Origin of the sequence: Cupriavidus sp. WGlv3 (assembly GCF_023952475.1) — a bacterium.
GTDB lineage: Bacteria > Pseudomonadota > Gammaproteobacteria > Burkholderiales > Burkholderiaceae > Cupriavidus > Cupriavidus phytorum.
On the sequence record NZ_JALHRX010000002.1, the window covers coordinates 56,667 to 112,813 of the forward strand.

General features: G+C 67.6%; 51 protein-coding genes and 1 pseudogene (2 of these 52 cut by a window edge). 19 read left to right on the forward strand and 33 right to left on the reverse strand.

Annotated elements, in window-relative coordinates:
• Positions 1-75 carry the 3' end of a DUF1484 family protein gene (locus tag MKD38_RS03710; protein ID WP_111516934.1) on the forward strand. Its footprint begins 156 nt before the window's first position, so 75 of the gene's 231 nt are visible here — the last part of the coding sequence; the start codon falls outside the window, past its left edge; its stop codon occupies positions 73-75.
• Here MKD38_RS03710 and MKD38_RS03715 read toward each other — a convergent pair.
• Together MKD38_RS03715 and MKD38_RS03720 are read right to left on the reverse strand one after the other, a co-directional pair.
• The gene (locus tag MKD38_RS03715; protein WP_252675320.1) at positions 70-2,094 is read right to left on the reverse strand and encodes a sensor histidine kinase; all 2,025 of its coding nucleotides are present in this window, start codon (positions 2,092-2,094) and stop codon (positions 70-72) included. The two genes, MKD38_RS03710 and MKD38_RS03715, sit on opposite strands and share 6 nt — an antisense overlap.
• 26 nt (positions 2,095-2,120) lie before the next feature.
• Positions 2,121-3,512, reverse strand: coding sequence for a sigma-54-dependent transcriptional regulator (locus MKD38_RS03720; protein WP_252674717.1), 1,392 nt, complete (start codon positions 3,510-3,512; stop codon positions 2,121-2,123).
• Positions 3,513-3,820: 308 nt separating this feature from the next.
• Between MKD38_RS03720 and MKD38_RS03725 the strand changes: the two genes are divergently transcribed.
• The 9 genes from MKD38_RS03725 to moaA all read left to right on the forward strand — a co-directional run bounded on the left by MKD38_RS03725 (position 3,821) and on the right by moaA (position 12,672).
• Entirely contained in the window at positions 3,821-5,257 is a 1,437-nt protein-coding gene (locus MKD38_RS03725; RefSeq protein ID WP_252674718.1) for an L-lactate MFS transporter, read from the forward strand.
• Between the two features lie 37 nt (positions 5,258-5,294).
• A complete protein-coding gene (locus MKD38_RS31000; protein ID WP_256504671.1) occupies positions 5,295-5,417 on the forward strand; it encodes an MFS transporter small subunit in 123 nt (40 codons plus the stop codon).
• A 309-nt stretch (positions 5,418-5,726) separates the two neighbouring features.
• Positions 5,727-7,178, forward strand: a complete 1,452-nt coding sequence (locus MKD38_RS03730; RefSeq protein WP_252674719.1) for a cytochrome ubiquinol oxidase subunit I — start codon at positions 5,727-5,729, stop codon at positions 7,176-7,178.
• Positions 7,179-7,191: 13 nt separating this feature from the next.
• Positions 7,192-8,199 carry a cytochrome d ubiquinol oxidase subunit II gene (cydB, locus tag MKD38_RS03735; protein WP_252674720.1) on the forward strand — a complete coding sequence of 336 codons (1,008 nt, stop codon included), beginning with the start codon at positions 7,192-7,194 and terminating at the stop codon, positions 8,197-8,199.
• On the forward strand, positions 8,199-8,348 hold the full coding sequence (locus MKD38_RS03740) for a DUF2474 family protein (RefSeq protein ID WP_252674721.1): 150 nt from the start codon (positions 8,199-8,201) through the stop codon (positions 8,346-8,348). Before cydB ends, MKD38_RS03740 begins: the two co-directional genes overlap by 1 nt.
• A 4-nt stretch (positions 8,349-8,352) precedes the next feature.
• A complete protein-coding gene (locus MKD38_RS03745) occupies positions 8,353-10,437 on the forward strand; it encodes an FUSC family protein (RefSeq protein ID WP_252674722.1) in 2,085 nt (694 codons plus the stop codon).
• Entirely contained in the window at positions 10,424-10,636 is a 213-nt protein-coding gene (locus tag MKD38_RS03750; RefSeq protein ID WP_116328183.1) for a DUF1656 domain-containing protein, read from the forward strand. The genes MKD38_RS03745 and MKD38_RS03750 overlap by 14 nt, the downstream gene beginning before the upstream one ends.
• Positions 10,633-11,454, forward strand: coding sequence for an HlyD family secretion protein (locus MKD38_RS03755; protein WP_252674723.1), 822 nt, complete (start codon positions 10,633-10,635; stop codon positions 11,452-11,454). The genes MKD38_RS03750 and MKD38_RS03755 overlap by 4 nt, the downstream gene beginning before the upstream one ends.
• Before the next feature lie 123 nt (positions 11,455-11,577).
• The gene (gene moaA / locus MKD38_RS03760; RefSeq protein ID WP_252674724.1) at positions 11,578-12,672 is read left to right on the forward strand and encodes a GTP 3',8-cyclase MoaA; all 1,095 of its coding nucleotides are present in this window, start codon (positions 11,578-11,580) and stop codon (positions 12,670-12,672) included.
• A gap of 24 nt (positions 12,673-12,696) precedes the next feature.
• On the opposite strand, the gene MKD38_RS03765 is transcribed toward moaA, so the two are convergent.
• From MKD38_RS03765 to MKD38_RS03820, 12 genes are all read right to left on the reverse strand, one after another.
• A complete protein-coding gene (locus tag MKD38_RS03765) occupies positions 12,697-12,957 on the reverse strand; it encodes a helix-turn-helix domain-containing protein (protein ID WP_252674725.1) in 261 nt (86 codons plus the stop codon).
• Position 12,958: 1 nt separating this feature from the next.
• The gene (locus MKD38_RS03770) at positions 12,959-14,404 is read right to left on the reverse strand and encodes an aminotransferase-like domain-containing protein (protein ID WP_252674726.1); all 1,446 of its coding nucleotides are present in this window, start codon (positions 14,402-14,404) and stop codon (positions 12,959-12,961) included.
• Between the two features lie 61 nt (positions 14,405-14,465).
• The gene (locus MKD38_RS03775) at positions 14,466-15,677 is read right to left on the reverse strand and encodes a molybdopterin molybdotransferase MoeA (RefSeq protein WP_252674727.1); all 1,212 of its coding nucleotides are present in this window, start codon (positions 15,675-15,677) and stop codon (positions 14,466-14,468) included.
• Positions 15,671-16,516 (reverse strand): formate dehydrogenase accessory sulfurtransferase FdhD, encoded by an 846-nt coding sequence (gene fdhD / locus MKD38_RS03780; RefSeq protein ID WP_252674728.1) that lies wholly within the window; start codon positions 16,514-16,516, stop codon positions 15,671-15,673. The genes MKD38_RS03775 and fdhD overlap by 7 nt, the downstream gene beginning before the upstream one ends.
• A gap of 224 nt (positions 16,517-16,740) precedes the next feature.
• Positions 16,741-19,068: an FdhF/YdeP family oxidoreductase gene (locus tag MKD38_RS03785; RefSeq protein WP_252674729.1), complete on the reverse strand. Its 2,328-nt coding sequence runs from the start codon at positions 19,066-19,068 to the stop codon at positions 16,741-16,743.
• 203 nt (positions 19,069-19,271) lie between these two features.
• Complete coding sequence (locus MKD38_RS03790) at positions 19,272-20,309, reverse strand: Bug family tripartite tricarboxylate transporter substrate binding protein (RefSeq protein WP_252674730.1); 1,038 nt, start codon at positions 20,307-20,309, stop codon at positions 19,272-19,274.
• Between the two features lie 96 nt (positions 20,310-20,405).
• Complete coding sequence (locus MKD38_RS03795; RefSeq protein WP_252674731.1) at positions 20,406-21,317, reverse strand: HpcH/HpaI aldolase/citrate lyase family protein; 912 nt, start codon at positions 21,315-21,317, stop codon at positions 20,406-20,408.
• Between the two features lie 56 nt (positions 21,318-21,373).
• The gene (locus MKD38_RS03800) at positions 21,374-22,615 is read right to left on the reverse strand and encodes a CaiB/BaiF CoA transferase family protein (RefSeq protein ID WP_252674732.1); all 1,242 of its coding nucleotides are present in this window, start codon (positions 22,613-22,615) and stop codon (positions 21,374-21,376) included.
• The gene (locus MKD38_RS03805) at positions 22,612-23,100 is read right to left on the reverse strand and encodes a MaoC family dehydratase (protein WP_252674733.1); all 489 of its coding nucleotides are present in this window, start codon (positions 23,098-23,100) and stop codon (positions 22,612-22,614) included. The genes MKD38_RS03800 and MKD38_RS03805 overlap by 4 nt, the downstream gene beginning before the upstream one ends.
• Positions 23,097-24,311, reverse strand: a complete 1,215-nt coding sequence (locus tag MKD38_RS03810; RefSeq protein ID WP_252674734.1) for an acyl-CoA dehydrogenase family protein — start codon at positions 24,309-24,311, stop codon at positions 23,097-23,099. The genes MKD38_RS03805 and MKD38_RS03810 overlap by 4 nt, the downstream gene beginning before the upstream one ends.
• A gap of 26 nt (positions 24,312-24,337) precedes the next feature.
• Positions 24,338-24,874, reverse strand: coding sequence for a MaoC family dehydratase (locus MKD38_RS03815; RefSeq protein ID WP_252674735.1), 537 nt, complete (start codon positions 24,872-24,874; stop codon positions 24,338-24,340).
• Entirely contained in the window at positions 24,871-26,250 is a 1,380-nt protein-coding gene (locus MKD38_RS03820; RefSeq protein ID WP_252675321.1) for an MmgE/PrpD family protein, read from the reverse strand. Before MKD38_RS03820 ends, MKD38_RS03815 begins: the two co-directional genes overlap by 4 nt.
• A gap of 235 nt (positions 26,251-26,485) precedes the next feature.
• Between MKD38_RS03820 and MKD38_RS03825 the strand changes: the two genes are divergently transcribed.
• On the forward strand, positions 26,486-27,382 hold the full coding sequence (locus tag MKD38_RS03825) for an HpcH/HpaI aldolase/citrate lyase family protein (RefSeq protein ID WP_252674736.1): 897 nt from the start codon (positions 26,486-26,488) through the stop codon (positions 27,380-27,382).
• Between the two features lie 16 nt (positions 27,383-27,398).
• On the opposite strand, the gene MKD38_RS03830 is transcribed toward MKD38_RS03825, so the two are convergent.
• The 6 genes from MKD38_RS03830 to MKD38_RS03855 form a co-directional block, all read right to left on the reverse strand.
• The gene (locus MKD38_RS03830; protein WP_252674737.1) at positions 27,399-28,124 is read right to left on the reverse strand and encodes an IclR family transcriptional regulator; all 726 of its coding nucleotides are present in this window, start codon (positions 28,122-28,124) and stop codon (positions 27,399-27,401) included.
• A 132-nt stretch (positions 28,125-28,256) separates the two neighbouring features.
• Complete coding sequence (locus tag MKD38_RS03835; protein WP_252674738.1) at positions 28,257-28,865, reverse strand: TetR/AcrR family transcriptional regulator; 609 nt, start codon at positions 28,863-28,865, stop codon at positions 28,257-28,259.
• A gap of 198 nt (positions 28,866-29,063) precedes the next feature.
• Entirely contained in the window at positions 29,064-30,026 is a 963-nt protein-coding gene (locus MKD38_RS03840; RefSeq protein WP_252674739.1) for a Bug family tripartite tricarboxylate transporter substrate binding protein, read from the reverse strand.
• Positions 30,027-30,071: 45 nt separating this feature from the next.
• Positions 30,072-30,854, reverse strand: coding sequence for an enoyl-CoA hydratase/isomerase family protein (locus MKD38_RS03845; protein WP_252674740.1), 783 nt, complete (start codon positions 30,852-30,854; stop codon positions 30,072-30,074).
• Positions 30,847-31,992: an acyl-CoA dehydrogenase family protein gene (locus MKD38_RS03850; RefSeq protein WP_252674741.1), complete on the reverse strand. Its 1,146-nt coding sequence runs from the start codon at positions 31,990-31,992 to the stop codon at positions 30,847-30,849. Before MKD38_RS03850 ends, MKD38_RS03845 begins: the two co-directional genes overlap by 8 nt.
• Positions 31,993-32,000: 8 nt before the next feature.
• Positions 32,001-33,140: an acyl-CoA dehydrogenase family protein gene (locus tag MKD38_RS03855; protein WP_252674742.1), complete on the reverse strand. Its 1,140-nt coding sequence runs from the start codon at positions 33,138-33,140 to the stop codon at positions 32,001-32,003.
• A 90-nt stretch (positions 33,141-33,230) separates the two neighbouring features.
• Between MKD38_RS03855 and MKD38_RS03860 the strand changes: the two genes are divergently transcribed.
• The 5 genes and pseudogenes from MKD38_RS03860 to MKD38_RS03880 all read left to right on the forward strand — a co-directional run bounded on the left by MKD38_RS03860 (position 33,231) and on the right by MKD38_RS03880 (position 38,399).
• Positions 33,231-34,418 carry a CaiB/BaiF CoA transferase family protein gene (locus tag MKD38_RS03860; protein ID WP_252674743.1) on the forward strand — a complete coding sequence of 396 codons (1,188 nt, stop codon included), beginning with the start codon at positions 33,231-33,233 and terminating at the stop codon, positions 34,416-34,418.
• A 266-nt stretch (positions 34,419-34,684) separates the two neighbouring features.
• Positions 34,685-34,936 (forward strand): annotated as a pseudogene (locus MKD38_RS31090) (lactate/malate family dehydrogenase); the annotation flags it as partial.
• Positions 34,937-34,998: 62 nt separating this feature from the next.
• A complete protein-coding gene (locus MKD38_RS03870) occupies positions 34,999-35,631 on the forward strand; it encodes a Rossmann-fold NAD(P)-binding domain-containing protein (RefSeq protein WP_252674744.1) in 633 nt (210 codons plus the stop codon).
• Positions 35,632-35,687: 56 nt separating this feature from the next.
• Positions 35,688-37,166 carry a DASS family sodium-coupled anion symporter gene (locus MKD38_RS03875; RefSeq protein ID WP_252674745.1) on the forward strand — a complete coding sequence of 493 codons (1,479 nt, stop codon included), beginning with the start codon at positions 35,688-35,690 and terminating at the stop codon, positions 37,164-37,166.
• Between the two features lie 54 nt (positions 37,167-37,220).
• Positions 37,221-38,399 (forward strand): hypothetical protein, encoded by a 1,179-nt coding sequence (locus MKD38_RS03880; protein WP_252674746.1) that lies wholly within the window; start codon positions 37,221-37,223, stop codon positions 38,397-38,399.
• A 107-nt stretch (positions 38,400-38,506) separates the two neighbouring features.
• Here MKD38_RS03880 and MKD38_RS03885 read toward each other — a convergent pair whose 3' ends face one another.
• Positions 38,507-40,048, reverse strand: a complete 1,542-nt coding sequence (locus MKD38_RS03885; protein WP_252674747.1) for an MltF family protein — start codon at positions 40,046-40,048, stop codon at positions 38,507-38,509.
• 232 nt (positions 40,049-40,280) lie between these two features.
• Between MKD38_RS03885 and MKD38_RS03890 the strand changes: the two genes are divergently transcribed.
• Positions 40,281-40,832, forward strand: a complete 552-nt coding sequence (locus tag MKD38_RS03890) for a GNAT family N-acetyltransferase (protein WP_252674748.1) — start codon at positions 40,281-40,283, stop codon at positions 40,830-40,832.
• A gap of 30 nt (positions 40,833-40,862) precedes the next feature.
• Here MKD38_RS03890 and fabI read toward each other — a convergent pair whose 3' ends face one another.
• The 9 genes from fabI to MKD38_RS03935 all read right to left on the reverse strand — a co-directional run bounded on the left by fabI (position 40,863) and on the right by MKD38_RS03935 (position 51,421).
• A complete protein-coding gene (gene fabI, locus MKD38_RS03895) occupies positions 40,863-41,645 on the reverse strand; it encodes an enoyl-ACP reductase FabI (RefSeq protein ID WP_252674749.1) in 783 nt (260 codons plus the stop codon).
• A 77-nt stretch (positions 41,646-41,722) separates the two neighbouring features.
• A complete protein-coding gene (locus MKD38_RS03900) occupies positions 41,723-42,913 on the reverse strand; it encodes an acetate/propionate family kinase (RefSeq protein ID WP_252674750.1) in 1,191 nt (396 codons plus the stop codon).
• Between the two features lie 4 nt (positions 42,914-42,917).
• Positions 42,918-43,856, reverse strand: coding sequence for a phosphate acetyltransferase (locus MKD38_RS03905; protein WP_252674751.1), 939 nt, complete (start codon positions 43,854-43,856; stop codon positions 42,918-42,920).
• A 70-nt stretch (positions 43,857-43,926) separates the two neighbouring features.
• Complete coding sequence (locus MKD38_RS03910) at positions 43,927-46,245, reverse strand: DUF3141 domain-containing protein (RefSeq protein WP_252674752.1); 2,319 nt, start codon at positions 46,243-46,245, stop codon at positions 43,927-43,929.
• A gap of 215 nt (positions 46,246-46,460) precedes the next feature.
• A complete protein-coding gene (gene phaZ, locus MKD38_RS03915) occupies positions 46,461-47,294 on the reverse strand; it encodes a poly(3-hydroxyalkanoate) depolymerase (RefSeq protein WP_252674753.1) in 834 nt (277 codons plus the stop codon).
• Between the two features lie 63 nt (positions 47,295-47,357).
• Positions 47,358-47,798 (reverse strand): phasin family protein, encoded by a 441-nt coding sequence (locus tag MKD38_RS03920; RefSeq protein WP_252674754.1) that lies wholly within the window; start codon positions 47,796-47,798, stop codon positions 47,358-47,360.
• A gap of 84 nt (positions 47,799-47,882) precedes the next feature.
• A complete protein-coding gene (locus MKD38_RS03925; RefSeq protein WP_252675322.1) occupies positions 47,883-49,574 on the reverse strand; it encodes an alpha/beta fold hydrolase in 1,692 nt (563 codons plus the stop codon).
• A gap of 124 nt (positions 49,575-49,698) precedes the next feature.
• Positions 49,699-50,163 carry a MaoC family dehydratase gene (locus tag MKD38_RS03930; protein WP_252674755.1) on the reverse strand — a complete coding sequence of 155 codons (465 nt, stop codon included), beginning with the start codon at positions 50,161-50,163 and terminating at the stop codon, positions 49,699-49,701.
• Positions 50,164-50,401: 238 nt separating this feature from the next.
• A complete protein-coding gene (locus tag MKD38_RS03935) occupies positions 50,402-51,421 on the reverse strand; it encodes an AraC family transcriptional regulator (RefSeq protein WP_252675323.1) in 1,020 nt (339 codons plus the stop codon).
• A gap of 248 nt (positions 51,422-51,669) precedes the next feature.
• On the opposite strand from MKD38_RS03935, the gene MKD38_RS03940 reads away from it, so the two are divergent.
• A complete protein-coding gene (locus MKD38_RS03940; protein WP_252674756.1) occupies positions 51,670-52,428 on the forward strand; it encodes a DsbA family oxidoreductase in 759 nt (252 codons plus the stop codon).
• A 105-nt stretch (positions 52,429-52,533) separates the two neighbouring features.
• On the opposite strand, the gene MKD38_RS03945 is transcribed toward MKD38_RS03940, so the two are convergent.
• Entirely contained in the window at positions 52,534-54,285 is a 1,752-nt protein-coding gene (locus MKD38_RS03945) for a SulP family inorganic anion transporter (protein ID WP_252674757.1), read from the reverse strand.
• A 236-nt stretch (positions 54,286-54,521) separates the two neighbouring features.
• Here MKD38_RS03945 and MKD38_RS03950 point away from each other — a divergent pair, with 236 nt between their 5' ends.
• Positions 54,522-54,869: a hypothetical protein gene (locus MKD38_RS03950; protein WP_252674758.1), complete on the forward strand. Its 348-nt coding sequence runs from the start codon at positions 54,522-54,524 to the stop codon at positions 54,867-54,869.
• Between the two features lie 46 nt (positions 54,870-54,915).
• Here MKD38_RS03950 and MKD38_RS03955 read toward each other — a convergent pair whose 3' ends face one another.
• Both MKD38_RS03955 and MKD38_RS03960 read right to left on the reverse strand, forming a co-directional pair.
• A complete protein-coding gene (locus MKD38_RS03955) occupies positions 54,916-55,302 on the reverse strand; it encodes a hypothetical protein (protein ID WP_252674759.1) in 387 nt (128 codons plus the stop codon).
• A gap of 20 nt (positions 55,303-55,322) precedes the next feature.
• Positions 55,323-56,147 carry the 3' portion of a DUF2950 domain-containing protein gene (locus MKD38_RS03960; protein ID WP_252674760.1) on the reverse strand. 93 nt of this gene lie beyond the right edge of the window, so only the last 825 of its 918 coding nucleotides appear in the window; its start codon lies beyond the right edge, outside the window; the stop codon is at positions 55,323-55,325.

Genomic DNA, 56,147 nt, shown 5'->3' on the forward strand with positions numbered 1-56,147 from the left:
TGCCTGCTGGCGATGATCAAGATGCAGGTGGATCAGATGGCCGAGGCGTTGCATCCCGAGGCTGAGTCGTTATGACACCCGGCCTTCCGTCTCTGTCCCTGCCGCGGCCCCGTCTTCGTGCAGCCAGACGATAAACTCCGCGCCCTGCCCGACCGTGCTTTCCACGGTAATACGCCCGCCATAGCGCTCGACCAGCGCATAGCTGATGGACAGGCCAAGCCCGGTTCCCATCTGTTTCTTGGTGGTGAAAAACGGATTGAACAGGTTGGGCAGGTCTTCCGCGCGGATGCCGCGGCCGGTGTCGCGCACATGCAATGTCACGCCGTGCTCGTCCCAGTCGCGCGTGGCCAGCGTCAGGGTGCCGCCGTCCGGCATGGCATGGATGGCATTGGTCAGCAGGTTGACGATGACCTGCTGCAGTTCGCTGCGGCTGATGCGCACCCGCCGCGTGGCGGTGAAGGCCAGTTCGACCCGGATGGCCGCGTCCTTCAGCATATGGCGGACCAGGTCGACGCAGCCGCCAGCGACCTCGCCCACGTCCAGGCGCTCGGTATTGCCGGCGTATGCCTCGGGCCGGACAAACTGCAGCAGCCGGTTGGTCAGCAAATAGATGCGCCGCACCTGCTCGTCGATCAGCCGCAATTCATGCCGGACCGGCTCCGCCGCCGCGCCGAGGATGTCGCGGGCGACGTCCAGGTTGCCCTGGATTACCGCGATCGGATTGTTGATCTCGTGAGCCACGCCCGCGGTCAGCTGCCCGGCCAGCGCTAGCTTTTCCGATGTAATCAGCTGCTGCCTGGTTGCGCGCAGCACCGCGTTCGCATCCTCGAGTTCGCGGGTCCGCTCGGCGACCTTGAGGTCGAGCGCGTCGCCCCAGTCCCTGAGTTCGGCGTTGCGCTGCTGCAGGTCCGACAGCAACTGGTCGAACTGGCGGGCCAGCTGGCCCAGTTCGTCCTCGCTGCGCACCGCGCCCACGCGCGCATCATCGTTGCCGGCCTTGAGCGCGCGCATGGTGCCGACCATGCGCGTCATCGGCATGAACACGCGCCTGGCCCACAGCAGCGAGAACAGCGCGCCCGCCACGGCCAGCAGCAGGAACAGGCCCACCAGCACGCCCAGTGCCAGGTTCTTGGCCTGGCTGATGGGCCTGGCCAGGTAGCCGACGTAGAGCATGCCGATGCGCTGGCCGCGGCTGTCGACGATGGGCTCATAGGCGCTCATGTAGCGGTCGTTGACGACGAAGGCCAGGTCCAGCCATTTTTCGCCGCGCAGCAGCACCTGGTCGCGCACCTCGCGCGAGACGCGCGTGCCCAGGGCGCGCTCGCCATGGAACAGCCGCACGTTGGTGGCAATGCGGGTATCGTCCAGGAACAGGGTCGCGGTGCCCTGGCTGCCGCGGGGCAGGGATTCGGGCTGGTAGACCAGGGCGTTGATGGTGTCGATAAAGCCGAGGTTGTGGTTCAGCAGCGTGCCGCCATGCAGGACGGCCACCAGCTTGCCCGCGGCATCGAACACCGGCGCCGCCGCGTGCACCACCATGCCACGGGTCTCGATGGTGCGGTCGGTCGGGGCCGCATTGGCGGTGGCGCGCAGCGTGACCGGGGCGCGCCGGGCAAGGTCGGCGGAGACGGCGGCCAGCTGTGCAGCGGACCAGGCGTCGGTAGCGGCATCAGCGCGGCCAGCCGCAGCGCTAGCCACCACGCGCCAGGCGGCGGCGTCCGTAGCCGCCGCACCAGCCGGCGCAGCGGCAAGCACCCGCCCTTCGGGATCGAGCAATTGCAGGAAGTCGAGGCCGTGCGTACGCCGCGCCTGCGCCAGGATGCCGGGCATGGCGCTGCCGCGGCCAAGCCCGTCCACCAGCGCGTGCGACCGCGCCTCCTGCAGGACCCGGTCCTTCACGCCGCCGACCATGTGCTCGAAATACTCGTGGGCGACCAGCAGGTCGCTGTTGACCTTGTAGGCCAGCAATGCCTGGAAGGTGCGGTTGCCCCACAGCGCCATCAGCAGCAGCAACGCGACCAGCGCCACCAGCAAGGGGGCGATCACGATCGACACCAGCTTGGCGCGCAGCGACGCGCGATAGCGGCGCAGCATCGCCCAGCCGCCCGGGTCGCGCGTGGTCAAGGACGCAGCCCCCACTGCAGGCACTTGCGGTCCAGCGTGCGCCGCGAGATGCCGAGCCGGCGCGCCGCTTCGGCGCGGTTGCCGCCCTCGGACGCAAGTACTTGCAGGATGTGCCGGCGCTCCACCGACTCCAGCAGCACGGCGTCGTCGGCCGGGGCCTGCCCCGTGCCATCGGCGACGGCCGCAGCCGGCTCGCCCGGCTGCGCCAGCAGCTCGACCGGGTACTCGCCCAGGATCAGGGCCCGCTCCACCAGGTTGCGCAACTCGCGCGCATTGCCGGGCCAGTCATAGGCTTCGAGCAGGCGCACCAGCGAGGGCGACAGCGGCACCACCGGCAGGCCCAGCTGGGCGGACAGCTGCTCGGAGAAATGCCCGGCCAGGGGCACGATGTCTTCCGGCCGCGTGCGCAGCGGCGGGATCGCGATCGAGACCACGTCGAGCCGGTAATACAGGTCCTGGCGGAAGCGCCCGGCCGCCACCTCATGGGCCAGGTTGCGGTTGCAAGCCGCGACGATGCGCACGTCCACTACCATCTCGCGCTCGGTGCCGAGCGGGCGGATGCGCCGGTCCTCGATCACGCGCAGCAGCTTGGCCTGCATCGGCAGCGGCAGTTCGGAGATCTCGTCCAGGAACAGCGTGCCGCCGTCGGCATAGAGAAACAGGCCATGGCGCGCGCCGGCGGCGCCGGTGAAGGCGCCGCGGGCATGGCCGAACAGCTCGCTTTCGATCAGCTCCGGCGCCATCGCGCCGCAGTTCAGCGGCACGAACTGGCCCTGCCGTCCGCTCAGGCGGTGCAGCTCGCGCGCCACCACTTCCTTGCCGGTGCCGGACTCGCCCGTGACCAGCACCGTCGACGGCATCGGCGCGACGCGCGCGACCAGCGCCATCACCTTGCGCATGGCCTCGGAGTTGCCGACCACATGCTTGTGGATGGTGTACTGGTCCAGCTCGCGGCGCAGCAGGTAGTTCTCGCGCGCCAGGCGCGCGCGGTCGAAGCAGCGCCGGATCGCGTTGAGCATCTGGTCGACGCGGAACGGCTTGACGATGAAGTCCGCCGCGCCCGAGCGCAACGCCTCGATGGCGGTCTCCATGTCGGCGAAGGCGGTCATCAGGATCACGTCGGCGGGGTTGCCGGCGGCGCGCAGGGCCTTGAGCCATTCCACGCCGCTGGCGCCCGGCAGCGCCACGTCGAGCAAGATCAGGTCGACATGGCGCTGCTCCAGCAGCGCCGCGCCGGCTTCGGCGCTGTCAGCGGTCAGCACGGCATCGACCTTGCCGTCCAGCGCGCGCGACAGGAACGAGCGCATGCCGGCCTCGTCGTCCACCACCAGGATGGTGCGGCGCTGCCAGTTGTCGGTGTCGGCCGCATTGCCTTGTCGTTCGGTCATCACTTTGCTGGTTGCGGGGCGGAAAGACGGAGAGTGGGAGAGTCTAGCGACAGTCGGCACCACCGCTGTATTGGGAATTAAACCGAGCCCGACCCGGCCAACCCGCAGCGGGTGGACATTTTGGCCGGGGCAAGGGGCCGGCGCGCGGACATTTTGTCCATCGCATCGCGCCCGCCAGCGGGCCGTTCGGCGTCATGCGTTGATGGCAAAGGGCCCGGGACTTGGGCACAGGTCTTGCTGGACGACGCGCTCCAGCCCGCCGCTCCCGCGCAACAAGAGGCTGCCACTTCCAGGTAGGAGACAACTTCATGCCATATCCCGCGCAAGCGCAGACGCCCTCGTCCAGCCCACGCATCCCGACGAACACGAGCAGCGCGCGACCCTCGCGCCCCTCCCGCTTTTCCAAGGAGGCCATCATCGCCCGCCCCGGCTTCAACCGCTGGATGGTGCCCCCGGCCGCGCTGGCGGTGCACCTGTGCATCGGCCAGGCCTACGCCTTCTCGGTATTCAACGAGCCGCTGACCCGCATCCTCGGCGTCACGCAATCCGCGCCCGGCGACTGGCAGCTGACCACGCTGGGCTGGGTGTTCTCGCTGGCGATCTTCTTCCTCGGCATCTCGGCCGCGTTTGCCGGCAAGTGGCTGGAGAAGGTCGGACCCCGGCGCACCATGTTCACCGCGGCCTGCTGTTTCGGCGGCGGCTTCGTGGTCTCGGCGCTCGGCATCTGGCTGCACCAGATCTGGCTGCTGTACCTGGGCTACGGCGTGCTGGGCGGCATCGGCCTGGGGCTGGGCTACGTCTCGCCGGTGTCGACGCTGATCCGCTGGTTCCCGGACCGGCGCGGCATGGCCACGGGGATGGCGATCATGGGTTTCGGCGGCGGCGCGATGATCGGCGCGCCGCTGTCGGTGGCGCTGATGAACCATTTCAAGAGCGCCAGCAGCGCTGGCGTGGCGGAGACCTTCCTGGTGATGGGCGTGATCTACTTCGTCTCGATGTCGATCGGTGCGCTCGCGATTCGCATCCCGGCCCCGGGATGGACGCCGCCTGGCTACGTCCCCCCGGCCAGGCCGAGCAAGATGGTGACGCACGCCAACGTGCATATCGACCAGGCCCTGAAGACGCCGCAGTTCTACCTGCTGTGGCTGATCCTGTTCCTCAACATCACGGCCGGCATCGGCGTGCTGGGCCAGGCCGCGGTGATGATCCAGGAAACCTTCAAGGGCACCATCACCGCCGCGGCGGCGGCGGGCTTCGTCGGCCTGCTCAGCATCGGCAACATGACCGGGCGCTTCCTGTGGAGCTCCGCCAGCGACTACTTCGGCCGCAAGCTCACCTACGCCATCTTCTTCGCCTTCGGCGCGGCGCTCTACATGGCGGTGCCGGCGGTGGGCGCGTCCGGCAACGTGGCCCTGTTCGTAGTCTGTTACTTCCTGATCCTGACCATGTATGGCGGTGGCTTCAGCACCATCCCGGCCTACCTGGCGGACATGTTCGGCACCGCCTACGTCGGCGGCATCCATGGCCGCCTGCTGACGGCGTGGGCCGCCGCGGGCATCGCCGGGCCGGCGCTGGTCAACTACATCCGCGAGTACAAGCTCGCGCTCGGGGTGCCAAGGTCGGAGGTCTATGTCGACACCCTGCACATCATGGCGGGCCTGCTGGTGGTGGGCTTCGCGTGCAACCTGCTGATGCGGCCGGTGCATGCGCGGCACCATCTGCGCGAAGCCGCCGGCGCGGCCTGAGCGCGTCGTTCCCTCGACCATCGCACGGAGATACGCCATGCAAGACGATCGCACTTTCGGCAAGACCCTGCTGTTGTTTGCGTTCTGGGCTTATGTATTGATTCCGCTCGGCACCGGCATCTGGTCCACGCTGGGCAAGGCGTTGGCGCTGTTCAGCTGAGCGCGTTTGCCATTGCTGATTGAGTACTCCCTCTCCCTCTGGGAGAGGTTCGGGGTGAGGGCGGGCGTCGCAACGAAGTCGACGCGTTGGCATAGCGACGTCCTGCCCTCTCCCCCGCCCCTCTCCCGCAAGCGGGAGAGGGGAGAAAACAGCTGTGAGTCGAGGGCACCAAGGCCCTGCCTGAACAACTGAGCTTGCCCACATCCCCAAAAACTGTATCCCTGCCAGCCACGCTGTAGTCCCTACCCTTGTCCGTAGTGTCGCGCGACATGCCGTCGTGCCGGCGGCAACCCCACGGAGAGCACATCGATGCACGGACTCACAGCGCTGGACCTCGCCAGGATCCAGTTCGGATTCACGGTTTCCTTTCATATCCTGTTTCCCGCCATCACCATCGGGCTGGCGTGTTTCCTGGCCTTCCTGGAAGCGCGCTGGCTCTATACCAAAGACCCGGTCTACCGCACCCTGTACCAGTTCTGGATCAAGATCTTCGCGCTGAACTTCGGCATGGGCGTCGTTTCCGGACTGGTCATGGCCTATGAGTTCGGCACCAACTGGTCCGGCTTCTCGCAGTTCGCCGGCAGCATCACCGGCCCGCTGCTGACCTACGAGGTGCTGACCGCGTTCTTCCTGGAAGCGGGCTTCCTCGGCGTGATGCTGTTCGGCTGGAACCGCGTCGGGCCCGGGCTGCACTTCTTTTCGACAGTGATGGTGGCGCTGGGCACGCTGATCTCGTCGACCTGGATCCTGGCCTCCAACAGCTGGATGCATACGCCCGCCGGCTATGCCATCGTCGCCGGCAAGGTGGTGCCGACCGACTGGCTCGAGGTGATCTTCAACCCGTCGTTCCCTTACCGCCTCGCGCACATGGTGATTGCGGCGCTGCTGTCGTCGGCGCTGTTCGTGGCGGCGGCATCGGCCTGGCAATTGCTGCATGGCCGTGCCGTGCCCGCCGCGCGCAAGATGCTGTCGATGGCGCTGTGGATGGTGCTGGCGGCCGCGCCGCTGCAGGCGGTGGTGGGCGACGCGCACGGGCTGAACACGCTGGCGCACCAGCCCGCCAAGATCGCGGCGATGGAAGGCCACTGGAACACCGCGCCCAGCGGCGACAAGGGCGGCTTCCCGCTGATCGTCTTCGGCATTCCCGACATGGAGCGCGAAGAGACCCGCTACGCCATCGAGATCCCGCGCCTGGGCAGCCTGATCCTGACGCACAGCCTGGACGGCCAGATCCGCGGGCTCAAGGATTTCCCGAAGGAAGACCGTCCCAACGCCACCGTGGTGTTCTTCACCTTCCGCGCCATGGTTGGCCTGGGCGTGGCGATGATCCTGTTCGGCCTGCTCGGCTGGATCCTGCGCCGCAACGGCGCCGTGTACCGCTCGCGCGCATTCCTGCGGCTGGCGGTGGCGATGGGGCCGACCGGCCTGATCGCATTGCTGGCGGGCTGGATGACCACGGAGATCGGGCGGCAGCCCTGGGTGGTCTATGGGCTGCTGCGCACCCACGATGCAGTCTCCGCACACCAAGCGGGGCCGGTGGCGCTGTCGCTGGCGCTGTTCGTGGTGGTCTATTTCGTCTGCTTCGGCGTCGGCATCCGCTACATGCTGAAGCTGGCCAGCGCCGGCCCCGCGCCGGACACGCACGCGCACCCGCATCCAGACGACAGGCCGTCCTACGGCCCCGGCAGCGTCTTTCCCGCCGCCCTGGCCGCCGCCTCCACTCCCAACGCGATGGCCCCGCACGGCCGCCGCGAATCCTGAACAGGGGATCGACATGGGTATCAACCTTCCCGTTATCTGGGCCGCCCTGATCTTCTTCGGCGTGATGATGTACGTGATCATGGACGGATTCGACCTCGGCATCGGCATCCTCTTCCCCTTCGTCGGCGACCGCCATGACCGCGACGTGATGATGAATACCGTCGCGCCGGTGTGGGACGGCAATGAAACCTGGCTGGTGCTGGGCGGGGCCGCGCTGCTGGGCGCCTTCCCGCTGGCGTATTCGGTGCTGCTCAGCGCCTTCTACCTGCCGCTGGTGTTCATGCTGCTGGGGCTGATCTTTCGCGGCGTCGCCTTCGAATTCCGCTTCAAGGCCAGCGACCGCAGCCGCCCGTACTGGGATGCCGCGTTCACCTGGGGCTCGGTGGTCGCCGCCTTCTTCCAGGGCGTGACGCTGGGCGCCTATATCGACGGCATCGCCATGGACGGCACCACCTTCAGCGGCGGCGCGCTCGACTGGCTCGCGCCGTTCCCGCTGTTCTGCGGCGTTGGCGTGGTGATCACTTACGCGTTCCTCGGCGTGACCTGGCTCATCATGAAGACCGAAGGGCGGCTGCAGTGGACCATGCTGCGCGTGACCAACGTACTGACCGGCGTGATGCTGGCGATGGTGGGCGCGGTCAGCATCTGGACGCCGCTGACCCACCCGGAGATCGCGCAGCGCTGGTTTGCGCTGCCCAACCTGCTGTTCTTCCTGCCGGTGCCGCTGCTGGTGCTGGGCTCGGCCTGGGGCATCTACCGGTCGCTGCGCCGCCAGCCCAATGTGGCGCCGTTCCTGTATGCGCTGCTGATGGTCTTCATGGGCTATACCGGGCTGGCGATCAGCATCTGGCCCAACATCATCCCGCCGTCGGTCTCGATCTTCGACGCCTCGTCGCCGCCGCAAAGCCAGGGCTTCGCACTGGTCGGCACGCTCTTCATCGTGCCCATCATCCTGGCCTACACCTCGTGGTCGTACTACGTGTTTCGCGGCAAGGTCCGGCGTGGCGAGGGGTACCACTGATGGCCAGGACTGCGCACAAGAAGCTTAGCGCACCGCTGGCGGCGCGCCTCGGCTGGCTGCTGGCGCTGTGGCTGGCCGGGGTCGGCACGGTGTTCGCCTGCGCCAGCCTGATGAAGCTGCTGATGCGCGCCGTCGGCCTCGCGCACTGACGCCATGCCTGCTTCCAGCCCGCTGTCACGCGCCCTCGCGCGCCCGCATCCGGCCCGCATCGCCGCCGCATTCGCGGCAGCATGGGCGCGCGTGCCGGACCTTGCGCCCTGGCTGCACTCGCTCAAGGTATTCGGCGCGGCGATGCTGGCGCTCGGCACGGCGCTGGCGCTGGGCCTGCTGCGGCCCTACTGGGCCATGGCGACGGTCTACCTGGTGTCCAGCCCGCTCGCCGGCGCGACGCATGCCAAGGGCACCTACCGCGTCATCGGCACGCTGCTTGGGGCCATCGGCGCGGTGGCGCTGGTGCCGGGGCTGGTCGACCAGCCCGTGCTGCTGATGGCGGCGATTGCCTGCTGGACCGGCACCCTGCTCTACCTGTCCCTGCTGGAGCCGGCCCCGCGCAACTACATCTGCCTGCTGGCCGCCTATACGCTGCCGATCGTGGCGCTGCCGACCGTGACGCATCCGGGCACGGTGTTCGACGTCGCGCTCACGCGCATCGAGGAGATCGTGATCGGCATCGTCTGCGCCAGCTTGGTCAGCGCGGTGGTGTTCCCATCGCGCACGGCGCCGGCGCTGGCCGCGCGTGCGGCAGCATGGATGGAGCACGCCTCGCGCTGGACCACCGACATGCTGGCCGGCGGCGCCAGCGCGGGGCAACGCCACGACAGCTTCAGCACGCTCGCCGCCGATATCCTCGCGCTGGAAACCCAGATCGCCCAGCTCGCCTATGAATCCGGCAACGCGCACACGCTGCGACGCGCACGCGCGCTTCACCAGCGCATGACCGCACTGCTGCCGCTGGTGCTGGCGCTGGCCGATGCCACAGACGCGCTGCGCTGCCTTCGTGCCGGCATGCCGGACCAGGTCGCGCAGCGCCTGGGCGCCATGCTGGCCTGGATCGCCGGTGCGGCCGGCGCGTCCCGCCCGGCGCCGTCGTGGTACCCGGCGGGCACGGCACCGGCCGCGCCCGCCGACTGGCACGCGCGGCTGGTCGCGGCCACCTGTGTCTACCTCGACGAACTGGGCGACCTCTGGCAGGACTGCCGCCTGCTGGGGGCCAGCCTGCGCCAGGGCGGCAGCGAGCCCGCGGCGCTGCGCTACCGCGTGGAGCCGGCCGGCCAGGCACGGCACCATGACCACGCACAGCTATGGTTCCGCGCCGCCACGGCGGGATCGGCGACGCTGGTGGCCGGCCTGCTGTGGATAGCATCGGGATGGGTGGACGGCGCGGTGCCGGTCGGCCTGGCGGCGCTGGCCAGCTGCTTTATCGCCTGCACGCCCGAGCCGCGGCTGGTGGCCGGCCGCGTGATCACGTGGAGCGTGGCCTGCGCGCTGCTGTCCTGGTACTACCAGTTCGTGGTGCTGCAACTGGCCCATGACTTCGGCTCGCTCGCCGCGCTGCTGTTCGGGCCTTACCTGGTGATCGGCGCGATGACCACGCAGCCGCGCTTCGCGCTGTTCGGCGTGCTGCTGGCCGTGACCGCGGCGTCGTTCCCGGGGCCGCAGGATCTGGGGCCGGCGAGTTTTGCCGGCGCCTTTAACAGCAGCCTGGCCAGCCTGGCGGCACTGGTGTTCGCCGCGCTGTGGGCGGTGCTGATGCAGCCGTTTGGCCAGCAGCTGGTGGCATACCGGCTGGCGCGCGCCAACTGGAACGAGATCGCGCTGGCCGCCCATCCGCGCGCCCCGGTCAACAGCGCGCGGCTGCGTGGCCGCCTGCTGGACCGGCTGCTGCGCCAGTGGCCGCCGCTGACGCGCCGCAACCATGCCAGCCATGAGCAGGCCGCCAATGCCCTTGCCGATTTCCTGGTCGAAGTTGCCGTGCTGGCGCTGCGGCGCGCCACCGATCGTGCCACCGACCGCGCAGTCGTCCGCGTGCTTGCCGGGGTCGCGCTGCACTACCGCCGCTGCGCGCGTGCCGGCCATGCCATCCCGCCGGCGCCGGCGCTGGCTGCGCAGATCGACGCGGCCTTCGCGGCGCTGGCCACGTCCGCGCATGGCAGCTCGCGCGCTGCGCTGGCGGCGCTGGCCACGCTGCGCCTTGCCCTCTATCCCCATGACGAGGACAGACGCCATGCACGCCACTGAATTCGACCTGTATGGCGTGTTCGTGCCCGCCACCGTGGTGTGGATGCTGGCCGCATTCGCGGTCACCGCCGGGGTGCGCGCGGTGCTGGTCCGGATCGGCTTCTACCGTATCGTGTGGCACCGGTCCTTGTTCAACCTCTCGCTGTACATCCTTATATTGGGCGCCATCGTCGCGCTCGTCTGGCAGGACCCATCATGATTCGCAAGCTCTCGCTGCTCGCCCCGGTTGCGGTGACCCTGGCCGCGGTCTGCGCCGCGGCGCTGACCGCCTGTCACCTGTGGCAGTACTACACCGCGGCGCCATGGACCCGCGACGGCCACGTGCGCGCCGCGGTAATCCAGGTCGCGCCCGATGTCTCTGGCCCGGTCACCGCCGTGCTGATCGGCGACAACGCCCGCGTGCAACGCGGCCAGGTGCTGTTCGAGGTGGACCCCGAGCGCTTCCGCCTGCGCCTGAAACAGGCGCAGGCCGAGGCCGCTTCGGCGCGCGCGGCGCTGGCGTTGGCCAGTCGGCAGCCCAATGCGGCCGCTGTGGCTGCCGCACATGCGCGCCTCGACCAGGCCGAGGCCGCAGTCGACGCGGCATCTCTGGACCTGGCGCGCTGCCGCGTCACCAGCCCGGTCGACGGCCAGATCAGCGACCGCCTGCCGCGCGCAGGCGACTTCGCCACCCGCGGCAAGCCAGCGTTGTCGGTAGTGGCGAGCGGCTCGCAGTACGTCGAGGGCTATTTCGAGGAAACCAAGCTGCCCGCGATCCGCATCGGCAGCGCCGCCGAAGTGCACATCATGGGCCAGCACGCGCCGCTGCACGGGCATGTGCAGAGCATTGCGCCCGGCATCGAGGACCAGGACCGCGCGCTCGGGCCGAACCTGCTGCCGAGCGTCAACCCGACCTTTAACTGGGTGCGGCTGGCGCAGCGCATACCGGTGCGGATCGCGCTGGATCCCGTGCCGGACGGCGTCCAGCTGATTGCGGGCCAGACCGCCACGGTACGCATCCGCGAGTCGCGCCACTGACGCGCCCGCGCCGGGCGCACTGTGCTGCTTGCGCACTAGCCGTTTTGTACGTCTGCGGCGCAGTCACCCGCGCCTACGATGGACGGCATCCCCCCAAACTCCATCGCCCCACGGAGGTTCATCATGCAAGCAGCGCTTGTGCAAGCCTTGCCGGCCAGCGCGCCGGAGCCAACGGCGTCCGCCGTGCTGGACCAGCTCGGCCGCCCGCTGCGCGACCTGCGCCTGTCGGTGATCGACCAGTGCAATTTCCGCTGCACCTACTGCATGCCCAAGTCGCGCTTCGGCCGCGACTATCCGTTCCTCACGCCCGCGCAACGCCTCTCCGACGACGAACTGCTGCGCATCGCGCGCGCCTTTGTCGGCCTGGGCGTCGAGAAGGTGCGCCTGACCGGCGGCGAGCCGCTGCTGCGCAAGGGCATCGAGTCGCTGGTCGAACGGATTGCCGCGATGCGCACGCGGGAGGGGAAGCCGGTGGAAGTGGCGATGACCACCAACGGCAGCCTGCTGGCGCGCAAGGCCCGCGCACTGCGCGACGCCGGGCTGGGCCGGGTCACGGTCAGCCTCGACAGCCTGGACGACGGCATCTTCCGCGCCATGAACGATGTGGAGGTTCCGGTCGGCCGCGTGCTGGAGGGCATCGAGGCAGCCCGGGCCGCCGGCCTGGCCCCGGTCAAGGTCAACTGCGTGGTCGAGCGCGGCACCAATGACGGCCAGGTGCTGCCGCTGGTCGAACACTTCCGCGGCAGCGGCGTCACGCTGCGCTTTATCGAGTATATGGACGTGGAAGGGCCCAGCGGCTGGTCGCAGGGGCGGGTAGTGCCGTCGGAGGAACTGCGCGGCATGATCGAGCGCGCGCATGCGCTGCTGCCGCTCGCCAGGCGCGCCGGCGAGACCGCCAGCAATTTCATGCTGGCCGATGGCAGCCTGAAGCTGGGCTTTATCTCCAGCGTGTCGCAGCCGTTCTGCGGCGACTGCACCCGCGCCCGCGTGTCGGTCGATGGCCGGCTGCACCTGTGCCTGTTTGCCACCCGGTCGGTCGACCTGCGCCAGCACCTGGGCGCCGCGTGCCCGCAGCAAGACCTGGCACAGGCGATCCGGCAGGCATGGCAGGCGCGCGGCGACCGTTACTCGGAGCTGCGCAACGGATTACGCGCGCAAAGGCTCGCCAGTGGCAAGCACCAATATCCCACGGTGCGCATGTCGCTGGTCGGGGGCTGAGGCGCGGGCCCGGCGCCGGCTATGTCATGTTTCGGGAAAGACCTGCGCGGCAAGCTCCGCGCCGGCCTCGGTCAGGCGCGCATGGCCGCGCCCGGCTTCGTCGATCGACATGTCGGCCAGTCCGGCCGCCTGCAACTGCGTCAGCACGCGCCGCAGCACGCTCATCGGCAGGCCGCAACGCTTGGCGATCCTGGCCAGCGACCAGAGGCCGCCGCCCGCGCGGCCGGCCTGGCACAGCACCTGGAGCACCGCGACGATGGCGGGATCGATGTCGGCGTCTTGCATGCTAGCGTCCTTCCTCGCTCTGTTCCCGGCTGCGCGCCAGCAGGTGCTGCGCGATCTTGCCCAGCGTCTGCACGGCGGATTCGATGCCCGGCGACCATTCGCCGCTGTAGTTCAGCCGGATGCAGTGGCGATAGGTCGCGCCCGGCGCAAACATATGCCCCGGCGCCACGGTGATGCGATGCTCCAGCGCGGCGTGATACATCTCCATCGCGTCGATGCCCGCGGGCAGCTGCACCCATAGCACGTAGCCCCCCGCCGGTTCCGAGGTGGTGGTGCCATCCGGGAAGAAGCGGCGCACCGTGGCCGCCATGATGCTGGCCTGCTGCGCATAGGCCTTGCGCACGCGCCGCAGGTGGAAATCGTAGCCGTCGTTCTTCAGGAACTCGGCGATCGCCAGTTGCGGAATCGCCGGCGTGGTCAGCGTATTGAGGAACTTGAGCCGTTCCACGGCCTCGCGGTAGCGTCCCGGCAGCGCCCAGCCGATGCGGTAGGCATTGGTCAGGGTCTTGGAGAACGACGAACAATGCAGCACGATGCCGGCCTCGTCATAGGCCTTCAATGAACTGGGATGGGCCTCGCCGTAATAGAGTTCGCCGTAGACGTCGTTCTCGATGACCGGTATGTCCTTCGCGCTCAGCATCGCCACCAGCGCGCGCTTGTTGTCGTCGGGCATCTGGAAGCCGAGCGGATTCTGGAAGTTTGGCATCACCATGCAGGCGGCCACGCCCTTTTCGTCGATCAGCCGCGCCAGGGCATCGATGTCGATGCCCGCGGCGGGATCGGTCGCCACCTCGATGGCGCGCATGCCCAGCCGTTCGATGGCGTGCAGCATGGCGTAGTAGGTCGGCGACTCCACCGCGATGGTATCGCCCGGTTTGGCCACCGCCTGCAGGCACAGGTTGATTGCCTCGGTCGCGCCGATGGTGACGATGACCTCGTTCGGGTCGATGGCGTAGCCATTTTCGAGATAGCGGCGCGTGATCTGGCGGATCAGCTCGGGGCTGCCGGGCGGCAGGTCGTCCAGCATGGTCCACCTGGCATAGCGGCGCGCGATATTGTTGGCGTACTGATTGATGCGCTGCCACGGGAACAGCGCGGGATCCGGATAGGGAGAGCCCAGCGGCACGGCCTCGTCCGAGCGGATCGAGCGCAGCGTCGACAGCACCAGCGCGCTGACATCCACCGCCGACGGCCTGGCGCTGGGCCGCGACGGGCGCAGCGCGGCCACCGGCTCGCCCGTCCGTGCGCGCACGAAGTAGCCGGACTGCGGCCGGCTTTCGATGATGCCGCGGCTCTCCAGCAGCACGTAGGCGCGGATCACGGTGGTGATGCTCATGCGGTGGTGCTGGCTGGTCTGCCGCACCGACGGAATGCGCTCGCCGGGCAGCAGCACGCCCTGTTGCACCAGGGCCTCGATATCCGCAGCCAGCTTTTCATAGAGTTTCACGCCGCGCTCCCCTTGCTTGCCGTTGCCAGCGGCCCCGGTGCCTGCGCCAGCCGCGCAGCCATCAGCTGAGCCAACGCTGGAGATCATAGTACGGCACCGGCACGTTTTGCAGGGAACCGGCGCATTGCGGTTCCACCCGCACGAAGCCGCAGGCCTGGCCGAGCGCGGACACGGAAGCCGCGCCCTGCTGCGCATTGACCTGCACGAAGCTGTCGCGCCCCCCGAAATTGCCGATCTCGCCCACGCGCCAGAACGCATCGCCGCGGTGCGGTCGCGTTCCGGCCAATGCCGCCCTGACCCGGCCCACTGGCGGAAATAGCTCCGACCGTCCTTGCAGGCGGCGCAGCAAGGGCGTCACCAGCAACGCGAAGGTGGCATAGGCGGCGGCGGGATTACCCGGCAGGCACACCACGGGCCTGCCACGCAGGCGCCCCACCGTGACCGGCTTGCCGGGCTTCATGTTGACGCCGCGGCAAAGCAGCTCGCCGCCGGCGGAAGCCAGCGCCGCCGCCACCAGGTCGCGCTGCCCGACCGAGGCCCCGCCGGTGACCAGCACCAGGTCGGCGGCGCCGGCCAGCTCGCGCAGCATGTCGTGCAGCGCGCGCTCGTCGTCGCGCACATGGCGGTGGCAGCTCACCACCGCGCCCATCGCCTGCACCAGCGATTCCAGCATGGGGCCGTTGACGTCATGCACCTGGTACACGTCGCGCGGCTCGTCGTGCGCCGCGACCTCGTCGCCGCAGGTCAGGATCGCCACCTCGACCAGCCGGCAGACTTCGGCCTCGGCCACGCCCTGCGATGCCAGCGCGGCAATATGGCCGGCATGCAGCAGCGTGCCAGCCGACAGCAACAGGTCGCCCCGGCGCGCATCCTCGCCCTGGCGGCGGATATGCTGGCCGGGCAGCGGCGCCCGCGCGCAAACCATACCCTGGTAAGTCTCGTCGGCATCCTCCAGCGCGACCACGGCATCGGCGCCGGGCGGGATCACGCCGCCGGTGTAGATGCGGATGGCATGGCCGGGCAGCAGCGGCTGCGGCCGGGTGCCGGCATAGACCACCTGCTGCAGCGGCAGGCAGGCATCGGCGCGGCAGTCCGCGCAGCGCACCGCATAGCCATCCATGGCGCTGCGGTCGGCCGCCGGCGTATCGATCCCCGCGGCCACGTCGCGGGCCAGCACGCGGCCGGTCAGCAGGCCCAGCCACACGGTCTCGGTCTCGCGCACCGGCTGCGCGCACATCGCGAAGACGGCCTGGGCCTCGTCGAAGTTCAGCATGCCGCGGCTCCGCGCGCGCCTTCCATGGACGCACTGGTGTAGTCGACGTAACCGTCCTGCCGGCAGAAGCTGAGCAGGCGCACACCGGCCTGCTCGGCGATGCGGATGGCCAGCGCGGTCGGCGCCGAGATCGTCGCCAGCATCTGGATGTTCATGCGCGCGACCTTGCGCACCAGTTCATAGCTGGCGCGGCTGGACAGCAGCACGAAACCGTCTGCCATATCCACGCGTTGCATCGCCAGGTGGCCGATCAGCTTGTCCAGGCCATTGTGGCGGCCGACATCCTCGAACACATGGAGGATCTCGCCGCCGGCATCGCACCAGGCCGCGGCATGGACGCCGCCGGTGGCCTGCATCAGCCGCTGGCGCGACGGCAGCGCGGCGACAGCGCGCTCGATCATGGCGCGCGACGGCGTAAGCCGGATGGCCGGTTCCGGCATGCGCGCCGGCTCCAGGTCCAGCAGCGCGATGCTTTCGATGCCGCAGACGCCGCAGCCGGTGCGCCCGGCCAGCGCGCGCCGGCGCGCGCGCATGGTGGCGAAGGCGTGCTCGCTGAGCTCCATCTGCACCTCGGCGGCGTGCGCATGCATGCGCACCTCGAGATCGTGGATCTCGGCGTTGTGTGCGACGATGCCCTCGGTCAGCGAGAAGCCGACCGCGAAGGCCTCGAGGTCCAGCGGCGTGCACATCATCACGGCGTGCGAGATGCCGTTGTACACCAGCGCCACCGGCAGCTCTTCGGCCACGTTGTCGGTGGCCGGCTGCGCCGTGCTGCGCTTGTGCCGCACGATGCCGCGCGCTTCAAAGCCGGTGTGTTCGAGCAGTTGGGTGGATTCCATGTGGGGTCTCTTGAAGAAGATCGATGCAGTGCTTTTGCGCGCGGCCGGTTTCTCCCCTCGCCCGCTTACGGGAGAGGGGGGAGAGGGCAGGCACTGGCATACCGACGCGCTGTACTTCGTCGACGCTCCGGCCCTCTCCCCCACCTCTCTCCCGCGCAGCGGGAGAGGGGTGCGTTCACCAGGGGCGTCGGCCGCTTGACAAGTGGTCTTGCGCGGGCGTCGGATCAGCTCGTCGCGGTTTCCTGGCGCCGTGACGGCGTCAGCAGCACCGGCACCGACTTGGACGTGGGCGTGCCGCAGCCATCGCCGGTGCTCTCCAGCGGCACCAGGGGATTGGTCTCGGGGTAGTAGGCGCCCAGGCAGCCCTGCGGGATGTCGTAGTCGACCAGCACGAAGTCCTCGACATGGCGCTGCACGCCGTCGTCCCAGACGCTGGTGATATCGACGTGCTGCCCCGCCTCCAGCCCAAGCCTTTGACGGTCCGCGGCGTTGATGAAAACCACCCGGCGCAGGCCAAACACGCCGCGATAGCGGTCATCGAGGCCATAGATCGTGGTGTTGTACTGGTCGTGCGAGCGCGTGGTCATCATCACCATCAGCTTGTCGCCATACTGCTGGCGCGCCCGGTTGATGGGGGTGTCCTTGTCGATGCGGTTGACCAGGAACTGCGCCTTGCCCGACGGCGTATGCCAGACCCGGTGGCACGCCGGCGGCGTCAGGTGGAAGCCGCCCGGCACCGCGACGCGCTCGTTGTAGCTGTCGAAGCCGTCGATCACCTGCTCGATGGCATCGCGGATGCGGGCATAGTCCTGCGCATACCAGAGCCAGTCGATCTTCTCCGAGCCCAGCGTGGCCGCCGCCATGCGCGCGACGATGGCGATCTCCGACAACAGGTGCGGCGATGCCGGCGCGTTCATGCCGAAGGAGATATGGACCATGCAGACCGAGTCCTCGACCGTGACGCCCTGCGCCACGCCGTCCTGCTGGTCGATCTCGGTGCGGCCCAGCGTCGGCAGGATCAGCGCTTCCTTGCCGTGCACCAGGTGGCTGCGGTTGAGCTTGGTGGCAATATGCACGGTCAGGTCGCACTGGCGCAGCGCCGCGAAGGTGCGCGGCGTATCCGGCGTGGCGGTGGAGAAATTGCCGCCCAGCCCGACAAAGACCTTGACCTTGCCCGCCAGCATCGCCGAGATGGTGTGCACCACGTCATAGCCATGCTGGCGCGGCGGCTCGAAGCCGAAAGCCGCCTGCAGGCGATCGAGGAATTCCGACTCGGGCTTCTCCTCGATCCCCACCGTGCGGTCGCCCTGCACGTTGGAATGCCCGCGCACCGGCAGCAGCCCCGCACCCGGCCGGCCGATATTGCCGCGCATCATCATCAGGTTGGACAGGATCTGCACCGTCGGCACCGAATGCTTGTGTTGCGTCAGCCCCATGCCCCAGCAGGCGATCACGCGCTTGCCTCGCGCATAGACCTGGGTCAGCGCGTCGATGTCTTCCTGCGACACGCCCGACTCGGCGACGATGTCGGCCCAGCTTTCGGCACGCAGGTCATCGACAAAGTCGCTGAAGCCGACGGTGTGCTCGCGCACGAAGTCCACGTCGATCAGCCGCTCGCGGCCGTGACGGATAGCCTCGTCGTCCAGTTCGACCAGGCGCTTGGCCATGCCCTTGATCAGCGCAAAATCGCCGCCCAGCCGGGGCTGCACGAACATCGACGCGATCCTGGTGCTGGACCCGGTCAGCATCTCGACCGGGTGCTGCGGGCTGGTGAAGCGCTCCACGCCGCGCTCGCGCAGCGGATTGATCGATACGATGGTGGCGCCGCGCCGCGCGCATTCGCGCAGTTCGCCCAGCATGCGCGGATGGTTGGTGGCCGCGTTGTGGCCGAACAGCAGGATAGTGTCGGCATGCTCGAAGTCATCCAGCACCACGGTGGCCTTGCCCACGCCGATGGTCTGCGGCAGGCCGCGGCTGGTGGCCTCGTGGCACATGTTGGAGCAGTCGGGGAAGTTATTGGTGCCATACGCGCGCACGAACAGCTGGTACAGGAACGCGGCCTCGTTGCTGGCGCGGCCCGAGGTGTAGAACGCGGCCTGGTTCGGATCCGGCAACGCGCGCAGGTGGCGCGCGATCAGCGCAAAGGCCTCGTCCCAGGCGATCGGCCGGTACTTGTCGGTCTGCGCGTCGTAGACCATCGGGTGCGTCAGCCGACCGTGCTGCTCCAGCTCATAGTCGGTCTGCGCCATCAGCGACGTCACCGTGTGCTGCGCGAAAAACTCCGGGGTCACGCGCAGGCTGGTCGACTCGGCCGCCACCGCCTTGACGCCGTTCTCACAGAACTCGAAGGTCGAGGCATGCTGCCGGTCCGGCCAGGCACAGCCGGGGCAGTCGAAGCCATCGGCCTGGTTCTGCTTGAACAGCATCTTGTAGTTGCCGCCGGCCACCTTCTCCTTGATCAGGTTGATGGCAACGTACTTCAGCGCACCCCAGCCGGCGGCGGGATGGGTATAGGGGGCGATGTGGCCTGTTTCAGGCTTGGGGGTGCTCATTGGCGTGGTGTCCTGTAACGGGGCGCGGCCCGGCCCGTCCTGTCTTGCGGGGCCAGGACGGCCGGAGCGTTGCGGTGACACCAGAGTAGAGTTCCGGCGGCCTGGCCGGTGTGTACAAAGCGGAGGGCGGGCAGGGAGTACAGTTTTTGTGGCTGTGCACCCCGGCACCGGCACCGGCACCGCCATCGCCATCGCCATCGCCATCACTCCATCTTGAGCCCCACCGTTTTCGTCATGGCCTGGTAGGTCGGCCAGGTGCGCCCGATGAACTGCTGCAGCGCTTCACCGGTCAGGGGCGTGTCCTGGCTGCCCAACTGCTCGCGCACATTCCTGACCGCCTCCGATTCGGTGACCGACTGCCGCACCAGCGTGGCGAGCGTCGAGACAATACCGGCAGGCAGCCCTGCGGGGCCGAGCAGCATGTTGCACTCGGCCAGGTTGCTGAACACCGGGTCCGAGATGCCTTCGTCCGCCCAGGTCGGTATGCCAGGCAACTTGGCCGAACGCGGCCCGGAGATCACCAGCAGTGGCTTGAGCCCGCCGGACGCCAGCCCACCCGACATGCCGAGCAGCGAACCGGCGCCGATATCGATATGCCCGGCCAGCAGATCGCCGATCATCGCCCCCGTGCCCTTGTAGTTGATGATGTCGAGCTGGGCCCCGGTCAGCTTCTTCAGCTGGGCCACCATCAGTTGCCAGCCCGAGCCGATGCCGTAGTTGCCGACGCTGACCGGCCGCTTCCGCGCCAGCGCGACCAGTTCCTTGAAGGTGCCGGCGGGCAGCCCCTTGGTCGCCACCATCACGCCGACGCCGGTACTCATCGACGCGACCGGCGTGAGCTCGCGCGAGGGGTCGATGGGCGGCTTCTTCAGCAGTACCGGCGCTTGCGCCAGCTGGCTGTGCAAGGTGCACAGCAGCGTGCACCCGTCGGGCCTGGCACGGGCCACCGCCTCGGCGGCAATCATGCCGATGCCGCCCGGCTTGTTTTCCACCACCACCGGCACCTTCAGCCTGGCGGAGAAGAACTCGGCGAACGCGCGCGCGGTGCTGTCGTTGGACGAGCCCGGCGCCTGCGCCGCGATGATCCGGATGGGGCGCGAGGGCCAGTCGCCGGCAAGCGCCTGGCGTGGCAGCAGCCAGGGCAGCACAGCCGCCCCCGCCGCGGCGCCGAGCCATTGGCGCCGGCGCAGGTTGACGGTATCCGCGGGCAAGTCGTTGCCCGGACCAGGTATGGAATGCATGGGTCTTCTCCCGAATGCTTCAAGCCCGCGCGCCGCGACCGACCGCGGGCACCCTGGCCGCGGCAAGGCGCCACGGCCGGCACGGATGGCATGCCGCTACATGCCGATCAGGTCGGCGCGCTGCACCAGGTTCCTGACGATGCGGACCGAGGCGATGTCGATCATCTTGCCCTCGTACTGGACCGCGCCCAGGCCTTGCGACAGCGCTTCGTCGTAGGCGCGGATCATGTCGCGGGCACGTGCCACGTCGGCAGCGGCCGGCGAGAAGACATCCTGTGCGAGTTCGACCTGCGACGGATGGATGGCCCACTTGCCGACCATGCCGAGGAACATGGCGCGGCGCGCTTCCTCGCGGAACGCGTCGGGGCTGCGGAAGTCGGCGAACGGGCCGTCGACGGCATCGAGCCGGTGGGCGCGCGCGGCGATCGTCAGCCGCTGGCGCTGGTAGTGCCAGATGTCGCCCGGATAGCCGCCGCTGCCACCAATGTCGCGCATCGACACGCCCTGGCTGGCCGAATAGTCGCCCATGCCGAAGATCAGGCATTCCAGCCGCGGCGTCGACGCGGCAATGGCCTCGACGTTCATCATGGCTTCCACCTCTTCGATCAGCACGTCGATGCCGATGCGGTGGCGCAGGCCGAGCTTCTTCTCCATCATTGACAGCAGCTTGTCGACGAACTGCACATCCGCCGCCGACATGGCCTTGGGCAGCATGATCACATCGAGATTGCGGCCGGCGCCTTCCACCACTTCGATAATGTCCTCGTAGGCGTACTCGGTGGTCAGGTCGTTGATGCGCACGCAGCGCGTGGTGCGCCCCCAGTCCAGCCCGTTGAGGGCGTCGACGATCCTGCGCCGCGCCGGGCGCTTTTCGCTGGGCGCGACGGCGTCTTCCAGGTCGAGGAAGACGAAGTCCACGCCCATGCCCGCGGCCTTGGCCATCATCTTCTCGCTCGAGCCCGGCACGGACAGCTGGCAGCGGCGCAGCCGCTTGATCTTCTCCTGCATGATGTTGTCTCCTGCTTGTTGTACTAGTGTTGTCTGTCAGTCATTGCGGCGTGCCGCTACTGCACCACGCCCTGCGTGCGCAGCACCGCGATCTCGCCGGCATCGAAGCCGAGGTCGGACAGGGTGCGGTCGGTGTGCTCGCCGGTCATGGGCGCCCGATGCCGCACGCCTCCGGGCGTGGCGCTCATGCGCACCGGACTGCCGGCAATGGTCAGCGCGCGCGCCGCGCCGGGCTGCTCGGCCTCGACCAGCATGCCGCGGATGCGGAAATGCGGATCGTCGAAGATGTCGGCGGCGTCGAACACCGGGCCGAACGGCACCTCGCCGCCCAGCATCCCCGCGAGCGCGCGCTTGGTATGGCACACGGTCCAGGCGGCGACCGCCTGCTCCACCTCGGCGCGGTGCCGCACGCGCAACTCGTTGGTGGCAAAGCGCGGATCGTCGGCCCATGGCGGATGGTCCATCCGCTCCACCAGCAGCCGCCAGAAGCGATCGTTCGGCACCCCCAGGCTGATAAAGCCGTCGCTGGCCGGGAACAGTCCGAACGGGCACAGCAGCGGATGGCCGTTGCCCTCGGGTCCCGGCGCCTGCGCCGAGGCGCTGTACTGGAACACCATGCGCTCGCACACCGCCAGCACGGCATCGACCATGGCCACATCGACGAACTGGCCGCGGCCGGTGCGCTGTGCATGCCAGCACGCCGCCGCGATGCCGTAGGCCAGGAACATGGCGGGAACGATATCGCCGACGCCCGGGCCGATCTTGGTCGGTGCGCCGCCGCGCTGCGGGCCGGTAATCCCCATGATGCCGCCCATGGCCTGAGCGACGGGATCGTAGGCGGGCCAGCCGGCGTAGGCGCTCTCGCCGCTGCGCGGATCGCCGAAGCCGCGCAGCGCCGCGTACACCAGCTTCGGGTTTTCTTCGGCGAGCCGTTCATAGCCCAGCCCGAAGCGTTCCATCACGCCGGCGCGGTAGTTCTCGACCAGCACGTCGGCGCCGCGCACGAGCCGCAGCAGGGTCTCGCGCCCGGCCGGCTGCTTCAGGTCCAGCACCAGCGATTCCTTGTTGCGGTTGATCGAGCCAAAGTAGCCGCCAAAGCCGCCGGACTCCATCCGCAAGGCGCCCTCGAGATGCGGGCCGTTGCGCCGGGTCTGGTCGCCGCCGGGCGGCTCGATCTTGATCACGCGCGCGCCCTGGTCGGCGAGCATCATCGAGCAATAGGGGCCGGCCAGCATCTGGGTCAGGTCGAGCACCACCATGCCGTCCAGCGCACCAGCTACGCGGCCATCCGCGCTCATCGCGCGCCCCAATGGCTCTTGCGCTTGATCAGCGCGGTGCGCTCCGCCTGCACGCACAGCTTGTCGTCCTGGTTCACGCCGTAGTGGCGGAAGCGGACGATGCCGGCATCCTCGCGGTCGCCGTCTTCCTTGCCCAGCACCTCGGTGAAGGCGTAGAGCGTGTCGCCGTGGAAAACCGGATGCGACAGGCGGATCTTGTCCAGCGTCAGTTCTTGCACGCACTGCTCGGCGGTGTCCTGCGCCGCAAGCCCGAGCACCATCGACAGGTTGATCCCGCCGAAGACCACGCGCTGCGCGAAGATGCCGCCGGCGGCGCGCCGCATCGCGTCTTCGTTGAAGTGCCCTTCGGCCGTATTCATGACCATGTTGGTCAGCATGACGTTGTCCATCTCGGTCACGGTCTTGCCGCGCGCATGGCGGATCAGCATGCCGGGCTCGAAGTGCTCGAAGTAGCCGTCGGGGCTGGTGAGTGCGCAGAGTTTCATGCCGCCTCCTTCGACTGCCGGACCTGCCCGCCGAAGGCGCGGCCGGCGATCATGCCCTCGACCTCGGACTTGCCGAGCAGGCTGTTGGCGATGATGCGTTGCTGGATCTCGGAGGTGCCTTCGAAGATCTTGGTAAGGCGCGCATCGCGCCAGTAGCGCTCGACCGGGAACAACTTGGTATAGCCCGCGCCGCCGAAGATCTGCAGCGCCTGCGAGGTCACGCGCTCGGCCATCTCCGAGGCGAAGTACTTCACCATCGACGCCTCCTTGTCGCAGCGGCGCCCGCTGTCGATCTCGTTGCAAACGAAGTAGAGCAACTGGCGCGCGGCCTCGATCTCGGTCGCCATGGTGGCGATCTTGAAGCGGATCGCCTGGTACTCGGCGATCGGCATGCCGAACTGGCGGCGCTCCAGCGAATAGGCGATCGCGTCTTCCAGCGCGCCCTGCGCCAGGCCGATGGCACGGGCGGCGGTATGCGCGCGGGCGCCCTCCAGCCCCTTGGCCATCAGCAGGAAGGCCTTGCCCTCCGGACCCATCAGGTTGCGCTTCGGTACGCGCACGCCATCGAGCGCCAGCTCGAAGGTCTTCCAGCCGAAATACCCGATCTTGGGGATCGGCGAGCCCGTCATGCCCGGCGGAAAGCCGCCGCGCTGCTTCTCGATCATGAAGCACGAAATGCCTTCCCAGCGCTTGTCGGGCGACGGCGGCGCGGAGGTCCGCGCGAACACGATCAGGTAGTCGGCGCCGTCGGCAAAGGTGCACCAGTATTTGTTGCCGGTCAGCACCCATTCATCGCCATCCAGCACGGCGCGGCACGAGATCGACGCCAGGTCGGAGCCGGTATCCGGCTCGGACAGCGCGCTGGCGTTGAGGAAGTCGCCACGCACCACGCGCGGCAGGTATTCGCGCCGCATGTCCTCGGGCATCGATTTCATGATCCAGCCGCCCTGCGCACGGGCGACGATCGACGCCACCGACATCCAGCCGCGCGACAGCTGCTCGCAGATCAGGCAATACTCGAAGATGCCAAGGCCCAGGCCGCCGTACTCCTCCGGGATGGTGATGCCGAAGTAGCCCATCTCGGCCATCTTGTCGCGCAGCGACATCGGGATCTCCGCATCCGGGCCGTCCAGCGCGTTGGCCACCGGCAGCACCTCTTTCATCGTGAACTCGCGCGCCGCATCGCGGATCATGCAACGCGCTTCCGTCATGTACCCCAGACCGTCTCCTGACATGCTTATCCCCTCATCCTGACCAGATTGGTACGCTTGAATTCGATGACCGCATCGCCCTGCTGATTGGTGCCATGCGTGTGCCACGTCACGATGCCGTAGCCAGGCCGGTTGCTCGCCGGCCTGCGCGACACCACGACGGAGCTGGCATAGAGCGTCTCGCCGGGATAAACCGGCCGCAGATAGGCCAGCTCGTCGACCCCGAGAAACGGACCACCGCCCTCGGACAGGTCTTCCACCGACAGGCCGAACACGGTGTTGAACACCAGCAGCGGATTGACCGGCACGCCGGGGTGGCCGTTGGCGCGCGCCACCGCCGCATTGGTGTATTGGGGGTTGTAGTGCAGCGTCAGCACCGAGAACAGGGTGTTGTCCGCCGCGGTGACGGTACGGCCCCAGTGATGGTCGAAGCGCCGGCCCGGCTCGAAGTCCTCGTAGCGGTTGCCGCGGGCGCGCAGCCGGGCCTCTGCCTTCAGGCGGGCGACGACCGGATCGGCCGGGATCTCGGTGACTCGCGCGGTGGCGGGATGGGTGGATGTCATTGCATAGCCTCAAACAAGGGTTCGACGGAAGGAAGCCGGTCCAGCGTGTCGACCACCGACACCAGCTTCGCGAACTTGGCCGCGCCGATGCGCGGCACGACGATGGCCTGCGCCTTGTCGACCAGGCGCCGCCACTGCATGGCAAGGTCCGCGGCCGGCACCGCGACATTGGCCTGCGCGCGCAGCGTGCGGCCGTCGCGCGTCAGTATCTCGACGGTGGCCGCGTTGCGGTCCGGGCCGGGCACGACTTGCAGGGCGATCCGCTGCCGCGCCCTGACATAGCGCGGTGCGAGCGCGGTCTCGGGCGAATACAGGGCGAGCGACGCGGTGGGCGCGCCGTCCATCGCCAGCGCCGCAAGATGCTGGATCGCGAACTTGATCTCGAGGCCGGTCTGCGGGTCGGCGATATCGCACACTCCCCGATGCGGACCGGACACGGAAATGGTCATCGACTCGAGCGCATCCAGGTCGATACGGTGCTCGCGGCAAGCCTGGCGCACGGCCTCGATGGTGGAGTGCGTGAGGTAGCAGGACGCATGGAACTTGAACAGGGTGCGTTCGATTGCCATGCCCGGGCGGCGCTCGAAGGTGGCCGGGAACGCCGGCGCAGCGGGTGCCTGGGTGCGGCCAAAGCCCTGCTCGCACTCGATGCCGCTGGCGTTGGCGGTGAACCCGCGTGCCGCCAGCCGTGCCGCCATCACGCCGTTCATGGCGGCCTTGCCCGCGTGCAGCGGCTTGGCCATGGTGCCGAACATGCATTTGAGCCCCGCGGCCTGCGTCGCGGCGAGTCCGAGCGCATGGGCCGTGCGGACCGGGTCGAGTCCACCCAGCCGCGCACAGGCGGCAGCGGCGCCCAGCGTGCCGGTGGTGCCGGTCGGGTGCAGGCCGAGGCGATACTGCTCCTCCCCCACCACTTCGCCGATCCGGCTTTCGACTTCATGGCCCAGGATCAGCGCACGCAGCAGTTCCTTGCCGCTGGCGCCGGCCACCTGGGCCACCGCCAGCGCCGCGGGCGCCACCGGCACGGTCGGGTGTCCGCGCATCGCCGAAGCAACGTCGTCGAAGTCGAGCGCATGTCCCGCGGCGCCGTTGATCAGCGCGGCCTGCGCCGGTTCGGCGCGCAGCGGGCTGCCTACCAGCGCGCACGGCAACTCGCGCAGGCCGGCATATTCGGCGACGAGCATTTCGACCAGCGGCTCGCGCGCGGCAGCGAGGGTCACCGCGATCCAGTCGAGCATGGCATGGCGTGCCCAGGCGAAGGCCGGCGCGCCGAGCTCGGCATCGTCGACCGTGCTGGTCCAGTCGGCCAGCGCCCGGGTGAAGCCGGTGCGGTCCGACGTGTTGTCGAAGGTATGGTCAGGTTCCACCGGAAGCATCGCCGCGTTGGCCAGCGCCCTGTTGTTGTCGATGGACCCAGTATTGGCGAAGGCCGCCGGGCGCGGCATCACATATGTGATGAATGCCGGCCGCTGGCATCCATCACATATGTGATGGATGTGCGGACGTGCAGGACCGAAACTTTCGTCCGTGGCCATGCGCGGCGCCCGGCGCCGCGCATGGCCGCCCTATCCAGACTTCGTCAACCTTTCGCGTCTGCCAGCGCTCATGACCATGACCACGCCCGCACCTCGCCGCTCCGTGCTGTATGTGCCTGCCACCAATACCCGCGCCATCGAGAAGGCGCGCAACCTGCCCTGCGACGCCATTGTGTTCGACCTCGAAGACGCCGTGGCCCCGGCGATGAAGGCCCAGGCCAGGGATAACCTGGCCAGCGCGTTTGCCGCGCAGCCGTTCGCAGCGCATGAAACGGTGATTCGTGTCAACGCGCTGGCAACCGCCGAGTTCGATGCCGACCTGCGCGTGGCCGCCACCTGCGGCGCCGATGCCATCCTGCTGCCGAAGGTCGACACCGGTGCGGACCTGGAGCGCTTCGCCGCAGCCATCGGCGCCATTGCCAATGGGCCGGCGCCCAGGCTATGGGCCATGATCGAAACCGCTGCCGCGATCCACCATATCGACGGCATCCTGCAAGCCGGCCAGCGCCGGCAGGTGCAACTCGACTGCCTGGTGGCGGGCACCAACGACCTGGCGAAGGAAACCGGCGTCTATCCAGGCGATAACCGCGCGTACCTGCTGCCGTGGCTGATGTCGGTGGTGCTGGCGGCAAAGCGCCATGGCGTGGACGTGCTCGACGGTGTGTGGAATGACTTCGGCGACCGCGCCGGCTTCGAGAACGAAGTGCTGCAGTCGGTCAGGATGGGCTTTGACGGCAAGACGCTGATCCACCCGTCGCAGGTCGATCCGGCCAATGCGGCGTTCACGCCGTCGGACGCCGCCACGGCCGAGGCGCAGGCGATCGTCGCGGCCTTCGCGCGGCCCGAGCATGCCGCTGCGGGCGTAATCAAGCTGGAGGGACGCATGGTCGAGCGCCTGCACCTGGAGCAGGCCACGCGCCTGCTGGCGCGGCTCGACGCGATCCGGGCGCGCGGGGAACGGCCCGGCCTCTGAACGCGCGCGCCAGCGCTCAGCCGTCCTGCGCCACGGCCAGCACCGCGGCCAGCAGTTTCTTGCGGCGTGCGTGCAGGCGTGCCACCGGGCCACCGGTGCCGATGCCCAGCCACTGTCCGCGGATGGGTGTGGCCATCAGCGTGGCAATCACGCCTGCCCCCGGCGTGGCCAGGCTGGCCGATTCGTAATAGCCCTGGCGACGCGCCAGCTCGACCTCGCGCAGGATCTCGGCTGGCCTTGCCAGCGGCTCGCCGGGGCCTGCCTCGGCGTTGTAGCGGCGCAGCAGGCGTCCGATCTGCTCGTCGTCCATGCGGCTCATCAGCATGATGCCGATCGCGGTGCGATGCATCGGCCGGACGATGCCCGACGCCACCGACAGGCGCAGCGCATGGCTGGATTCGATCACGGACAGGTATTGCAGCAGGTTGCCGCTCTGGCGGCCCAGCAGCACGGTCTCGCCGGTTTCGCTCGACAGGCGGCGCATGGCGTCGTGCACCGATGCGCCGGCGCCCTGCCTGCGCGTGGTCCAGCCGCACAGGAAGGCGACCCGCACCGACGGGCAATAGCTGCGCAACTGCGCGTCGAACTCCATGTAGCCGCGCGCGACCATGGTCCGCAGCAGCATCGAGACGCTGGACTGCGGGATGCCGAGGCGCTCGGCGATCTCGCCGACGCGCAGCGGCCGGCGCACGCGCTCGAACAGTTCCAGCAGGTCGAACACGCGATTTGCCGACTTGACCATGCCGCTGTCCATAGCCGTCCCTCCCTGGCCCGCGCCTGGTCGGCGCTGCCTTGCCGTGCCCCGGACTGGCGGGCGGCGCTCACGTGCCTGCCGTTTCAGTCCGCCCTCGACATCGCCATGGCGATGGGTCCTCTACAGCAACCACTCCCCGATCATTCGCAGGATTTCCGCCTTCACGGCGGCCGGGTCCATCGAGGCCCGGTTAAGGCGATGCACGGAGATACCGCGCAGCAGGCTCATCAGGATGAAGGCCGCGGCTTTGGCATCGACGTCAGCGCGGATCTGCCCCAGGGCCTTGGCCTCGTTGAGCTTGTACTCGACGTAGGCCATGTTCTTTTCATTGTAGTCGTGGACAAAGCCATGCAGCGGCGAGTCGGCCACGGACGAGTCCAGCACGATGAAGAACATCGCCCGGATACTGTTGACCGCGCTTTCCGGGCGCTGGGTATAGGCATCCACCAGCGAATAGATGCCCTGAATGCCGCTGGTATCGCTGCCGTCCTTCTTGCGCTGGGCATTGAATTCACGCGACAGGTGTTCCAGGCACTCCGCCAGCAGCTTTTCCTTGGAGCCGAAGTGGGTGTGCGCCAGGCCGCGGCTATAGCCGGCCTTGGTGCCGACTTCATTCATCGTCAGCCCGGCCAGGCCTTTTTCGGAAATCAGCTCGATAGCGGCCTGCACCATGCGGCTGACGGATTCTTCACGCCGTTGCTCCTGGGTGCGACTGGATTGCTGCTTCATAGGTAGTGAATGTGATGCCGCCTGCGGATGGCTGGTGGTGTCGTCGTGCCTCGCGTCGAGCAAAGATCCGGCTGGTTCAACGCGACATGAAGCCAGATTGTACCGAAGGGAACAGGCCGCTTTCCAGGCAGCGCCGGCCCGCCGCTGCGCGCCGGCCGCTGCGTTCGCAAGCTGCCGGGCAGCCGCGCGGGCCCGCGCTCAGCCTGGCTGGATATTGGCCTTTTCCGCCACGCGCTTGAAGCGCAGGTATTCCGCGCGCTGGAATTCGCCCAGGTCGCCAAGCGCCTTGTTCAGGAAAGTCCCGGCGCGCTTGGCCTGGTAGGCCTTTGCCTCCTCGGTCTTCTGCGCGGCGGAGATGGCTGCGGCAAGCTCGTTGAGCTTGTCCTGCGGGGTGCCGGCCTTCATCGAGAAAGACGACCACACGTAGGACTCGAAGTCGGTGTAGCCCAGCTCCTTCATGGTCGGGACATTGGGCAACAGCTTGTCGCGCACCCCGCCGGTAATGGCAAGCACGCGCAGCTTCTTGCCCTTTTCCATGGGGGCGATGCCGGTGATATCGTTCAGGCCGATGTCGAGCCGGTTGCCGATCACGTCGGTCACCATCGGCGCGCCGCCCTTGTAGGGCACGGGCGTGGTCTTGATGCCCGTCGCCTGCGCCAGCCACTCGCCCACCAGCCGGTAGCCTTCGGAATAGTTGCCCACCGAGATCGGCTTGCCGGTGGCCTTGTAGCGGGCCACCACATCGGCAATGGTGTGGTACGGCGAATCGTTGCCGGCGACAAAGGCCGCGGCCGAGATCGCCAGGCCGTGCAGCGGCACCAGGTCCTTGAACGGGTCGTAGCCGAGGTTCTTCACCATCACCGGGTTGACCGCGATCAGCGAGTTGCTGCCAAGCAGGATGGTGTTGCCGTCAGCCGGTTCCGCCAGCACGGTGCGCACGGCGATAAGGCCGCTGGCGCCCGGCTTGTTCTCGACCACGATGGCGCGGCCCAGGGCCTTGCCGATCTGCTCCGCGTAGAAGCGCGCGCCCTCGTCCGAGCCACTGCCCGCCGTGAACGGCACGATCACGCGAATCGCCTTGCCCTGCGCCCGCGCGATGCCGGGAAATGCCAGCGTTGCCGCGCCCGCCAGCAGGGTGGCGCCGAATTGTCTGCGTTGCATGTCTTTGTCTCCGTTTATCGATTGTCCGTGCCTGCCCTGCAGGCGTCAGTCTTCAAAGACCGGGGGACGCCTTTCCGCCATGGCCTTCACGCCTTCGGCGAGATCCGGCCCGGCAAACTGGACCGCCTGCTCCGCGCTCTCGCGCGAGATGGCGTTGCGGATATGGCTGAGCGAATCGGCCTTCAAGGTCTGGCGGGTCGACTGCAGTGCCCGCGGCGATGAAGTGGCCAGTTCCCGCGCCAGTGCCAGCGCGGCGCCGCGCACCTCGGCCCTGGGTACGATGAAGTCCACCAGCCCCAGCTCATGGGCACGTGCCCCGTCGACGCGGGTGCCGGTGTAAAGCATCCACGCCGCCATCTGCTTGCCGATCAGCGCGGGCAGCGTGTACGAGAGCGCAAACCCGGGATGAAAGCCGAGGCGGTTGAAGTTGGCGGAAAAACGCGCCTCCGCGCACGACACGCGAAAATCCGCCGCCAGCGCCAGGCCCAGGCCGCCACCCACTGCCGGCCCCTCGATCGCCGCCACGATCGGCTTGCCAAAGCTGAAAATGCGCAAGGCCTCGAGGTAGATCGGATTGATGCGCGAGGCGCTGCGCGGCGCCGCGGCGCCGTCGCGCCGGGAAAAGTCTGCGCCCGCGCAGAACGCGCTGCCACCCGCTTGCAGCAGCACCGCGCGGCAGGTCTTGTCGCCCTGCAGCCGGTCCAGCTCGTCGGCGATCCGGGCAATCATGTCCACATCGAAAAAATTGTGCGGCGGGCGGTTCAGCTCGAGGATGGCGACATGGCCGTCGCGCCGGCTCAGGATGACTTGGTCCGTGGTGTCAGCCATGGGTGGCGTTCCTTTCTGCTTGCATCGATTCGGCGTGCCCGACAGCCGGGCTTGCCGCGCGATCTGCGGACGGCAGGGTGCGCGCCGTCAGGTTCGGCCAGAATTGATCGGAGCCCGCCTGGATAAAGGCCTGGCCCAGGCGCTCGGCCCATTCGGTGCTGGTGCCGGCCTCGGCGCGCCAGGCCCACAGGCGCCGGGTGGCGAAGTTCAGCGGGTATTCGTAGGTAAAGCCAATCGCGCCATGGACCTGGTGCGCGATCGAGGCACCCGTGCGGACCGCGTCGCTGGTCGTCACCTTGGCCACCGCGGCGCTGAATTCCGCCTGCGGCGCGCTGTGCTGGTGGATCGCAGGCAGATCGCGCAACGCGGTGGTGGCCGCCGCATAGCCGCACGCCACCTCTCCGGCCAGCACGGCGAGCTGCTGCTGGATGGCCTGGTTCTTGCCGATGGGCTTGCCGAACTGCACTCGGTCCTTCACATACTGTACCGCCAGGTCGAGCGCGTATTCCAGCGCACCGGTCAGCTGCGCCGCGGTGGTGGCGGCGTAGAACACTTCCAGCGGGCGGCTCAGGCCCGCAATGCCGGCAGCCAGCGCATGCGCCGCCGGTGCGTGGTCCAGCACCACCGTATCGGCCGGCAGCGATGCGGCATCGGCCTTCGGTTCGATCCGCACGCCGGGCCCGTTCGCGTCGACCAGGCACAGCTGGCCCGCTGCCTCGATCACCAGCCAGTGGGCATGGCGCGCCCATTTCACGGCGGTCATCGTGCCGGAGAGGGTGGCGGGCTTGCCGGCTTCAGCGCTGGTCCATGCCAAGGTCCGGGTCTGCGCCCCCGCGGCAAGCGCGAACACGCTGTCGGCGGCCAGGTCCAGCCCGCAGCGCGATGCCAGGTACTGGCCTACCACCGCCTGCGCCAGCGGCACCGGCGCCTGGGCGTAACCCACCTGGTAGAAAAGGGGCAACGCCTCGGGCCAGGACGCCTCGATCCCGCCGTGCGCCTCGCGGCACAGGATCTTGGTCATGCCGGCATCGGCGATGGTTTGCCACAGCGCGCCGGCGAATGTGCCGGCCTCGACCGCCGTCAGCAGTTCGCGGCTCACCTCGTTGGCCAGCAGTCGCCTGACGGTTTCTTCAATCATGTTGTCGCTCATCGCAGCCCCAGTCCTTTCGCAATAATCCCGCGCAAAATCTCTCTCGTGCCCCCGCGCAGCGAGAACGACGGCGCCGCCAGCGTTACCAGGTTCAGCACCTGGTCAAATTCGCTGCCGTCGCCCAGCCGGTCAGGGAATACCTCATAGGCGATATCGGGCAGCGACTGCTCCAGCAGCGCGCCCTGGTCCTTGACGATGGAGGCGGCCAGCGACGGGTCCTGCCCCTCGGCCATCATCAGCGCGATGCCCTGCGACATCTGGCGCAGGGTGGCGTAGCGCGCGATCACCTTGCCGAGCGCCACCGCCTGCTGGCGGTTGCCGGCATCGGCGGCATCGAGCATCTCCAGCAGCAGCTGCGTGCTGCTCAGGAAGCGCTCCGCCCCGGAGCGCTCGTACTTCAGCTCGTTGATGACCTGGCTCCAGCCCTTGCCCTCTTCGCCGACGAGGTGGTCGTCGGGGACAAAGACATCGTCGAGGATCACTTCGTTGAAGATGCGCGTGCCCAGTTGCGACACGATCGGGCGCACGGTCACACCGGGGCGGTCCATCTCGATGAAGATCTGGCTCATGCCGGCATGGCGGTCATCGCCGCGTTCGCTGGTGCGCACCAGCGCCACCATGTAGTGCGCATGGTGGGCGCCCGAGGTCCATACCTTGCGGCCGTTGATCTTCCAGCCGCCTTCCACCCGGGTGCCGCGGGTGCGGATGGACGCCAGGTCGGAACCCGAGTCCGGTTCGCTCATGCCGATGCAGATAAAAGCCTCGCCGCGGCGGATCTGCGGAATGATCTTCGGGGCAAGCTGGTCGCGGCTGTAGCGGATCAGCAGCGGCCCCATCTGCCGGTCCGCGGCCCAGTGCGCACCCATTGGCGCGCCCACGGCCAGCAGTTCTTCCAGCATCACATAGCGCTCGAGCATGCTCCTGCCGCCGCCGCCGACGTCGGTCGGCCAGGTCATGCCCAGCCAGCCCTGCTCGCCCATCTTTTTCGAGAATGCGGGGTCCCGCCCGGCCCAGTTGTGCGCACGTTCGACGCGGGAATACCGGGTCATGTGCGCTTTGGCAAACGCCCTGGCCTCCGAGCGCAGCGCCTCGCATTCCGGCGGCAAGTCGCCTACCGTGATGTGCAACGTATCCATGTTTATCCTTACTTGCTTGCGAACAAGCAACACTCTATAGTCAATGCATCGAATCCGCTCTAGGTAATTACGAGGAGAAGCCAGTCCACCATGAAAGCAAGCGACACGACCGACCCGACGCAACCTCCCGCCACGATTCCACGCGGCCCTCTTGCCGGTATCCGCGTGCTGGACCTGACCGCCGTGGTGCTCGGTCCGGTCGCGACCCAGGTGCTGGCGGACTACGGCGCCGAAGTGATCAAGGTGGAGCCGCCCGAGGGCGACCTGATGCGTGCCAACGGTGTAAGCCGCACGCCCGGCATGAGCTCGACCTTCATGAATATCAACCGCAACAAGAGTTCGGTCTGCATCGACCTGAAGACGGAGCAAGGCAAGGCGCAGTTGCGCCAGCTGATTGCCCGCTGCGACGTGCTGGTGCACAACATCCGCGTCAAGGCGATCCAGCGGCTGGGCTTTGATTACGATGCGGTGGCACGGATCAACCCGGGCATCGTCTACTGCGCCGCCACCGGTTTTGGCGAGGGCGGCGCCTTTGCCGGCCAGCCCGCGTTCGACGACATCATCCAGGGGGCGTGCGGCCTGGCCCATCTGGTGGGCCACGAGAGCGGCGTACCCGACTATCCGCCCACGCTATTGGCCGACAAGATCGCCGGCCTGGCCACCGCCAACGCCATTCTCGGCGCACTGGTGCACAAGGCCCGCACCGGCGAAGGCCAGTACGTGGAAGTGCCGATGTTCGAGACCATGGTCGCCTTTACCATGACGGAACACCTGGGCGGCCATGGTTTCCACCCGCCCATCGGCGATGCCGGCTATGCTCGCCTGCTCAAGGGCGGGCGCAAGCCATCGCCGACACGGGATGGCTATATTGCCGTACTGCCCTACACGGAGCAGCACTGGAAGGCCTTCTTCCACCGCTTCGGGCGCGGCGAGTTCATCGACCAGTTCAATATCAGCAGCCGCATCGAGCGCAACAAGAACATCCAGGCAATCTACGCGGAATTGCGCAATATCACCGCGCAATACACCACCAGGGAAATGATGGACGTTTGCCGGGAAATGGACATCCCGGTCGCGGAGATGTACTCGATCCACACCATCCAGAACCATCCCCAGGTGCAAAGCACAGGCTTGTTCCAGACCATGGCGCATCCCACCGAAGGCGAAGTGGTGACGACCCGCCCGACAGCGCTTTTTTCGAAAACGCCTGCGTCGATCTATAAGCCCGCGCCTAACCTGGGCGAGGATACCGAGCGTATCCTGAATCCCGCGTCGTGACGCGATGGGGGTATCCGACAACACTGGCACACTGTGCGGACCGGCTGTCAGGTGGAGTTGAAAATGGTGCGCGGTTGCCCTAGTGTTCATCTGGCGAATTCGACAGCTGCGCCGCCCTAGCGTTTGGCGCAACCAGCAAGGCGTAGCATCGAGCGGCATAAGTCCGGGGCTTTAGTGGCATTCGCGCGCCGTGGCATCTTCACTGCTGGAAGGCGTAGATGCCGATGAGTCGGGCCGTTGAATACATGTCCCAACGGAGGCATGCGATGCGTCAGCCCAAGATTGTCATTGTTGGGGCGGGCCTGGTGGGCGGCTCAGCGGCGCTATTTACGGCTCTGGCCATTCCAAGCGCAGAGATCGTGGTCATCGACCTCGCGCGAATCCGAGCGGAAGGACAGGTGCTCGATCTCGCCCATGCTGCGGCGTTCTGGGGGCACAATCGCTTCCACGCTGGTGAATACGAAGACGCCCGCGACGCAGATGTCATCGTGATAACGGCCGGCGTCGGTGTGAAACCGGGCCAGACACGCCTGGACCTGGCCAAGACCAATGCGGAAGTCGCGCTCGAAATTGTCGATGGGTGGCTGGTCTCGCACCCAATGCAATTTACGTCATTGCCGCCAACCCCTGCGACGTGCTTGCCGCTGTCGTATTTAACCGCCTCGGTTGCGCGCGCGAGCGTGTCATCAGTACTGGCACCTCGCTCGATACGGGGCGACTGCGCTCGCTGCTCTCCGAGCGCCTGGGCGTCGTCGCACCCGCGATTCATGCGTACGTCCTCGGCGAACACGGCGAGTCCGCCCTGATCGCCTGGTCCGGTGCGACGGTTTCGGGGATGCCCCTCGACGCGTTCCTGACCAAGAGCGGCAAGGAACTGGGGCCTGCCAGCCGCGACCTGATCCTGCGTTCCGTCCACGAGGCAGCCAAGCTGATCAAGGAAGGAAAAGGGGCCACCCATTATGGCATCGCCAGCGCGATCGGCCGCATCTGCGAGGCTCTCGTGCACAACACTGACCTGATCATCACGGTCGGTGTAGTGCACGCCGAAATCGAAGGAATTTCCGAGGTATGTCTTTCGCTGCCGCTGGTGCTCAATGGCACTGGCGCCCAAGTGCTGGCCTACCCGGAGCTCAACGCCATTGAGCGTACGTCCCTGCAACGCAGCGCAAGCATCGTCAAAGAGGCGACCGACAGCGTCCGGGCGGCACTGTAGACCCATGGCTTCAGGCTAGAAACTCGTCAAAACTCAATGCCAGCAGGAGGCAAATCATGGCTCTGTCTCACGCCAAGGAAACGCCGCCGTCAAGTACTCCCGCGACGAAGCCAACACTTCCCGCCAGTCAACTCGGCAAGGCCTGGAAATTCCTGGTCCCGGTAGGCATCGGCATTGTCTTGTGGTTCCTTCCGGCGCCGGCCGGGCTAGGGCTGAAAGCGTGGCACATGTTTGCAGTATTCGTTGCCACCATTGCCGGCATCATGACAGCACCGCTGCCGATGGCGGCAGTCGCCATCATTGGCGCAACTGTAGGCGTGCTGGTTGGTGTCGTGTCTTTTGCAGACGTGACCAGATCCACCGGCACCGATCTGGTCTGGCTCGTGCTGCTCGCCTTCTTCATTTCCCGCGGCGTAATCAAGACCGGTCTGGGGCGTCGGATCGCGTTGCTCTTCATGCGACTACTGGGCAAGCGGACAGTGGGGTTGGGTTACGGGCTGGCCTTGACCGAACTGCTGATTTCGCCCGCCATGCCAAGCATCACCGCCCGCGCCGGCGGAGTCATGCTGCCGATTACCCGTGCGATCGCAGAAGTCCTTGGCAGCCATGCCGGCGATCCCGAATCGCGGGGCAAGGTAGGAAGCTATCTGATCCTTTGTGCCTTCCACGCGAATATCATTACGGCAGGGATGTTCATCACTGCGATGGCCGGTAATCCGCTTTCCGTCAAGCTGGCCGCAGACCAGGGGGTCTCGATCAGCTGGCTTGAGTGGGCGGTGGCTGCATCCGTCCCCGGCTTGCTGTGTCTGGCGATCATTCCCCTGGCCATGCTGTGGATTGCCCCGCCGGAGATTCGAAAAACGCCCGATGCGACGGCGCTGGCGCAGAGAGAGCTTGCTGCGATGGGACGCATCTCCTCCAAGGAGATCATCATGGGCGCCATCTTCATCGGCTTGCTGGTCCTCTGGATTTTTGGCGAGTACCTGAAGATCAGCGCGACGCTCGCCGCTGCTCTCGGTGTCTCGCTGCTTTTCATCACTGGTGTGCTGACCTGGCAGGACGCCCTCGACGAGAAGTCAGCGTGGGACACCATGATCTGGATTGGCTTGCTCATCATGCTTGCGTCGAAGCTCAACGAATACGGCATGGTCACGTGGTTCGGCAAGGAATTCGGCGCCTATCTCGAGGGCTTCCCGAGGCTGGCTGTCTATATGCTGGTGGCGGCAATCTACTGCTACATACACTACTTCTTCGCCAGCGCCACGGCACATATCAGCGCTCTGTTTCCGCTGTCCATGGCACTGATGGTTGCCGCTGGCATCCCTCCGTTCACGGCAGCCGTAGCCCTTGGCATCCTGAGCAACGTCAACGGCTGTCTGACGCAATACGGCATCGGTTCGGGTCCGGTAATGTTTGGCGCTGGCTATGTTTCGCAAGGAGATTGGTGGAAGGCCGGGTTCTTCATGAGCCTGATCTACATGGTCATCTGGCTGGTCGTAGGTCCGCTTTGGTGGAAGTTGCTCGGGCATGTCTAAGGCGGGGCCCTCCTGCCAGGAACGGTCCCGCAGCTAGTTGCCAGGAGCGCCACCATGGCGACGGGTCCGTTGCGCGGCAATGGCCAATCCAGGACGCCCCCCACGTGCTGGATCAAAAGCCCGGCCTGGGACCTCGTTTGGGTGTTGAATGCGCTGTGGTTAGCCCCTTTGGTCCTTTTGCTGTCGTGGGGTCATGACGACGCGCGCGCCAGCCCGGTGGACGGGCTGTTCTTTGCCTTCGCGGTCCCGCTATGGTTCGGTCACCGTGTTTCATCGGCCTGGCTGGCCTACGCAACCCCGGCTTACCGGCCCTTGCTCGTCACGCAACGGCTGCGCTTCGTCGTGGCCCCGCTAGCCGTCGCCGGGGCCTGCTTCGCCTTGCTTCTGGCTCCGGAGAGCGCGCTGCCGATGCCACTGACCGAGCGCGTGGTCTGGTTGGCCGTCCTGGACTACCTGCTGGTAAGCCACCATTTTTCCGCGCAGCATTTTGGGCTGCTCAGCCTCTACCGCGCCCGCGCGGGACGGGCGTCCGAGGCGGTCACACGACGGCTTGATCGATGGTTCGCGCTCGTCGTGGGCGGCGGTTTCGTCGTACTGGCAGAGGCCCTGGCCGGATCGATCGCCTTCCAGGACCGCTGGATCGACCCGCTGCTAGGCGTGGGCTGGTCGGACGTGTTAGTGCGCACGCTGCACTATGGCGGCATCGCCTTCGTGTTGATCCTGACCGCTCTCATGCTCTACGTCGAACTACGCTCGCAGCGCGCATCGTCGCCGCGCATTGCCTACGTCGTCGGCGTCTCCTCCATGGTGCTCGTCGCCTTTCTCGCACGCGACCCCTTCCTGTTCATGGTGCTGTGGAGCGTGCAACATTGGAGTTCGGCAATGGGACTCGTCTCGCTCACAGCTTCCGGCGGGGACCAGGCACCAGGCACGCATTGGCACCAGTTGCTTGCCCCCATCAATCGACGCGGCTGGGCAGTGCTGCTTGTGCTCGCCGTCGTCTCCACGCTGCTGCTGCCGGTGCTGGAGGTAGAGGCCGTGACTGACGAATACGCTTACGCCGATCGCATTTTCGGCGATGCCGCGCGCTGGCTGCGCTCCTCGCCTTTCGTGCCGGCCCTGCTGGCTGTGGGATTCGCGACGGGCTTCATCCACTACTTGCTGGACCGCGCTGTTTTCCGCTTCTCTTCGTCCGAAATCAGGCAGGCCGCACGCGGCCTGCTGCGGTCCTGACTTTCTTGACTGATGGCCAGCAAGAGACGTTACGGCGAGTGCGCCCGGCGCCGCGCTGACGGCCGGCTGCTGGCGCCAGCCGCTGCTGCCGGCCACTGGTATCGCCGCTATTTCTGTACCTGCCTGATCGCGCGCTCGCGCGACGCCTGCATGTCCTGCATCAGCCGGTACGCCGCGTAGTACTTGAAGATATTGCGCACATAGGTGGTGGTCTCGATGCCGATCTTCTCCGCCACCACGATCTCGACGTTGTTGAACCACTTGTCGGGATCCAGTCCGCGCGCCGCCGCTTCCTTGCGCATCTTGGCGATATTGCCCGGCCCGGCGTTATAGCTGGCAAAGGCGAACAGCGGCCGGTTCGCTTCCGAGAAATGCGCGTCGGGGAAGTACTTGGTCATCAGCCGGTCCATGTACTTGGCGCCGGCATGGACGTTGGCTTCGGCCATCCGGATATTGCCGACATTCAGTTCCTTGCCGGTGGCCGGCATGATCTGCATGATGCCGACCGCGCCGACATGGCTGCGCGCCTCCTGGTTCAGCTGGGATTCCTGGAAGCCCTGCGCGGCCAGCATCAGCGGGTCGAAGCCATAGTCCTTGCCGTACTTTTCGAAGAAGGCGATGGTCTGCTGGAAGCGCTTGTACTCGGCATCGTCGGTATTGTTCTTGATCTGCTTGATGCGCAGCATGGTCTGCTTCAGCCGGTACTCCGCTCCGCCCTGCTTCTTGACGAAATTGACGTAGAAGTCTTCGATGGCCTGCCGCAGTTGCGGGCTGTTCTTGCGGTAGGCCCAGCCGGTATAGCTACCTTCGCGCACGGCCAGGTCTTCGCGAACCTTGATGTTTGGCAGGATCTGCGCCCAGGTCGCGGCCTTCCAGTCATCGACCACCAGGATCTGCAGCACGCCCGCGTTGAGCATCTCGAGCGCGTCTTCGTCCTCGAGCGCGTCGGGCAGCATGACCAGCTTGATCGGCGCCTTGCCGGCGCGGCGCAGGCCGTCGTTCAGCACGGTCAGGCTTTCGAAATAGCTGCTGGCGCGCCGTACATGCACGGTCTTTCCGGCGAGATCGTCGAGGCGCTGCAACGGCGGTGCCTTTGGCCCCGTGATCACCAGCTCGCGTACCGGCTTGCGGTCGCGCGGCGCGGTGAAGTCCACCTGCTTCAGCCTGCTTTCGGTTTCGGTCAGGTTGCCGGCGGCGATATCGCCAAGCCCCGCCATCAGGTCGGGCAGCAGCCGGTCGCGCGTGGTCGGGATGATGACGATGGTCAGCGGGCGCTTGCCGAGCTGGTCGGCGTACTTCTTGTTCAGGTAGCGCTCGAAGTCACGCACCAGTTCCGCGGTCAGTCCGCGCTCGCGGCCCTTGTCGCTGAAGTAAAGCGTGCGGCTGTACGGCACCAGCACGCGGATGACGCGGCTCTCGAGCATCACGTCGAAGTCGCCGGTACGGGGCTTGTTGGCAAGGTTCAGGCCGCGCGGCTTGGCAGGAGTGGCCTGGCCTGTCGCGGCGGTAGCGGCAGGGGACGACGCTGGCGGATTTGGCGATGGCGGAGCTTGCGGGGCTGCGGCAGAGGGTCCGCAAAGGCTGAGCGCGCCCATCAGGCCGTACAGAAGAAGGCCTGCCAGCCAACGAGAAGGGCGGACAGAGGACATGGGCGGGATCGCAAGCCGCGCAAGCAAGCGCGCGGTTTGCCCATATGGAGTCTAGGCACGAAATGGGGAGTTGCAAGCGGGCACTTGCAAGGGCGCCTCGCTTCCGTCGCCTTGCACCCGCGGCTTCCGTTTTCCGGCACCGGCACCGGCACCGACACCGGCATGGCGCATCAACTACTATGACTGCATCGGCCCAGGTTATTCCCTGCTCACCTCATCAATCTCACTGCCCATGCAAGAGCGCGATCCGGCAACAGTATTTGCACCCTTCAACGTCACCGTGCGCGACGGTCGCGAGCTCCTGGTGCGGGAAATCGGCGAACGTGACAAGGCCGGCCTGCTGGCCGCGTTCAACCAGCTGTCCGCCGATGCGCGGTATACCCGCTTCATGGCGGCCATGCAGCAACTGCCGGAGGCAATGCTCGAGCAGGCGACGCATCCGTCGCCGGAGCGCGAGTTTGCCCTGGTGGCGATCGCCACGGAGAACGACGCGCCTGCCATCGTTGGCGGTGCCCGCTATGCTGCCGCACCGGGCAGCGACGCTTGCGAGTTCGCCGTGACGGTCAGCGACGACTGGCATGGGCTCGGCCTCGCCAGCCAGTTGCTGCGGGTACTGATCGATGTTGCCCGGCGCCGCGGCTATCGGCGCATGGACGGTTATGTGCTGTCGTCGAATACCGCCATGCGACGCCTGGCGAAGCGGTTGGGATTTGCCGACACACCGTGCCCCGATGACGCCACGCTACGTGTCGTCACGCTGGCGTTGCAGGCCAGCGGGCAATAGCCGGCGCGGGCGCCCGCTCGCAGGCGGTGCTCAGGCCATGATGTTGACGCCCCCATCCACATACAGGGTTTCGCCTGACAGCCGCCGGGCGTACGGCGTGGCGAGGAACGCGCAGGTGTAGCCCACGTCCATGATGTCGACCAGCTCACCGAGCGGCGCGCGCTGCACCGCGTCGGCGAGCATCAGGTCGAAATCCTTCAGGCCCGATGCCGCGCGGGTCTGGAGCGGCCCGGGCGAGATCGCATGCACACGGATACCCTGCGGGCCAAGCTCGTACGCCAGGTAGCGCGACACCGCTTCGAGCGCGGCTTTTACGGGCCCCATGACGTTATAGTTCGGCACCACCTTGTTGGCGCCGTGATAGCTCATGGTGAACATCGTGCCGCCATCGCGCATCAGCGGCGCCGCCAGGCGGGCCATGCGTATGAAGGAGTGGCAGGATACGTCCATGGCCCGGGCGAAGCCTTCCGCCGAACAATTGAGCAGGCCGCCCTGCAGGTCGTCCTTCGGGGCCCAGGCCACGGAATGCAGCAGGATATCGAGCTTTCCCCACTGGTCCCGGATCCGCGTGAACAGCGCATCCATTTCGGCCTCGCTGGTCACGTCCAGCGGAAGGAAGATCGGGGCGGAAAGTTCCTGTGCCACCGGTTCGACATATTGCCGGGCCTTTTCGCCGGCATAGGTGATGGCAACTTCCGCGCCCAGTTCGTGGAAGGCCCGGGCGCAACCGTAGGCAATGGAATGCGCGTTCGCAATCCCGCAGACGAGTGCCCTGGTATTGGCGAGAATCGGCGGTCTGTGCTCGGGTGTCATGTCGCGTCCCCTGAAGGTTCATTGCTGCCGCGGCGCCCATCGCACCGTGTCGGTCCACTGCTCTGCCGGCTCGGCGGTCATGGCGCGGGCGTCGCGATGATCTCCCGGGTATGCCTGGCGATCATCAACTCCTCGTCGGTCGGGATGACCCAGACGGGTACCTTCCCTGATACCTCGCTGATCTGCGGCCCGTTACGGGCATTGGCCGCGGCATCGATGCTTACGCCCAGCCATGCCGCCTGCCGGCACACGCGCTCGCGAACCGGTGCCGCGTGCTCGCCGATGCCCGCGGTAAATACCAGCGCGTCCAGTCCTTGCGCGGCCGCGGCGAGCGAGCCAAGCTCGCGCGCGATGCGGTACGTGTACACCTCGACCGCAAAGCGGGCACGCGCGTCGTCGCTGGCGAGCAGTGCGCGCATATCGCTCGACAGGCCGGACATGCCGAGCAATCCCGACTTGCGGTAGATCAGGTCCTCGATGGCGCCGGAATCCATGCCGAGCGCGTCGATCAGGTACAGGATCACGCCCGGATCCAGGCTGCCGCAGCGCGTTCCCATGGGCAGCCCGTCCACGGCGGTGAAGCCCATGGTGCTGGCCACGCTGCGCCCCGCCACCAGGGCGCACATGCTGCTGCCATTGCCGAGATGGGCGACAACGGTGCGGCCCGCGGCCGCGGCGGCGTCGATGCGCGGCAGGACGCTGGCAATGTACTCGTAGGACAGCCCGTGGAAGCCGTAGCGCCTGACGCCGCGCCCGGTGATCTCCACCGGCAGCGCGAACGCCTGCGCCACTTCCGGCTGCGCGCGGTGGAAGGCGGTGTCGAAACACGCCACTTGCGGCAAGGCCGGACGCCGCTCCGCCAGAATGCGGATGGCTTTGAGATTGTGCGGCTGGTGCAACGGCGCGAGCGGGCAAAGCGTGTCCAGCTCTGCCAGCAGCGCATCGGTCACCCTTGCCGGCTGCGTGAAGCGCACGCCGCCGTGCACCACCCGGTGCCCCACCGCCGCGAGCGTATGCCCTTCTCCGTGGCCACGCAGGAAATCCGCCAGGTAGGCGATAGCGCCTTCATGCCCAAGCTGGGTGCCGGCACCCCACTGCCTGGCTTCGACCTCGGCGCCGGCCGCATCGGCCGCGCGAAACGCCGGAGCGGTGTAAAGCCCTTCGATGCTGCCGCGTAGTACGAGCCTCAGTGCGTTGTCATGGACATCGTAGGCGCAGTACTTGAGGCTTGACGAGCCCGCGTTCAGGACCAGGATGATCTCTGCCATGACATCACCCCGCCACCTGGGTGGACTCGCGCCGCGCCTTGGCGACTAAGGCAGCCACCGCGCACGACGCCAGCCGCGTCGTCACCGTGTCGGCACGGCTGGTCAGGATGATCGGCACGCGCGCGCCCAGCACGATGCCCGCGGCATCCGCGCCGGCCAGGAACGTCAGGCTCTTGGCGAGCATGTTGCCGGCGTCCAGGTCGGGCACCAGCAAGACGTTGGCGCGCCCGGCCACCGGCGAATCGATTTTCTTGATGCGTGCCGCATCCAGGTTGATGGCATTGTCCAGCGCGAGCGGGCCGTCGACCACCGCGCCGGTGATCTGGTGGCGATCGACCATCTTGCACAGCGCGGCGGCTTCGATGGTGGATGGCACCTTGGGATTGATGGTCTCCATTGCCGACAGGATCGCCACCCGGACTTCCTTTAGCTGCAGGGCGTGGGCCAGGTCGATCGCGTTCTGGAGGATATCGGCCTTTTCGGACAGGGTCGGGGCGATATTGACGGCGGCGTCGGTCACGATCAACGCGTCCTCGTGCCCGGGCACGTCCATCACGAAGCAATGGCTGATGCGCCGGGCGGTGCGCAGGCCGCTGTCGCCGCTGACGACTGCCCCCATCAGCTCGTCGGTGTGCAGGCTGCCTTTCATGATGGCCTCGGCCTTGCCCTCGCGCACCAGTTGCACCGCGGCCGCCGCCGCCGCATGGCTGTGCGGCGCATCGACGATCGGGTACGCACCGAGGTCGATGCCGCTGGCACGCGCGGCGTCTTCGATGCGGCTGCGCGGCCCGACCAGGATCGGCGCGATCAGGCCCATGCGGGCCGCCTCGGCTGCGCCTTCCAGCGACGCGTGGTCGCATGGATGCGCCACCGCGGTCGGGGTGGGGGGGATGGTCTTGCAATAGTCGATCAGCCGCTGGTACTTCTCATGTCTGGCGTTCACGGCATGCTCCACTCAATGTTCATCGGGGTCGGCGGGCTGCGATGGTTGCGTTGCCTGGTGCCGTACTGACTCAGGACGCCCCGGCGCGCGGTGCGCCAGCGGCGCGGCCGCGCTCGGGTTTCGGCGCCAGCACCGCGCGGATCCGCCCCAGCATGGCAGCCTGCTCCGCGGTGGGGCTGGTGCCAAGCAGGCGCTCGTCGGTACGCAGTTTTTCGGCCAGCGCATGCAGCCGCTGGCGGTCAGCCTGGTGCCTGAGCAAGACCGGCAGCGTCTCCAGCGCCTGCTCCGGCGCGTACCGGGTGATCAGCTCCTGCTGGCCCCGGGTCTTGCGCCAGGCGTCGGGGGGCAGTTCCGGCAGGAAGTCCGCGTAGTCCGTCACCAGCTCCTTGCGCAGCTCCAGCCGGGACAGCGGCAATGGCTCGCCCTTGCGATTGAGCAGGCAGGCCAGTCGGGCAATCGCCTCGGTGTATCCGCCCTCGCCGACCGAGGCCAGCGCGGCTTTGACTTCCGGCGGTTCCTGCGGCGCCACGGCTGCCGGCGCGGATGGCTTGTCCAGCGACAGGAACGAGAACAGGTTGGCGTACAGGTTGAAGAACGATGCCTCCGTCATCGCGTCGCGCACGGCGCGGTAAGCGTCGAGGCCCGCACTGAGCATTTCCGCCCCCGCCTGTTCCTGCTGCCGCAGCGGATGGTCATCCGCCATGACCTGGCGGTTCGCCCTGACCGCCTCGGCCGCGGGCTTCAGCCAGGCCATCCAGGGATTCATGTCAGAGAACGCCCAGTTCTGCACCCGCAGCGGATGGAACTCGCGCAGCATCCGTGCCGACGCCTCGCTCGACATTGCCTGGACGAACGGTTGCGCGAACAGTTCATAGGCGCGCTGGTTGAAGTCCGACAGCGCGGCAACGGCCTCGAACGGTTTCTCGTCGGCCCGCTCGAAGCGGTTGAGCCGGCCGGCAAGCTCCTCCAGCGAATGTTCTTCGAACTCGACCTCGTATTCGATGCCATCGCCGCGCTTGTGCTCGTGGATGACCATGCCGTAGAGGCCCGGCGGCAGCAGTTCGATGCTCTTCAGCACCGAAACGATCTGCGCATGCTCCTTCTGTGCGACCTTGCCCGAGACGAAGATGCCAAGATGGCCCACGCTACGGTGCATCATCCCGACGATCACCTGGCCGCGTGCCTTGATTTCCTCGGTACTGGCATAGACGTCAACGACCCAGTTGAAAGCCTGCTGCGGCGGCGTGATGTTGTCGCCCATCGAGGCAAACAGAACGATCGGCGCCCGGATCTCGCGCAGGTCGAAGCCCTTGCCGCCTGCCGCCTTGACGTCGCCGCTCCACAGCTTGTTGCCGACGAACAGGTTCCGCGTGATCCATTCGATCTCCTCGCGGTTCATCAGGTAGTAGCCGCCCCACCAGCGCTCGAACTCGAGGAAGCGCGGCGGCTCGGTATCGGCCTTGCGGTACAGGTTGTAGTACTTGTCCCACAGGCTGTTGGCCGGGTTCAGGTTCTCGAAGTTCTGCACCAGCCAGGCGCCGTCGAACTTGCCGTTGCCGAGGTCCGCCGTAAGCGATGCCAGCCAGGTGCCGCCCAGCAGGCCGCCGGAATAACGCATGGGGTTGTCGCCCTCGCCCGCGCTCCAGGCACCGCTCCAGTACGACATCGGCGCACCGTTGATGACGATCGGGCCGGTGTCGTCCGGGTCCGATGCACCGAGCATCATCGCGGCCCAGCCACCCTGGCAATTGCCGATGATGGCCGGCTTGGCGCTGTCCGGATGCAGGGCGCGCACCTTGCGGATGAACTGTTGCTCCGCCTCGCATACGTCGAGCAGCGTCTGCCCCGGCTCCGGGTCACGGAAGAAGATAACAAAGTAGACCGGGTGGCCGGCACGCATCGCCACGCCCACCTGCGAATCGTCCTTGAACCCGCCGATACCCGGGCCGTGCCCGGCACGCGGATCGATGATGACATAGGGGCGGCGGCTGTCATCGATGGTCACGCCTTCGGGCGGCGTGATTTTCAGCAGCGCGTAGTTGACTGGCCGCGCGAACTGGCGGCCATCCATCACGGTTTCGTAGTCGAAGTGCAGGACTGGCTTGAGACCGTGCGTGGCGTTTTCCACAAAGTGGTTGCCCCGCTCCCTGAGCGTGTCCCAGAACAGGATGGCACGCTGCATGCTGTCGACGGCGTAGGCATAGCCGTTCATCGGATCGAGGCCGGCCATCCACTTCGCCGGCGCGGGGGCCGCGTTGTCCTCCTCGCCCATGGCCTCCCGCACACGATGTGTATAGGCCTCCTGCGCATTCCTCAGCCGCTTTTGCAGCACGACGCCCGTCTTGACACCCACTTCGCGCGCGTGAGCCAGTTGCTTGCCTGCATCCATGCCGTCCTCCGCCAAGAATCCTGCAGCATCCATATTCCTGCTCTGACCAACTTTAATGGGAGCCGGTCCCACGGCAGAGATGAAATTTTTCCAAGCGCGAGATAAGAAAAACCGCCACCCGACAGGGTGATGCCCAGTCCACGAAGCGCAGCATGCGTTCCCCCGTCCGGGGGGCGTGCTGCGTGCCGCGTCAAGGCCTGCGCGAAAGCGGTCACCTATGCGCGCAGGAAGCGGCCGATGGTTCTGGCCGCGCTCTCGGCGCCAGTCACAAGAAAGAGGTGCCCGTCGTCGACCAGCTGCAGCGTCGCGTGGGAAATGGCCGCGGCCAGGATCCTGGCATTGACCGGCGGCACGATCGGGTCGTCGGTCCCGTGCATCACCAGCGTGGGCTGCTTCAGCGCGCCCAGCCAGGGCAGGCTGCTCCAGCCCCAGGCCGCCAGCAGCTGGTAGAGGTAGCCGCGTCCGCGCGGCGGCCGCATGTGCCGGCCATGCTGGTCGAGCCATGCGGGGTCATGGCGCAAGGCGCCGCCATACAGGTCGGCACCAACACGGCGCAGGTACTGCGGATCGGTATAGCGGCGCAGGCCGATCATCTTGGTCAGCACTGACAGCCTGCCGGGCACCATGATGACGCCGGGCGAGGTGGCCGCCAGGACCAGGCGCCTGCAACGGTGGGCATGAAGCCGGGCGAACTCCTGCGCCAGCGCTCCGCCCCACGACACGCCAAGCGCATCGACCTGGCCATCGTAGCCAAGGTGCGACAGCAGCCGGTCGGCCAGCACGCAGAGACTGGAGAAGCGGTAAGGCATCAGCGGCGGGGGCGACCCGCCGACGCCGGGGACGTCGAAGAGAATCACTTCGATGTCGGGCAGTGCGTCGACAAAGGGCTGGAGCAGTTCGAAGTTGGCGCCGATGCCGTTGAAGACCAGCAGCGGCGGGCCTGCGTCCCGGCCCGGCCGGATGCCGGTCCTGAGTACCTGGCCGTCCAGAGCCACGGTCCGGACCTGGAGCTTGTGGCCGGCTTGCGTGCCGGCATCGATGGTTGTCATCAGTTGGTCCTGGAGACGTTGGCGCGCGGGCATGGCCGGCGCGCCGGCCATGCCCGCCGGCGTTTATGCCTTGGGGCGCAGGATGCCCTTGACCTCCTCCACGTTCTCGGCGATGCGCCGGCCGACCGTGGCGATGCTGTCCGCCTGGGCCTGGTAGAGCGTGTCGCTCAGGCCGCGCAGGCCGGCCACGGCCTTGTGCAGCGAGCGCGGCAGCGCTTGCGCCACCCCGGCAGAAGCCTTGCCCTCGGCGGACTCGCCGCCGCGCGCCAGCGCCTGCAGGTCGGCGGCGGTGTCGCACAGGTACTCGGCCTGCAGGCGCACCACCGATTGCAGGCCGGTCAGCAGCGTGATGTTGATGCTGGCCAGCGCCTCGATGTCCTTGCGGCGCGACTCGAGGATCGCGGCCGGGTCCAGGCGATTGTGCCGGACGAAGTCAAGCAGCTTGCGGTGCGGGGCCTGGGACGCCTGCCGGGTGGCGGCGTCCGCGGTGTTGGTCGATTCCATCTGGGTATCTCCTCACGGTTGGGTTGCAAAAATCGAAACTGCGGTTGGCCGCCGGGCATGAGCCGGCGCCCATGGACCTGCGCATCACCCTTCGCTCACATAGCGTCCGGGCGCATCGCCACAGGGTGCGAATTGCGCGCTGCCGAGAACGTCGGGCGCGCGGCGCTTTGGTCCCGAGCGCGCCTTCAGCCACTGGCTCCAGTGTTCCCACCATGAGTCCTGCACGGCGGTCGCGCCGTCGAGCCAGGCCTGCGGATCGGCGGCCGGCGCGCCGCCGCGGAAGAACTTAGCCTTCGGGTTGCCGGGGGGATTGACCAGGCTCTGCACGTGGCCGCTGGAACTCAGCACGAACTCGGTGCGCCCGCCAAAGGCGTGCATCGACCGGTAAACCGCCTTCCATGGCGTGATGTGGTCGGTCATGCCGGCCAGCACATACTTGTCGCAGGTCACGTCCGACAGCGTGATGGCGTGGCCCAGCACATGCAGCGTGCGCGGCGTGGCGAGCTGGTTCATCGTAAGCATGTCGAGGAACTGGCCGTGCAAGCCGGCGGGCAACCGCGTGGTGTCGTTGTTCCAGTAGAGGACATCGAAGGCCGGCGGCGCATTGCCGAGCAGGTAGTTGTTGACCCAGTAATTCCACACCAGGTCGTTCGGCCGCAGCCAGGCAAAAATCCGTCCCAGCGCCGCGCCGTCGAGCACGCCGAGCGCCTGGCTGCCCTGCCGCGCTGCCGTGACGGCCTCGGGCGTGCTGACCAGCCCGAGCTGCGACTGCGCATCGAGTCCGAACACCGATACCATCAGCGTCGCGGCATGCACCAGCTTTTCGCCGCTGGCGGCGCAATACCCCATCAGCGCCGCCATGGTCATCGCGCCGGAGCAGGCGCCGTGCAGATTGACGTCGGCACTGCCGGTGATGTCGCGGATCGCCCGGATCGCCTCGATCAGCGCGCTGACATAGGTATCCAGGTTCCAGTCGCGCTGCGCGGCGGTGGGATTGCGCCAGCTGACGATGAATACCTGCAGCTCCTGCGCCAGCAGGTACTCCACCATGCTCTTGCCGCTGGCCAGGTCGAACACATAGAACTTGTTGACCTGCGGCGGCACGATCAGCTGCGGGCGCGCATGCACGCGGGCCGTGGACGGCGCGTACTGGATCAGTTCCAGCACTTCGTTGCGGAACACCACCGCGCCCCGCGTCGTCGCCAGGTTCTGGCCGACCCTGAAGGCTTCCTTGTCGACCTGGGCCGGCATGCCGCCGTTGCCCAGGGTATCGGCGACCAGGTTGGCCAGCCCGCTGACCAGGTTCATCCCGCACGACTCCACCGTCTTTCTCAGCGCGGCGGGGTTGCCCAGCAGGGTATTGGTCGGGGCCAGCGCATCGATCACCAGCTCGGTGAAGTACTGCGCGCGGTGCTTGCTGCGCGCGTCCATCACCGAGCGCCGCACAAAGCCGCCCAGTGCGTCCCGCCAGGCCTGGTAGCCCTGCAGCGACATGCGGTACAGCGGATTGTCGCGCCAGGCGGCATCGCCAAAGCGCCGGTCCCGCGCCGACGGCAACGGTGCCGAGCCATCCAGGACGCTGACGAGATCGTGCGCCAGTTGCGCCTGCTGCTCGAGCACGAGCGCCGGCTCCTGCACGCACTGCGCGCCGATCTGCTGCGCGGCGCTGACGAAGTCCTCCGGCCTCAGGCCGACGAATGGATTGGGACCGGCCAGCGCCGGGTTCGTGTCGATGGCTTCGATGGTTTCGATGGCCCCGGCCGCGGTGGCGGCCATCACCGTCGCGGCCTGCCTGTTCCTGCCGGCCTTGCTGGCCGGTTCGCGCGCCCTGGTTGCGGTTGTCATGTTGCTGCTCCTGCCTCTGCCTTGTTTCTGCCCTGTACCCGTGTCGTGTCCCGTTTCATGCCATGACAAGCGCGAGGGCTTCCGCCACCATTGCCGGCCTGGCTTCACCCTCGACTTCCATCGTGTTCTCCATGCGCAACAGCACGCGGCCGTCGCCCTTGTCATCGACGGACAACAGCCTGACGCGGTTGCGCACGCGCCCGCCCGCCCTGACCGGCGCCAGGAAGCGGGTCTTGTCCAGGCCGTAGTTCACCGCGGCGCGCGCGTCGCCCGGCACCACGCCCATGCCGGTCAGCTTTCCCGCCAGCAGCGACAGCGTCAGGTAGCCATGGGCGATGGTGCCGCCGAACGGACTTTCCTTGCGGGCGCGCTCGACATCGACATGGATCCACTGGCGGTCCTCGGTGCATTCCGCGAACGCGTCGATGCGCGCCTGGTCCACTTCCATCCACTCGGACACGCCGAGTTCCTTGCCGACGAACGCGCAGAGCGTTGCCATGCTGTAGCCTTCGATTGCCATAAGTCTCCTCGCTTGATTCGGTGCCGCGCGTTGGCCCGCGCGGATCTGATGCCCGCATCGTAGTGGCGACGCGCGCCGGGGCGGCTACCAAAACCGGCCCAATCGCTGACAAAACCTGCCGCTTTGCACGCATGTGCCGCGGCAGCCGCGCCATGCGCACGCGAAGGCGCCCGTGGTGGCGTGAACGGCCAGTCGCCGGCCGTCATTGCCGGGCACATTGGCGGGCTGCGATACGCGGCTACGGCGCGCGGCGGTAGGCGTTCGGCGTGCTGCCGGTCCAGTGGCGAAAGGCACGATGGAACGCGGTGGGATTGTCGAAGCCCACGTCGAAGGCAATGGCCGCGATCGGATCCGCCGAGCGCGTCAGGCGCTGGATGGCGATATCGCGCCGGACATCGTCCTTGATGGCCTGGAATGTGGTGCCTTCCGCGGCAAGGCGGCGGCACAGCGTGCGCACCGAACAATGCAGCGCCAGCGCCGCGGCCTCGATCGTGGGCGGATCCGGCAGGCGGTCGGCCACGTACTGGCGCACGCGATGACAGGTCATCTGCTCGGCGAACGAGACAAAGATCCAGTCCTCGGGGGCGCGCGCCAGGAATTTCTCCAGGTCCGGCTTGCGTTGGCGCACCGGCATATCGAGGTAAGCCGCGTCAAAGACCATGCGGGTCCGCTGGCAGCCGAAATGCACCGGACCGGGAAACAGGTAGAGATGGTCGCTGGCCAGCGGCGGCCGGCCGGATGGCAGTTCCACCGCCTGCAGCGGAATCTCTTTTCGAACCAGCCACGACGTGACGCCATGCACCAGCTTCAGCATCAGCTCGCGGCCCAGCATGCTCACGGCGGGCGACGCCGGATACTCCATCAGCTCGACATAGCCCGAAGCCCCATCGCGCCGCGACTCGACGCGGAAATCGTCGAGGATCAGGTGGAAGAACTGCCCGAACCGGTGCAGCGCCACTTCCAGCCTTGGCGCATCCAGCAAGCTCAGGCACAGGTATTTGAGCGTGCCATTGCGCAGCGGGCGGCTGAAGATGCCCGGCATTTCATCGTCGTGTTCGTGCGCGAGCAGCCGGTACAACGTGGCGAACTGCTCTTGCGTCACGCGCGCCGCCGGCTCCGCCAGCAGTTCGGCCGCAATGCCGGAGCGCTGCGCCAGCCGCGCGATCGCCATGGGGTCGGCGCCGCTAAGAAAGCCGTTGACGACGGAGATGGGGACGGTAGGAGACAGGGCGTTCACGCTAGCGCGCCGGCAATGCATGCCGCAGGAAAGAGGTCGGCGCATTCTGCGGCTGCCTTCCGCGAACGCGCAAGCTGCCAGGGGCCCGCCTGACATCGTGTTTTCCCTGCCTGTCACGAAATGTCAATTGATCGTCCCGTATCGTCAAAATTTCCTGGCCCCACTGGACCAAACTCCGTGCTCACCGCAGACGGCAACAAAAGCCGCCGGACCGCGCCGCCGGATACCCGGCAGGCGCGCGCACCGATAACATGATCAGGAGCCAACGCATGCAATGCCCCGACAATTCCCCACACCCCGACAACGGTTCCAGGCGCCAGTCGTTTGCCCCGGACCAACCGGCGACGCTTTCGATCGAGGCCTATTTCGACCTGATCTGCCCCTGGTGCCTGATCGGCAAAAGGCACCTGGAAACCGCCATCGACTGGCTTGGCCGCGAGCGCCCGGACGTCGCCGTGCAGGTGGCGTGGCGTTCTTACCCGCTGATCCCCACGACCCCGCCTGCCGGCCTTCCGTACCGCCAGTTCTACCTGGCGCGGCTGGGCAGCGCGGAGGCCGTGGCGATGCGCCAGGCGCAGGTGCGTGCCGCGGCAAAGGATGCCGGCCTGACGCTGGCGCTGGAGCGCATCGAAACCTTCCCGAACACGCTGCTGGCCCATCGGCTGGTGCGCCATGCGCGCCAGCAGGCGGGCGCCGGCGTGGCTGGCTTGCTGATCGAAGAACTGTTCCAGCGCTACTTCATTCGCGCCGAGAACATCGGTGACCCGCAGTTGCTGCGGCAGGCCGCGGCGTCGTGCGGCATCGCCTTGCCAGAGCATGCCGACAGCACCGGCGGGCACGACCTGGACTGGCTGCCATCGGTGCACGGCCCACTCGACCCGCCGGCGCGCGCCGGTCTCGGCGTTCCCTGTTTCATGTTCAACGGCACGCACAGCGTGTCGGGTGCGCGGCCACCCGAGGTGCTGCTCCAGACCATGCACCAGGCGCTGGCACGTGCCAAACGGCGCGCCACGCTGGCGGCTGGCTGAGGACTCGAGCGCCGGCCGCAAGGCCGAGGCCCGACAAACCCTCCCACCCCTGATGCGCGAAGCCCCCCGGAAAAAGCGCGCACGTCGTTGCCGAACCGCCGCGGCTCACCCCGCGCCGGGCGCAGGCGCCCTGCCCTTGCCGACGTAGTCATCCACCGCGCCGCCGACGGTGGCGTGGAAGTTCTTCTCGCCGATCAGCTCCAGCAGCTCGAAGCGCTTCAGCTTGTCGCGCACCGGATCCTTCATCTCGGCCAGGTGCACCGCGATCCCCCGCGCGTGCAGCGTCCGGATCAGTTCGCGCAGCATGTCGGCCGAGGTCACGTCCACGCTGGTGACGGGCTCGGCGGCCACCACCACGCGGCGCACCGGCGTGGGCGAGTCCTCCACCGCCTCCATGAGCCGCTCCTGGAACAGCTCGGCATTGGCAAAGAAGAGCGGCGCATCCCAGCGGAACAGCAGCAGGCCGTCGATGCGTTTCGCATGCGGATAGCGTTGCACGTCATGGTAGCCACGCAGCCCTTCGACACGGCCGAGCACGGCAAAATGCGGGCGCCAGCCATCCCACAGGAACTCGAGCACGGCGATCACCACGGCCAGGCAGATGCCCGGTATCGCGCCAAACACCGCCACCGCGGCAAAGCACACCATGGACAGCCAGAACTCCCATTGCTGGATGCGATAGATGCGCCTGAGATCCGCAAACTCGAACAGACCGAGCGCGGCGGCAATCACCACTGCCGCCAGCGCGCTGCTGGGCAGGTACTGCAGCAGGTTGGGCGCCACCAGCAGCAGTACCGCCACGGCCAGCGCGCCGACCACGCCGGTCAGCTGCGTCTTCGCCCCGGCGGCCTCCGCCACCGGCGTGCGCGAGGCGCTGCTGCTGATCGGGAAGCCCTGGAAGAAGCCCGCCGCCAGGTTGGCGGCGCCCAGGCCCACCATCTCCTGGTTCGGGTCGACCCGGCTCTGGTAGCGCGCCGCATAGGTGCGCGACAGCACGCTGGTATCCGCGAACGCAATCAGCGCCACGGCGCAGCCGCCCAGCACGATCTTGACCACGTCGGCGCCGCTGAACCACGGCAGCGCCAGTTGCGGCAGGCCCTGCGGGATCGGGCCGAGCACCTTCACGCCGGCCCGGTCCAGGCCGAAGACGCTTACCGCGATGGTGGCCAGGACCACCGCGATCAGAATGCCGGGCACCCGCTCAAAGCGCTTGAGCAGCAGGATCAGCACCAGGCTGCCGGCGCCGACTGCAAAGCTGTACCAGTTGGTCTGGCCGTCCAGGATGGCCCGGCCCAGCGCCAGGATCTCGCGCAGCGGCCCGCCCTCGTCGATCGAGATGGCGAACAGCTTGGGCAACTGGCTGACCAGCACCGTCAGCGCGATGCCATTCATGTAGCCGTAGCGGATCGGCTTGGACAGCAGCTCGGTGATAAATCCCAGCCGCAGCAGCCCCATCACGATGCAGACCATGCCCGAGACCACCGCCATCATGCTGGCCGCGGCGATCGCGCGCGCGGGATCGCCAGCGGAGACCTGGATCACCACGGCGAGGATCGGCGCCGCCAGCGCCGAATCCGGCCCCAGCACCAGGACCCGGCTGGGACCGAACACGGCATAGACCAGCAATGGCACGACCGTGGCGTACAGCCCGTACACGCCGGGCACGCCCGAGGCCTCGGCATAGGCAATGCCGACCGGCACGAGCATGGTGGTCAGCACCAGGCCGGCCGCCAGGTCGCGCGGCAACCAGGCGGCCTGGTAGGTCCTGAGCATGGTCAGGCCGGGCAGCCAGCGCCACCAGCCGGGCACGCGCGGTGCGCTGCGCTCGCCATGCGGGGTAAGCGGTTCAGTCTGCATGGGGGCTGTCCTGGGTTAAGGCGGGCTACCGCGTGCGCGGACTACAGGCGCTGGATGCTTGTCAGGGCCGTGCCGGACCAGGGGACGCTGCAGGTTGCTGCGCGTGCGCCGGCAACAAGGCACTGGCAATCCACGCCTTGGCAGATATCATGGTTGTCGGGCCGGACGATCGGGCAATGGTGCTCGCGGCCCGCGGCACCGCTATGCGGCATTGCCGATCGCAACCGGGGGCTTTCATGCGGATCTCCAGACAATGCATGGCCATGGCGCTGCTGGCGCTGGGCTGCACCGCCGCAAGCGCACAGCAGGGCTCGGCGCCGGATGCCGCCGGCGCCATCGCCGAGGCCGTGCAGGGCGGCGCCAGCCCCTACCGCCCGCCGGCTGCCGCCAGCGAAGACCCGGACGAGGCCAGGCGGGCCAAATGCGAATCGCTGAAAGCGCAGTACAACGCCACCTCGAAACAGCGCTCCTACCAGTCTTCCGGCCCGGCCACGCAGACAGCCCAGGGACGCACGATTCCCAAGATCGAGCGCGACAAGTCCCGCAAGTCGCTGCAGGAAGCCTACCGCGCCAACTGCACGTAGCCGCGCCGCGGGCTGCGCGCGCGCTGGCGTGGCAAGGCAGGCCGGCTCAGCGCCCCATGCGCGCGTCATAGCTGCGCGAGATGCGCTGCATCAGGCCCGGGTCATCAGGGTCGCCGCCGTCGAACTGGACCCGCACCGTGCCGTCGGCCTGGCGCCGCACGCTTGCCGACACCGGCCGGTTGTTGCGGCTGCCGGCGATGGTGCCGGCCGTTGCGTCCTGCACCCGGATCGCGACGCCCTGGTCGCGCAGGGCGCCGGCCGCGGCGTCAAAGGCGCGGTCGTAGCGCGTGGGCTGCGAGCCGGAGTAGGTGGTTGGCACCATCGCCACCGGCTCGACCGGGTAAGGGTATGCGCACGCCGACAGCCACAGCACCACGCCAGCCGCGGCCACGATACCCGGCACAGCGTCCGCGCGCTTGATGGCGCGCTGCATGGCCCCCCTTGTAGCGCCCGTCATGGCGTCACCCGGCTCCAGCCGGGACCGGGGTCGAACGACCGGATCTTCGCGGCCTGGGCCGCGCTGTCGGGCCCGAGGTCGCGCTCGAAGAGCTGGCCGTCGTGGCTGACCATAAAGCTCTGCACGCCGGTATCGCCATACTTCACCGGCCAGGCCAGCACCGCAAACCCGCCGAAGAGCTTGCCGTTGACCACATAGTTGTACGCGCCGCCCGGCGCATGCGGGCCCTGCGCGGTCAGCAGCTTGTAGTGGTAGCCATAGTAGCCCTGCCCGGCCTTGCCCTTGCCGGCGGTGAGGAAAGCTGCACCCAGCGGGCTGGGCGGTTCGCCGTCCCGAGTCGGGTAGTACAGGCCATCCTTCTTGCCGGCGGTGCTCGCCAGCTGACCCGCATAGACCAGCACGCCGTCGCCGTCGTGGTCGGTCTGGGCATATTCGTTCTGGGCATCGTAGATCGCCAGCATGGTCTGCATCACCGCCAGTTCATTGCGCCCGACGCGGCGGATGCGCATCTCCTCGACCCCGGCGCGGGTATCGAACTGCCAGCCCCGGGTGCCTTTTACCAGTGGCACCGGCAGGGTCCAGCCGTCGTTGCCCACGGCGATGAGGGCGTGGCTGTCGTCGACCGGCTGGAGCGCGTGCGCGACCTGCCATTGCTCCAGGAAGCGTTGCCGGACTTCTGCGCCCACAGGCGGGATCAGCTGGCGGAAATCATTGCCCAGCAGCGCTTTCATGGCAGTGTCGTCCTGGCGGGCAACCGCGTCGCCGAAGGCGTTCATCGCTGCCTCGGCCGAATCGAAGGGCTTCTGCGCGCGCGCCGCCGG

What these genes read in the sequence shown, in the direction of transcription:
- MKD38_RS03845 (WP_252674740.1), bottom strand. Translation starts at nt 30,854, where the DNA reads ATGGCTGACACCACGGACCAAGTCATCCTGAGCCGGCGCGACGGCCAT.
- MKD38_RS03880 (WP_252674746.1), top strand. Translation starts at nt 37,221, where the DNA reads ATGGCGACGGGTCCGTTGCGCGGCAATGGCCAATCCAGGACGCCCCCC.
- MKD38_RS03940 (WP_252674756.1), top strand. Translation starts at nt 51,670, where the DNA reads ATGCAATGCCCCGACAATTCCCCACACCCCGACAACGGTTCCAGGCGC.
- moaA (WP_252674724.1), top strand. Translation starts at nt 11,578, where the DNA reads ATGCAAGCAGCGCTTGTGCAAGCCTTGCCGGCCAGCGCGCCGGAGCCA.
- MKD38_RS03920 (WP_252674754.1), bottom strand. Translation starts at nt 47,798, where the DNA reads ATGGAATCGACCAACACCGCGGACGCCGCCACCCGGCAGGCGTCCCAG.
- MKD38_RS31000 (WP_256504671.1), top strand. Translation starts at nt 5,295, where the DNA reads ATGCAAGACGATCGCACTTTCGGCAAGACCCTGCTGTTGTTTGCGTTC.
- MKD38_RS03715 (WP_252675320.1), bottom strand. Translation starts at nt 2,094, where the DNA reads ATGCTGCGCCGCTATCGCGCGTCGCTGCGCGCCAAGCTGGTGTCGATC.
- MKD38_RS03890 (WP_252674748.1), top strand. Translation starts at nt 40,281, where the DNA reads ATGCAAGAGCGCGATCCGGCAACAGTATTTGCACCCTTCAACGTCACC.
- MKD38_RS03740 (WP_252674721.1), top strand. Translation starts at nt 8,199, where the DNA reads ATGGCCAGGACTGCGCACAAGAAGCTTAGCGCACCGCTGGCGGCGCGC.
- MKD38_RS03910 (WP_252674752.1), bottom strand. Translation starts at nt 46,245, where the DNA reads ATGGATGCAGGCAAGCAACTGGCTCACGCGCGCGAAGTGGGTGTCAAG.
- MKD38_RS03835 (WP_252674738.1), bottom strand. Translation starts at nt 28,865, where the DNA reads ATGAAGCAGCAATCCAGTCGCACCCAGGAGCAACGGCGTGAAGAATCC.
- MKD38_RS03800 (WP_252674732.1), bottom strand. Translation starts at nt 22,615, where the DNA reads ATGAGCGCGGATGGCCGCGTAGCTGGTGCGCTGGACGGCATGGTGGTG.
- MKD38_RS03820 (WP_252675321.1), bottom strand. Translation starts at nt 26,250, where the DNA reads ATGCTTCCGGTGGAACCTGACCATACCTTCGACAACACGTCGGACCGC.
- MKD38_RS03785 (WP_252674729.1), bottom strand. Translation starts at nt 19,068, where the DNA reads ATGAGCACCCCCAAGCCTGAAACAGGCCACATCGCCCCCTATACCCAT.
- MKD38_RS03825 (WP_252674736.1), top strand. Translation starts at nt 26,486, where the DNA reads ATGACCACGCCCGCACCTCGCCGCTCCGTGCTGTATGTGCCTGCCACC.
- MKD38_RS03840 (WP_252674739.1), bottom strand. Translation starts at nt 30,026, where the DNA reads ATGCAACGCAGACAATTCGGCGCCACCCTGCTGGCGGGCGCGGCAACG.
- cydB (WP_252674720.1), top strand. Translation starts at nt 7,192, where the DNA reads ATGGGTATCAACCTTCCCGTTATCTGGGCCGCCCTGATCTTCTTCGGC.
- MKD38_RS03755 (WP_252674723.1), top strand. Translation starts at nt 10,633, where the DNA reads ATGATTCGCAAGCTCTCGCTGCTCGCCCCGGTTGCGGTGACCCTGGCC.
- MKD38_RS03955 (WP_252674759.1), bottom strand. Translation starts at nt 55,302, where the DNA reads ATGCAGCGCGCCATCAAGCGCGCGGACGCTGTGCCGGGTATCGTGGCC.
- MKD38_RS03805 (WP_252674733.1), bottom strand. Translation starts at nt 23,100, where the DNA reads ATGAAACTCTGCGCACTCACCAGCCCCGACGGCTACTTCGAGCACTTC.
- MKD38_RS03790 (WP_252674730.1), bottom strand. Translation starts at nt 20,309, where the DNA reads ATGCATTCCATACCTGGTCCGGGCAACGACTTGCCCGCGGATACCGTC.
- fdhD (WP_252674728.1), bottom strand. Translation starts at nt 16,516, where the DNA reads ATGGAATCCACCCAACTGCTCGAACACACCGGCTTTGAAGCGCGCGGC.
- MKD38_RS03720 (WP_252674717.1), bottom strand. Translation starts at nt 3,512, where the DNA reads ATGACCGAACGACAAGGCAATGCGGCCGACACCGACAACTGGCAGCGC.
- MKD38_RS03830 (WP_252674737.1), bottom strand. Translation starts at nt 28,124, where the DNA reads ATGGTCAAGTCGGCAAATCGCGTGTTCGACCTGCTGGAACTGTTCGAG.
- MKD38_RS03860 (WP_252674743.1), top strand. Translation starts at nt 33,231, where the DNA reads ATGAAAGCAAGCGACACGACCGACCCGACGCAACCTCCCGCCACGATT.
- MKD38_RS03885 (WP_252674747.1), bottom strand. Translation starts at nt 40,048, where the DNA reads ATGTCCTCTGTCCGCCCTTCTCGTTGGCTGGCAGGCCTTCTTCTGTAC.
- MKD38_RS03850 (WP_252674741.1), bottom strand. Translation starts at nt 31,992, where the DNA reads ATGATTGAAGAAACCGTCAGGCGACTGCTGGCCAACGAGGTGAGCCGC.
- MKD38_RS03810 (WP_252674734.1), bottom strand. Translation starts at nt 24,311, where the DNA reads ATGACGGAAGCGCGTTGCATGATCCGCGATGCGGCGCGCGAGTTCACG.
- MKD38_RS03950 (WP_252674758.1), top strand. Translation starts at nt 54,522, where the DNA reads ATGCGGATCTCCAGACAATGCATGGCCATGGCGCTGCTGGCGCTGGGC.
- MKD38_RS03935 (WP_252675323.1), bottom strand. Translation starts at nt 51,421, where the DNA reads ATGCATTGCCGGCGCGCTAGCGTGAACGCCCTGTCTCCTACCGTCCCC.
- MKD38_RS03815 (WP_252674735.1), bottom strand. Translation starts at nt 24,874, where the DNA reads ATGACATCCACCCATCCCGCCACCGCGCGAGTCACCGAGATCCCGGCC.
- MKD38_RS03855 (WP_252674742.1), bottom strand. Translation starts at nt 33,140, where the DNA reads ATGGATACGTTGCACATCACGGTAGGCGACTTGCCGCCGGAATGCGAG.
- MKD38_RS03945 (WP_252674757.1), bottom strand. Translation starts at nt 54,285, where the DNA reads ATGCAGACTGAACCGCTTACCCCGCATGGCGAGCGCAGCGCACCGCGC.
- MKD38_RS03775 (WP_252674727.1), bottom strand. Translation starts at nt 15,677, where the DNA reads ATGCTGAACTTCGACGAGGCCCAGGCCGTCTTCGCGATGTGCGCGCAG.
- MKD38_RS03925 (WP_252675322.1), bottom strand. Translation starts at nt 49,574, where the DNA reads ATGGCCGCCACCGCGGCCGGGGCCATCGAAACCATCGAAGCCATCGAC.
- MKD38_RS03730 (WP_252674719.1), top strand. Translation starts at nt 5,727, where the DNA reads ATGCACGGACTCACAGCGCTGGACCTCGCCAGGATCCAGTTCGGATTC.
- MKD38_RS03875 (WP_252674745.1), top strand. Translation starts at nt 35,688, where the DNA reads ATGGCTCTGTCTCACGCCAAGGAAACGCCGCCGTCAAGTACTCCCGCG.
- MKD38_RS03745 (WP_252674722.1), top strand. Translation starts at nt 8,353, where the DNA reads ATGCCTGCTTCCAGCCCGCTGTCACGCGCCCTCGCGCGCCCGCATCCG.
- MKD38_RS03725 (WP_252674718.1), top strand. Translation starts at nt 3,821, where the DNA reads ATGCCATATCCCGCGCAAGCGCAGACGCCCTCGTCCAGCCCACGCATC.
- phaZ (WP_252674753.1), bottom strand. Translation starts at nt 47,294, where the DNA reads ATGACAACCATCGATGCCGGCACGCAAGCCGGCCACAAGCTCCAGGTC.
- fabI (WP_252674749.1), bottom strand. Translation starts at nt 41,645, where the DNA reads ATGACACCCGAGCACAGACCGCCGATTCTCGCCAATACCAGGGCACTC.
- MKD38_RS03900 (WP_252674750.1), bottom strand. Translation starts at nt 42,913, where the DNA reads ATGGCAGAGATCATCCTGGTCCTGAACGCGGGCTCGTCAAGCCTCAAG.
- MKD38_RS03930 (WP_252674755.1), bottom strand. Translation starts at nt 50,163, where the DNA reads ATGGCAATCGAAGGCTACAGCATGGCAACGCTCTGCGCGTTCGTCGGC.
- MKD38_RS03765 (WP_252674725.1), bottom strand. Translation starts at nt 12,957, where the DNA reads ATGCAAGACGCCGACATCGATCCCGCCATCGTCGCGGTGCTCCAGGTG.
- MKD38_RS03795 (WP_252674731.1), bottom strand. Translation starts at nt 21,317, where the DNA reads ATGCAGGAGAAGATCAAGCGGCTGCGCCGCTGCCAGCTGTCCGTGCCG.
- MKD38_RS03750 (WP_116328183.1), top strand. Translation starts at nt 10,424, where the DNA reads ATGCACGCCACTGAATTCGACCTGTATGGCGTGTTCGTGCCCGCCACC.